Genomic DNA, 56,205 nt, shown 5'->3' with positions numbered 1-56,205 from the left:
ATGGGCGCCGGCGTCCTCGATCTGATAGTTGCGGTTGGGCTCGCAGACCTCGGTCAGCTCCCAGCGGCGATAGAGCCCCGGAAGACGCCTGAAATCCTCGAGCGACAGGTCGGCAGTACGGTTCATGCGTGTCTGCTTTCGGTTGGAGGAGAGGCGCTCGGGGCGCTCGAATGGGAAAAGCCACCGGCGGGACCGGATCGGGACATCGGGTCAGGGGATTTCCTCGAGGGCGGCGTGCAGCCGGCGCATGGCGCGCTGGTGCCGCTTGCGGGCGGCAGCCTCGGTCAAGCCCAGTTCGGCTCCCGCCTCGGCTTGCGAGAAACCCTCGATCGCGACGCGGATCACCAGCAGGGCGTCATCGCCGAGCAGCTTCCGCACGGCGTCGTTCAGCCGTGCGTACCCGGTTGCGCCGATCCCGCTGTCGCCGCTGTCCGCCACCTCGTCGGGATCGGCGCCGCTGGCGAGATGTTCGCGCGCCGTGTCGCGCTGGCGCACGCGGATCATGTCGCGCTCGACGTTGCGCAGCACCGTGGCCGCGATCCAGTTGACGCGTCCGAGGTCGAGGCTGCGGACCGACACGGTGGTGCGCGCCAGAACATCGGACGCGACCTCGTCGGCGGTGCCGAGCCTGCGCCAGATCGACCGGCAGCGGATGGCGTCGAGGCCCGGCCAGAGCGCCAGCAACAGCAGCGTCAGGGCGCAGTCGGACGCGGGCCCATCTGCCTGCGCCGCCCTGACGAGCGCGGTGAGGATCACGTTCTTCTGGCCATGATCGCCGGGGGTGCGATGCAGCCCGTCCAGCAGGGCCGCCGGATCCCGGAACGCCGAAAGGGCGGCCTGTTCACGCCGGACGGCGTCGAAACTGCGCTGGAAGTGAAGGTTGGAGGAAGATTGCATGAGGTGATCACGGATCTCGTGCCACGCGAAGGACATCGGACGCCTGCCTTGCGGCCAGGCGTCCAGCGCCTTGTCGTGGCCAGGTCAGGACGTCGCGCGTCTCTGCGATTTCAGGGGGTTGGGTGAATGCGCGCGTCAGCGCGCGGGTGCGGTCGCGTGGTTCAGCGCGCCGCAGCCGCGGCAGGTGGCCTGAACTGGAAAGCCCACGAGATACTCGTGCCCCCGCGCGAAACGCAGGTGCATGCGGCCGTCCCGGCGGACACCGAGCAGCTTGTCACAGCGCGTGCAGCGCCATTCGGGGCTCAAAGGGTTGGGTTTTGATTTTGCACCACCGGTCCAGCTCATCTGGGCTGGCTGGCGGGAAGTGTCGGGAGTCGGCATTGGAGTGCTCCTCTTTGCTATGGAGCACTCCTATTGGACGCAAGAATCGGAGTTCGTCAGACCTCGGAACGGAGCCGGATCGGAGTTGATCTCAGATCGCGATCTCCCACCACTTACGTTTCGGAGATCGGACAAAGTCTGCCTTGAGCTTTTTCCAAAGCACAGACCCAAAAATGTTGGACAATGATTGGTCCTCAATGCCTGAAATAAGATCTGCTGTTACGATTGGTGCAGGGCCATTATTGTGGGCGTCCACAAGCCGCTGAACGACGAGCAGCCTCTGTTCACCCGATATGTCGATGGATCCCTTTCCCGGCACAAAAAGCGTTCCGGAATTTTCGCCAGTGCGTTCAAGCTGCACGGTCAGCCCGCCTCGCGCGAGAGATTGGTCGCGTCGAAAGATGGCCTTGAGCTTATCCGCAACCAGGGTGATTTCCGGTTCGTCGGCTTCCATGTGATCGGCAAGAGGCGTCAAGACATTCGCAGCAAGGCACGCCCCCGCCGCGTTTCCAGCCTGCAGCACCAGTCCAATCCCAAGGCTGCTGCGTGCCCTTAGCTCTCCGTCGACCGACGCCCTGACTTTTTCCTGGTCCAGACTGCGAGCCAGGTAGATCGGAACATCCCGGTTGTCGATCTCGAGCCTGCCAAGATACAGCAGGTGTTTATTCAATTCCTCGATGGCAGGCGCATCCAGCGTATCTTCCAATCGAGCGCGAAGATGTTCCTCGACCCAGCCATCGCGCACACGATAGGTTCTATAGCGATCCGGACTGCCACCACTGGGAGTAACATGGCCCTCTGCAACTTTGAGATCGACCTTGTCCGGTTGTGCAACGACTTCGGCCACAACTGGGCCAATTCCGTCTTCGTCATCGATCAGGTCGTCGCCTTCCCAGCCCGCGGGTACAAGAAAACCCAATTCTGTCAGAAGAGCCGGGTCGATTCCGCGATCGAGGAGCCATGCACCGGCAATCCTGTCGGCGCTGATGTCCCAGATGGAGAGCAGTGCAGGCATAATGGTCATGCCTTCAACAGCGTTCGGGGCGCGCCCCTCTTGCAAAATGTTCCAATGCCGAAGCAATCTATGACCGAGCACGCGCTCGAAATGATCGTCCACGCTGAGGAGGCTGCTCGTGTTCCGGTCGGTCAAAGTGAAGTTGAGCGTTTTCTCAGTGGCCGCGCCTGCACGGCGATACCTGACTGCAATCTCGACGAAGCGGATCGCGACAGCGCGAGAGAAAATGCGGTCCAGACCGGGCTGAGCGCCGATAATTGCCGATATGTCCTGATTGATGGTCGTTGACAGCGACAGGCGGTTTGCCAAATTGACAACGCTGATCTCTGCACGGATCACCTGAGCGCGCAGGATTACCGCATCGTCCAGTTCGGGCGGATTCAGATCAAAACCCGACAGGAATTGCGAGATGTCGTACGCCTGAAAATCGACCGGCTGGTTCGAATACGTCTGATCCAAAGCCGTCTCAATGAACCGCTCGGCAATGGTGTGGCGCAGGGTTCTCGTACCGGCCCGAACATGAACTCGACCTGTCGAAGGTGTGTAGACGATCATCGCTTCCCCCGGCGGTCGGAAATAGATGCGGGACCGATTGCCGGAATCATCAATCTCTCGAACGCTGGTCGGAGGGTCGGGGTGAAATAGCAGATACATCTCGGCGGCCGGTTCGTCCCCATCCTCCGGAATATCGAAACGGTCAATGCTATAACCGTCACCTCGATCCAACTCGGTGTTCAGCTGGGAAAGCAGCGCATCGAGTATTTCACTGCCCGCGTCGGGACCACCATCCGTCGACGGATCGGCCATAAACGTCTGATAGTGCTTGTCATAGCGACGATACATGCGCAGGTGCAGACTGTTTTCGGCCGCTTCGAACAGGCTCTGTTCATGGGTGAAGGCCCAAAGGCTGCGCGCAAGCTGATCCCGCTGGTCCATGAGTTCACGGGAGCGCTCGGGTTCTAGCTTTGCCCTGGCCAAACCTTCGAGCACGAATTGACCCCGGTCAGCGATGAGGGTGACAATTCGTGCGGCCTCCGCTTCTAGTGGCCCCAAGCGGTCCTTGTTTTCTTGATGCAACATAGTGGTAGCGGAAGCCGGGCCTTCAGAGTCATTGGGCTCGAACTGGTAGTTCTTCAGCCAATCCAGCCTTTCGAACGACCTGCTCCGAAAAAACGCCGATAGCAATGACGGCTCTGCGTCATTGAGCAGTCGAGAAAGGTTCGGGCAGGTCTTGGCTGGGGCACGTACCATATAAGTCTCCGAAAACGCTTATTTAATCTGTAGTCTACAAACTTGGTGTCATATTCGGAATTTGAAATTGCGATGACCAGTTGGGCAATTGGAAACGGGATTGACCCATTGCCGAACGGTCTGTGCTGCTCGGGTAAGGTCAACGCGCGCCTGTTCAATCAACGCCAGGATATTCGGACCGATCGGAATTGCTTTGCGCGCCATGAAATCACCTCAACGAGTGTTTCTCTCTATCTGATTCAACCTCCGATAATCGCTGACGAAACTTTCTTCCGCAAGGGTCGATGTTCTCCACTTGTTCGCTTTTTTCTGGCAGTCGTGGAGCGCGGCATGTCCCACCCGAGGCTTCGGGGTGGCTTTTGATTGGTAACGACACCCCAATCACGGCTGCCCGAGACATGAAACGACCCAACCCACTCCCGCCCGACCAGATGACACCGGCCGAACGCCGCGCCGAACTGTGCGAGTTGCTGGCGCTCGGGTTGTTTCGTCTGAGGATGCGGAATCGGGCGGAAGTATCTGACGATACTGGAGAAAGTTGCCTACACTATCCGGCCGACGAATGGCGTCATGCAACTCCAACTCACCGGAGAAACGCATGACAAAACAAGATCCCATTCCCGCCCGCCTGGCCGCGCTCAAGACCACGTCGACACCAGACCTGAAGACGCAATGGCGTGAGCTGTTCGACAGCGAGCCGCCGCCGTTCAATCGTCGCTACCTCGAGAGTCGACTAGCCTACCGCATCCAGGAGTTGGCCTATGGCGGCCTGAAACCCGACACGATCCGGCGGCTCGAAGCCCTTGGCGAACAGCTGGACGGCGGCGACCGCAAGAAGAGCCGCATCCGCGCTGACCAGACACCGATCGTGGGCACGCGGCTGGTCCGCGAATGGCAGGGCGTCGAGCATCTCGTCACCGTCACGACCGATGGTTTCGACTGGCAGGGCCGCCCTTACAAATCGCTGTCGGCCATTGCCCGCGCGATCACCGGCACACGCTGGAACGGCTGGGTGTTCTTTGGCCTGAAAAATCACCGGAGGGGCGCATGACCAAACCGATTGTCAGGAAACTGCGCTGCGCCGTTTACACCCGCAAATCCTCCGAGGAAGGGCTGGAGCAGGAGTTCAACTCGCTCCACGCCCAACGCGAGGCCTGCGAGGCCTATATCGCCAGCCAACGGTCCGAGGGCTGGGTGCTGGTCCGCGACCAATATGACGACGGTGGCATCTCCGGCGGCACGTTGGAACGCCCCGGCCTGAAACGTCTGCTTGCGGATGTCGAAGATGGCTTGGTCGACGTTGTCGTCGTGTACAAGATCGACCGTCTGTCGCGGTCGCTGATGGATTTTTCCAAACTAGTCGAGGTGTTCGACCGGAATGGCGTCACCTTCGTTTCCGTCACACAGTCGTTCAACACGACCACCTCCATGGGGCGGCTGACTCTGAACATCCTGCTGTCATTCGCCCAATTTGAGCGCGAGGTGACAGCCGAGCGCATACGGGACAAGGTCCGCGCCAGCCGTATGAAGGGCATGTGGATGGGCGGCGTGCCACCGCTTGGCTACGAGGTGAAGGACCGGAAGCTGATCATCAAGGAGGCCGATGCCGCCAATGTCCGCTGGATCTTCAACCGTTTCATCGAAATCGGTTCGGGCACGGAACTGGCGCGGGAGCTGGCAGCACGCGGCATCCAGACCAGCCGTGGCAACCGGATAGACAAGAAATACCTGTATCGCGTGTTGAACAACCGCGCCTACATCGGCGAAGCCGTCCACAAGGGGAACAGCTACCCCGGCGAGCATGATGCCATCATCGAAAAGGATGTTTGGGACAAGGTCCACGCCATCCTGACCGAAAGCCCTCGCAAACGCGCCGCACGCACTCGGGCCGACACCCCCGCGCTGCTGAAGGGGCTGCTCTACGGTCCGGATGGTGCGGCGTTCTCGCCCACCCACACGCGCAAGGGCGGCAAGCTCTACCGCTACTATGTCAGCCAGACGGTGCTGAAGCACGGCGCCGGCTCGTGCCCTGTCGGACGTGTCCCAGCAGGTGAAATCGAAACCGCCGTCATAGATCAACTCCGCGCCGTGTTCCGCCAGCCTGAGATTGTGGCGGGCACATGGAAGGCAGCGCGGCCGCATGCCGACGACATGACCGAGGCCGATGCCCGCGCGGCCCTGCAGCAACTCGACCCGGTTTGGGATGAACTCTTCCCAGCGGAGCAGGCGCGCATCGTGGCGCTGCTCGTCGAGCGCATCGACATCGGTGCGGACGGGTTGAACGTGCGGCTGCGCCTCGACGGACTCAGTGGCCTTGCCCGCGAGATGCTTGCAGGCGGCATTGAGGTGGCAGCATGACCAGCAGGACGCCGATCCCAGAGACGGTGACGCTCCACGTCCCGTTCCGCCTCGTGAAGCGCGGCGGACGGAAGGAGATGCAATTGCCGGATGGCGCGATGCCATCGCGCCGGACAGACAGCACCCTCGTTAAGGCGCTGGCGCGCGCGTTCCGGTGGAAGCAGATTCTGGAGTCAGGGGAGTTCGCCACGATCAGAGAGCTTGCGGAGCGGGAAGGCGTGACGCCTTCGTTCCTGACACGAATCCTGCGGCTCACACTGCTGGCTCCCGAGATCGTCACGGCGGTTCTCGATGGCACGCAGTTCGCAGACCTGACCCTGAAGACCGCAATGCAGTACTTTCCCGGCGAATGGACGGCGCAGGTTTCCAAATTCAATGGACGCGAAGCACTGGAATCCTGACATTCGTGGCCCCCGGCGCCGGGCCGCAAGGCATGCGGGAGCGGTATCGCGGCGCGGAGATAAGCGTCAAAGTGCGCGCAGGTAGCATCGACTGGACCGTGGGCAGAGCTAGAGGGCTTGGGCGGTGACTCGGCTCAGGTGCCCGAACATCGAAGACAGCGACACAACCCGAATACAAGGAGCGACACGCCCCAAACCAGCCCGATCTCATCAGAACTCTGAAATTGCTTGGAATTCCCGCCTTGTAGGAATCCGCAAATTTCCATAGAAATCTCAAAAGAGATGATTTTGGGAAAGTGCTTCACATGGCAGCTGACATCATGACCATTGATGAAGTCGCCGACTATCTCAGGATCAACAAGAAAACCGCTTACCGCCTTGCGGCCGACAGCAAGCTGCCCGGCTTCAAGGTTGGCGGCACCTGGCGGTTTCGGCGCGTGGATATTGAGGACTGGATCGAGCGTGAAGCCAGTCCGAAGAAGGACAAAAAGAGATGACCGGCCAGGAACAACGCGCGGCGCTACAACGGAAAATCTGGGACATCGCGAACGATGTGCGCGGCTCGGTCGATGGCTGGGACTTCAAGCAATATGTCCTCGGCACGCTCTTTTACCGCTTTATCAGCGAGAATTTCGCTGCATATATCGAGGCGGATGACGAGAGCATCAACTACGCTGGTCTTCCCGACGATGTCGTCACCGATGACATCAAGGATGACGCGATCAAAACCAAGGGCTATTTTATCTATCCCAGCCAGCTCTTTGCCAATGTCGCCAAGGACGCCAACACGAATGACAGCCTGAACACCGGTCTGGCGCAGATCTTCGCGGCGATCGAGTCCTCCGCCAACGGCTACCCCTCCGAGCAGGACATCAGAGGTCTCTTCGCGGACTTCGACACGACCAGCACGCGCCTTGGCAATACGGTGACGGAGAAGAACAGCCGCTTGGCGAAAGTGCTGAAACGTGTTGCGGAATTGGATTTCGGAGACTTCAACAATAGTCAGATTGATCTTTTCGGCGACGCCTATGAATTCCTGATCTCGAACTACGCCGCCAATGCGGGCAAATCCGGCGGGGAGTTTTTCACCCCGCAACATGTCTCGAAGCTTATCGCCCAGCTCGCCATGCATGGGCAGGAAAAGGTCAACAAGATTTACGACCCCGCCTGCGGCTCTGGCTCCCTGCTGCTGCAAGCCAAGAAGCACTTTGACGCGCACATCATCGAAGAAGGTTTCTTCGGCCAAGAGATCAATCATACAACCTACAACCTCGCCCGCATGAACATGTTCCTTCACAATATCAATTACGATAAGTTCAACATCCAGCGCGGCGATACGCTCACCCAACCCCACTTTCAGGACGACAAGCCGTTCGACGCTATCGTCTCCAACCCGCCCTATTCGGTGAAGTGGATCGGCTCGGATGATCCGACCCTGATCAATGATGACCGCTTCGCGCCTGCGGGTGTGCTGGCACCCAAATCAAAGGCCGATTTCGCCTTTGTGCTGCACGCGCTGAGTTACTTGTCGGCCAAGGGCCGCGCGGCGATCGTGTGCTTTCCAGGCATTTTCTATCGCGACGGTGCGGAGAAGAAGATCAGGCAGTATCTGGTCGATAACAATTATGTTGAGACAGTGATCGCGCTCGCCTCCAACCTCTTCTACGGCACGACCATTGCGGTGACGATCCTGGTGCTGGCCAAGAACAAAACCGACACGACCATCCAGTTCATCGACGCGACCGGCGAAGACTTCTTCAAGAAGGCCACCAACATCAATCTAATGACGAATGATCATATCGCTGAGCTGATGAAGATCTTTGACAGCAAGGAAGACGTCGACCACGTCGCCGCGTCGGTGCCGTATGAAACCATCGTGGAGCGCGGCTATAATCTCTCGGTCAGCTCCTATGTGGAACCGAAGGACACGCGCGAGATCGTCAATATTGGCGAGCTGAATGATCAGATCAGAACCACGGTTCAGCGGATCGACCGGCTGCGCACGGATATTGACGCCATCATCACGGAGATCAACGCATGAGCGCGGCGGGCTTTCTGGAGAAGCTGCTCGGTGGGGCCGAGGTGGCGTGGGTGCCTTTGGGGGAGCTCGCTGAGTTGGTCAGGGGGAATGGACTACCGAAGTCTGACTTCGTTGAATCAGGCGTTCCAGCCATTCATTACGGTCAGATATACACGTACTACGGCCTTGAAACCCACTCAACGATTTCGTTCGTCTCGGAAAAAACCGCTGACGCGCTGAAAAAAGTGAATCCCGGCGACATCGTGATCACCAATACAAGCGAAAATCTCGAAGACGTTGGAACACCAGTTCTCTATCTTGGCAAGGAGCCAGCCGTTACAGGTGGTCATGCGACGATTATAAAACCTTCTTGGCATCTCTTCGGAAAGTATTTTGTCTATTTCACTCAAACGCCGACTTTTTTCGTCGAAAAGCGGAAGTTGGCGAGAGGCGCAAAGGTCATCGACGTTTCTGCTAAAGACTTGGCCAAGATCGAAATCCCCATCCCCTGCCCAGATGATCCGGAGAAGTCGCTGGCGATACAGGCGGAAATTGTCCGGATACTCGACAGCTTCACCCAGCTTACCGCCGAGCTTACCGCCGAGCTTACCGCCGAGCTTACCCAGCGCAAAAAGCAATACAACCACTACCGCGAGCGGCTTCTCAGCTTTGAAGGTGGGGATGTCGAATGGAAACCCTTGGACGAGATTGGTGAGTTCATCCGTGGAAAACGCTTTACGAAAGCCGATTATGTGGATGAAGGCATCGGTGCGATCCACTATGGCGAAATCTACACGCACTATGGTGTCTTCGCGCACAAAACACTTTCGAAAGTCAGAAGCGATATGGCGGCTTCGTTGCGGTATGCTGAGCCGAATGATGTTGTCATCGCGGGCGTCAGCGAAACAATCGAAGACGTCGGCAAAGCGGTTGCGTGGCTGGGAGAAGAAAAAGTCGCGATCCACGATGATAGCTATGCTTTCCGCCACAACATGAACCCGAAGTTCATCGCATATGCGATGCAAACAGATACCTTTCATGATCAGAAAGCGAAATACGTTTCGAGCGGCAAGATAAAAAGGCTCTTGATTGATGGGGTCAAAAATGTGCGGCTGCCGGTTCCTTACCCCGACGACCCCACTAAGTCTCTCGAGGAACAGAAGCGCATTGTCGCAATCCTCGACAAGTTCGACACGCTGACGACTTCGATCAGCGAAGGCCTGCCCCGCGAGATTGAGCTGCGTGAAAAGCAATATGCTTATTACCGCGATCAGCTGCTGAGCTTTCCCAAGCCTGATGCAGAGGCGGCGTAAATGGGACAGACGCTGACCGAAATCGCTGAAACGCTGCGGGACGCCGATAAGAAGGTGCAGCTGATCTATGCGTTCAACGCCTCCGGCAAGACGCGGCTGTCCCGCGCATTCAGAGAGCTGATCGACCCGAAGACCGAGGAACGGGACGACGATTATCGCCCCAAGGTGCTCTACTATAACGCCTTCACCGAAGACCTCTTCTACTGGGACAATGATCTGACCGGCGATACCGAGCGGAAGCTCTGTATCCAGCCGAATGCGTTCACCAGATCCGCCTTCGAAGATCTCGGGCTCGACCTCAATGTGATCACCGTGTTTCAGCGTTACACCCAGCCGAATCTTACGCCCCGCTTCAATGAGGAATACAAAACCAAAGACAAGGACGACAAAGAGATTACCATCCCGGCATTTTCCGAAGTGATCTTCACACTGGGGCAAGATCCGGAGACCGACCCAGAGCGTCTCAAAATATCGAAGGGCGAAGAAAGCAACTTCATCTGGAGTGTTTTTTATTGCCTGCTAGATCAGGTCATCAGCACCCGTAACGTAGCTGAAGTCGATGAGCGCGAGACGGATCAGTTTAATGACCTCGAATATGTCTTCATTGATGACCCGGTCAGTTCGCTTGATGAGAACCACCTCATTCAGCTCGCCGTCGACGTCGCGGACCTGATCAAGAGAAGCGATGCGGTGAACGGCCTGAAATTCATCATCACGACACACAGCCCACTTTTCTTCAACGTGCTGTTCAATGAGCTGAAAAAAAAGACCTCCTACATGCTGAAACGGCTTGAGGATGGAACGTTTGAGCTGACAGAGAAGAACGGCGATTCAAACCAGAGCTTTTCTTATCACCTTTACCTCAAGCAGACGCTGGAGGAGGCAATCGCGGCAGACAAGATCGAGCGCTATCACTTCACCCTGCTGCGAAATCTCTATGAAAAGACATCGAACTTTCTGGGCTATCCGCGATGGTCAGAGCTGCTGCCGGGCGACCAACAACTTTACATGAACCGCATCATTCAGTTTACGAGCCATAGCACGCTCTCCAGTGAGACCATCGCCGAGCCCTCGCCGCAGGAAAAGCAGACGGTGAAGCTCCTGCTGGATCATCTGCGCAACAATTACAGCTATTGGCAGGAGGACGCCCCGAATGCCTGAGCAGACGACCCCGATCGCCGAGACCAATCGCTTTATCGTTCTCGATAAATACGTGCGCGCCTGGGAGGCGGCTGACAGCTATCAGTCTGAGGCCGACTTGGAGCGCGAGCTTGTTCAGGACCTGCGCAATCAGGGCTATGAGTTTCTTGACGATCTGAAATCAACGAGCGCCATGCTGGCGAATGTGCGTACACAGCTGCAAGCGCTCAATAATGTTCAGTTTACTGAGAAGGAATGGGCGCGGTTCGTTGAGACCTATCTGGATCGCCCCAGCGACAGCGCCACTGACAAGACCCGCAAGATCCACGACGACTACATTTTTGACTTCGTCTTCGATGATGGCCGTATCCAGAACATCTATCTGGTCGATAAGGCCAATGTCTGCCGCAACAAGGTTCAGGTCATCAAGCAGTTCGAGCAAGCGGGCACTCATGCGAACCGCTACGATGTGACCATTCTGGTGAACGGGCTGCCGCTGGTGCAGGTCGAGTTGAAAAAGCGCGGGGTCGCCATTCGGGAAGCGTTCAACCAGATCCACCGTTACAGCAAGGAGAGCTTCAACTCGGGCAGTTCGCTCTTCAAGTACCTGCAGATCTTCGTGATCTCGAACGGCACGGATACGCGCTACTTCGCCAACACGACCAAGCGCGACAAGCACAGCTTCGACTTCACGATGAATTGGGCGCAGGCGGATAACAGCCTGATAAGGGACCTCAAGGACTTCACCGCGACCTTCTTCGAGAAGCGCACCCTCATGAAGGTGTTGCTCGATTTTTCCGTCTTTGATGTTAGCGACACGCTGCTTGTGATGCGACCATATCAGATCGCTGCAACAGAACGCATTCTGCGGAAGATCAGAAGTTCCTTCGAGGCCAAGACGCTTGGCAAGCCGGAAAGCGGTGGTTTCATCTGGCACACGACGGGCTCAGGCAAGACACTGACCAGCTTCAAGGCGGCCCGCCTCGCCACCGAGCTTGATTTCATCGACAAGGTATTCTTCGTGGTGGACCGCAAAGACCTCGATTACCAGACGATGAAAGAGTATCAGCGCTTCTCGCCCGATAGCGTCAATGGATCAGACAGCACCGCCGGATTGAAGCGGAACCTCTCCAAAGACGACAACAAGATCATCGTCACCACGATCCAGAAACTCAACAATCTGATGAAGAGCGAGGGCGACCTGCCGGTCTATACCCAGCGCGTCGTCTTCATTTTCGACGAGTGCCATCGCAGCCAGTTTGGTGAGGCACAGAAGAACCTCAAGCGTAAGTTCAAACAATTCTGCCAGTTCGGCTTCACCGGCACGCCGATCTTTCCGGAAAATGCTTCGGGCGCGGAGACGACGGCCAGCGTATTCGGGAGCGAACTTCATTCCTATGTGATCACCGACGCGATCCGCGACGAGAAGGTGCTGAAGTTCAAGGTCGATTACAACGATGTGCGCCCGCAGTTCAAAGCGATCGAAACCGAACAGGACGAAAAGAAACTGACCGCCGCCGAAAACCGGCAAGCTCTTCAGCACCCCGAACGAATCGCAGAGATTTCCCAGTACATTCTCGATAACTTCCGCCGCAAGACGCATCGTCTCTATGGAGACAAAAAGGGCTTCAACGCCATGTTCGCGGTGAGCAGCGTTGATGCAGCCAAGCTCTATTATGAAAAGCTGAATGCGCTGCAGGACGGTAGCGACAAGCCGTTGAAGATCGCGACCATCTTTTCATTCGCAGCCAACGAAGAACAGGATGCGATTGGCGACATTCCTGACGAGAGTTTTGAGGTTTCGGCGCTGAACAGCAGCGCCAAGGAATTCCTGAACGCCGCCATCGCGGACTACAACGCCTGTTTCCGAACGAATTTCAGCGTCGATAGCAAAGGCTTCCAGAATTATTACCGAGATCTGGCGAAACGGGTGAAGTCCAAGGAAGTCGACCTGCTCATTGTGGTTGGCATGTTCCTGACCGGCTTTGACGCGCCAACCCTGAACACGCTGTTCGTGGACAAGAATCTGCGTTTTCATGGCCTTATACAAGCCTACTCCCGCACCAACCGTATTTATGATGCGACCAAGTCCTTCGGCAACATCGTTACCTTCCGTGACCTGGAAGAGGCGACCGTCAAGGCGATCACACTCTTTGGCAACGCCAATACCAAGAACGTCGTTCTGGAGAAGAGCTACTCAGAATACATGGAAGGTTTTACGGACCAGACGACAGGCGAGGCACGGCGAGGCTTTATCGATGTCGTCCGTGAGCTGGAAGAGCGTTTCCCGGACCCCACCGCCATCGAAAAGGAAGCGGACAAGAAGGCCTTTGCGAAGCTGTTCGGCGAGTATCTCCGTGTTGAGAATATCCTTCAGAATTATGATGAGTTCTCCAGCCTAAGAGAGCTTCAGGAGATCGACGAGAGTGACGCCGAAACGGTGAGAGCGTTCAAGGAGCGGCATCATTTGAGTGATGATGACGTTGACGAGCTCAAGAGCATCGAGATGCCTGCTGACCGAAAGGTCCAGGACTACCGTTCGACCTACAATGACATCCGGGATTGGCTTCGTCGTGAAAAGGCGAGCGCCGAGCAGGTTGAGTCAACGATCGACTGGGATGATGTCGTCTTTGAGGTCGACCTCTTGAAGTCCCAGGAAATCAATCTGGATTACATCCTTGAGCTAATCTTCGAGCACAACAAAAAAACGAAGAGCAAGTCAGAGCTCGTTAGCGAAGTTCGCCGTGTCATTCGCGCCAGTATTGGCAACCGCGCGAAAGAAAGCCTCATCGTCGATTTCATCAATCAGACAAATCTTGACGAACTGGGGGACAAGGCCGGGGTGATTGAGGCATTTTTTGCCTTCGCACAAGCCGAACAACGCCGGGAAGCGGAAGAACTGATAACCGATGAAGAATTGAACTCGGATGCCGCCAAGCGCTACATCGCGACGTCGATCAAGCGCGAATATGCGAGCGAAAACGGCACAGAGTTGAACTCGATCCTCCCAAAAATGAGCCCGCTCAATCCACAATACCTGACCAAAAAAAGAGATGTGTTCCAACGCATCTCTGCGTTCGTTGAAAAGTTCAAGGGTGTTGGCGGAAAAATTTAGGCGTTTTCATGATCGATGGTCGCGAACCGCTGCATACCAGCTATGGCCTTCGATCCGAGTCGCGCCCGCATGCCGATCGTCCGCGGCAAAGGTACAGTTCTAGCGACCTAAAAAGAGTAGCATTTTCAGAACCTTGTAGAACTGTACCAATTGAGCGCAGTCAACAGGTCCGGAGAATATCGGCCTGGAGAGAACGCTTTGGGCCCTCCCGGCACATAGGCCGGTGAACAGCCCCTCACGCATAACCCTTGAATATAAAAGAAAAATCCGGCCGCAGCCGGATCGGGAGAAACGTTTCTGTAGGGCAAGTGGCGGAGAGACAGGGATTCGAACCCTGGAGACGGTTTCCCGCCTACACACTTTCCAGGCGTGCGCCTTCGACCACTCGGCCACCTCTCCGTTGAGGGGGCTTTTGACGGATCGGCGGGGGAATTGCAAGAGCCGGAACGGCAAAAAATGCGCCTCCCCCGCAAAGTTTTCTCAGTCCTCCAGATGGAGATAGACACGGCGGTTGTGCTGACCCTTCTTCTCGACCTTGCCGATCCGGATGCGGCCGATTTCGCCGGTCTTTTTGACGTGGGTGCCGCCGCAGGGCTGCAGGTCCACCTGCTCGTCCCCGGTGCCGATCCGCACCAGGCGGACCCGGCCGGCGCCGCGCGGCGGGGCGGCGGACATGGTCTTCACCAGCGCCGGGTTCTCGTCGAGCTCGTCTTCGGTGATCCACTCCTGGGTGACGTCCAGGTTGCGGTCGATCAGAGCCTGGAGGCGCGCCTGCAGCCCTTCTTTGTCGGCAGGCGCAGTGTCCATGTCGAAGTCGAGCCGGCCCTTGGCCTCGGTGATCGAGCCGCCGGTGACACCGAAGGGCAGCACCACCGACAGAAGATGCAGCGCGGTGTGCACGCGCATGTGGCCGTAACGGCGCTCCCAGTCGAGGATCTGGCAGACCTCGGCGCCTTCGGGCGGCGGGGTCTCGCCTTCGGCGGGGAACAGCACCGCGCGGCCGTCCTTGTCCTTCACGGTGGTGGCAATGGTGCAGCTGCCGCCGTCCCACTCCAGCCGCCCGCTGTCGCCGGGCTGGCCGCCGCCGGTGGGGTAGAAGAGGGTCTCCTCCAGCACCACCCCGCCCTGTTCGGTGACTTCGGCCACTGTGGTTTCGCCGGTGCGGTCGTAGGTGCCGCTGAGGTAGAGGGGGTCACTTTTCGCCATCGGCGTCTCCTTCCGTGCTGTCGTTTTGCAGGTCGCTCACGTCCGGCTTGGGCGGCGGCGCGGCCGACGGGCCGGGTCCGGCGCTGCGTTCCGGTTCCGCGGGGGTGCCGCCGCCGAAGGAGCGCTTGTCCTGCGGCGGCTGCTGCAGCGCCTCTGGATTGCGCAGCCAGATGTCGCGCTGCGCGAAGGGGATCTCGATCCCGGCCTCATCCAGCCGCTTGGCGATTTCGTAGTTCATGTCGGATTTCACCGACAGCACCCAGTTCACGTCGCGCAGGATGGCGCGGATCTCGAAGTTGAGCGAATCCGCCCCGAAGCCCTGGAACACCACCGTGGGCGCCGGGTTCATCAGCACCATCGGATGCGCCTTGGCGACCTCGCCCAGGATCGCCTCCACCTCACGGGGGTCGGTGCCATAAGCGACGCCCACCGGCACGATCACCCGGCCCACGGTGTTGCCGCGGGTGTAGTTGGTGACGGTGCCGGAGATCAGGTCGGAGTTCGGCACGATCACGTCGGTGCGGTCGAAGGTCTCGATCCTCGTCGAGCGCACCGAGATGTCGCGCACGTAGCCCATCAGCCCGCCGACCTCGATCCAGTCGCCCTTGGAGATCGGCCGTTCGATCAGCAGGATGATGCCGGAGACGAAGTTCGACACGATGGTCTGCAGGCCGAAACCGATGCCGACCGAGAGCGCGCCGGCGACGATGGCGAGCGAGGAGAGGTCGAGACCGGCCATGGAGATGGCCACCACAGCGGCGAGGAAGATGCCGACATAACCGAGCCCCGAGGCAATCGCGTTTTGCCCGCCGGGGTCGATCTTGGTCTTGGGCAGGAGCGAGCTGCGCAGGCTGCCTTGCAGCACCCGGGTCAGCGCGTAACCGACGGCAAAGACCACCGCGAAGGTGAGGAAGGCGGTGGGCGAGATCCGGGTTTCGCCGAACTGGAAGCCTTCGAGGAACTGCGACCACAGCTCGGTGAGGTCAGCCACCCGCGCGCCCCAGATCAGCGCCAGCGGCGGCAGCGCTAGAAGCGCCAGCACAAAGCCGATGAGCACCGAGAACAGCGAATCCCGGCCCGCCTGCCCCTTGCCCGACAGCCAGCCGTAGACATCGCCGAAGAAGCGGTGCAGCACCAGCAGGGCCGCCAGCAGCGCGAGCGTGAGGGCGGCGGGGTAGATCAGCGCCTCGGCCGCGTTCACATAGCCAAACGCAGCCAGAACCGGCGAGATGAAACCCAGGAAGTAGATCGCGCGCCGCACCAGCGTGAACACATGACCGGCGCCCGCGGCGATGGCGCCGTCGTCGCCGTTGTCTTCGTCTTCAGTCTGCTGCTTGCGCCGCCGGGCGCCGATCCGGTGCAGCCGCAGGAGCACCAGCGCGGCGGCGAGGATCAGCGGGAAGCTGAGCACGGCGTGGGCCGGCTCGGCGACGTTTTCCAGCTCGGCCATCTTGGAGAGCGCATCCTGCAGCACCAGCACCACGGCCAGCACGTCGACCATCAGCTGGGTAATGTTGCGCCGCCCCTCCTGCACCGGGATCAGGTCGTTTTCGATCTTGCTGGTGAAAAGCTGGTTGCCCAGCCAGTGGAAGGAGAGGATCAGGAAGGCCCAGCCCGGAACGAAATCCAACAGGAAAGAGCCGCGCGCGCCGGTGAGGCCCGCAAGGTTGACCGCGCCGACGGCAAAGATGATGCCCAGAAGCGGCAAGCCGACCTGCAGCAGCGAGACGATGAAGCCCCAGACACCGCGGCCGCTGCTGCCGAACTGGCGCAGGTAGTCGCCCGCGGAATGCGCCCAGGGGCGGCCGCGGAAGATCAGCAGCGCCGCGAGCACCAGCAGGAAGAGGATGGCCGGCAGGTTCTTGCGCGTGCGCTCGCGCGTGGTGTCGCTGGTGGCCTGGGCCAGGGTCTCGTTCAACAGGCCCTGGCTGGCGCGGGCCAGCGTGCGCAGGGCGGGGCCCCAGTTTTCCGGGTTGAGGGGCGACGGCCCGCGTTCCAGGAGCCTGTCGGTGCGGCGCTCGCGGATGATCTTGTCGATCTCGCCGATCAGCCCGTCGGCGCGGTTGTAGGCCACCTGCGAGACCATGCGCGGCACTTTCAGGTGGTCGAGCTGGGTGTTCAACGCCGCGCGCAGGGCGGCGATGTCCTCGGGCTCGCTCTCGCCCTCACCCGGCGCCGGGCCAAGCGCGTCGAGCTGGCCCTGCACGGTCTGGATGCGGTCGGCGTTCTCGCCGCGCGCGTCCAGGAAGGTCTGGCGGAAATCGGTGAGTTCGGTGCGCAGCTGCTCCATCGCGGCGCTGGAGGCGCGGCGGGCGTCGATCACCTCCTCGGCGCGTTCGGCAGTGCGGATCCAGCGCTCGAAATAGGCGCGGTCTTCAGAATTGAGTTGGGCAAATGCGGGCAAAACGAGGCTGGCCATCACGGCCAGCCCCAAAATCAGGCTCCGGAGAGCGGCAGATATAGGTGTCATACGTCCTCGAAAACGCCGGGAATCGACGCCGGTGTGTGGGTCATCCAATCCGGCACCGGCAGGTTCTTTTCGCGCAGGAACTCGGGGTTGAACAGCTTGGACTGGTAGCGGGTGCCATAGTCGCAAAGCACGGTGACGATGGTCTTGCCCTTGCCCAGATCCTTGGCCAGGCGCACGGCACCGGCGATATTGATGCCGGAGGAGCCGCCCAGCACCAGGCCTTCCTCGTGCAGGAGGTCGAAGACGTAAGGAAGCGCCTCGGAATCCGGCACCTGGTAGCTGAAATCGGGGGTGAAACCTTCGAGGTTCTTGGTGATCCGGCCCTGGCCGATGCCCTCGGTGATCGAGGTGCCTTCGGATTTCAGCTCACCCTCGGTATAATAGGAGTAGAGCGCCGCGCCCAGCGGGTCGGCGAGGCCGATCTTCACGCCCTTGGGCTGCAGCGCCTCCGCCACGCCCGCAAGCGTGCCGCCGGAGCCCACGGCGCAGACAAAGCCGTCGACCTTGCCGCCGGTCTGTTCCCAGATTTCGGGGCCGGTGGTTTCTGCATGGGCCTGGCGGTTGGCGACATTGTCGAACTGGTTGGCCCAGATCGCGCCGTTCGGCTCGGTCTTGGCGAGCTTTTCGGCCAGGCGCTGGGAGTAGCGCACGTAGTTGTTGGGGTTCTTGTAGGGCGCGGCCGGCACCTGCACCAGCTGCGCGCCCGCAAGCCGCAGCATGTCCTTTTTTTCTTCGGACTGGGTTTCGGGGATCACGATCACCGTCTTGAAGCCCATCGAGGCGCCAACCAGCGCAAGGCCGATACCGGTGTTGCCGGCGGTGCCCTCGACGATGGTGCCGCCGGGCTTCAGCTCGCCGCGGGCGACCGCATCCTTGATGATGTAGAGTGCAGCGCGGTCCTTGACCGACTGGCCGGGGTTCATGAACTCCGCCTTGCCGAGGATCTCGCAGCCAGTTTCCTCGCTGACCCGGTTGAGGCGGATAAGAGGCGTGTGGCCGATCGCGTCAGCCAGATCGCGTGCAATGCGCATGGTATCCCTTTCGATCATTCATTCGAAGATGTAGCCAAGGGTTTGGCAGTTCACAAGGCGCGAAGCGGGTCACGGGGCCGCGGCGCGCAGCCTTTCACGGTGGCGTGCCAGCCACAGTGCGGCGGTGATCAGCGGCAGGTCCTGGTAGATCCGGGTGTCGATGCCCAGCATCAGCTCGTCAAAGCTCAGCCGCTGGCTGCGCAGATCCTCGCCCTCCCCCGCGACACCGCCGCCGCCCTGGATGTCGTCGAGATCGGCAAGGCCGACGAAGATGTGGATCACCTCGGCCATGGCGCCGCTGGAAGGATAGGCGCGGGTCACCGGCTCCAACGCCTTGATGCTGACGCCTGCCTCCTCCTGCGCCTCGCGGATGGCAGCCTGTTCCGGACTCTCGCCCGGGTCGATCAAACCCGCCACAGGCTCCCACATCCAGGGACTGGCCTCGCCCATGAAGAAGGGCGGCGCGCGGAACTGTTCGACCAGCAGCACCTCGTCGCGCGCAGGGTCGTACGGCAGCACCACCGCTGCGTGGCCCACCATTGCGGCGCTGCGGGAAATCACCGGGCTCATGCTGCCGTCGAAGCGGCGGAACTGGAGGTCCATCTCCTCCATCGCGAAGAAGTTCATGTAGGCGCGGCGGTGCGCGTGCACGATCACGTCCTGTGAGAGATCATGCGCGGGGTCCGCGGGCCGCGCCCGGGCCGCCAGCCAGGCCGCGGCGCGGCGGCGCACCGAGGGGAAGACTTCCGCCACCTCGGCCGCGCTCATCCGGCCGCGGTAGGCCATCACCTCCTCCGCTGCGCGCAACGACAGCGCGCCCCAGTCGCGCACCCAGGCGGCGAGGTCCCAGGGCGCGGCGGTCTCCCACAGCCCCGGCTCGGGGAAATAGACCTCGGCCCGCGCCTCCTGCCCTTCGGCGCAGAGGACGGAGACCGGTTTCAGCGCGTAATCGAAGCCGCCCTCGTAGAAGTTGAGCGCATCGAGATCGTCCTCGGAGAGGCCGCGCACCAGAATACCCTCGGCCTGCATCCCTGCGCGCTCCTCGATCGAGGGGAAGGGCTGGCCCTTGACCTGGAAGACGCCAAAGCCCGGCAGCCGGGCAGCTTGCGCGTTGAGCGCCTCGCCCTCCCGGCCCAGCACCAGTTCAAGCAGGGGAAGATGGCGCAGGGTGCCATAGAGAAAGAGATCAGCCACGGGATATAACCTATTGTTTTAAGGGTATTACACCTAGCGCCAGCGGCGGGAGGCGTTTTCGGCCGCAAGCCCTGCCATCACCCCGCCGATGACCAGGGTCACCAGCACGGCCGGCACAGCAATGACGAAGAAATAGTCGAGCGCAATCACGAAGATCTGCGACAGCGCCTCGAACGGGCCGTCGTAGCGGTGCCGCATGGCGAGGCGGAACATCTCCCAGGCGCCCTGGATGAACAGTGCCCAGAGCACCATCACCGCCATGCCGGTGAGCCCGTTGTTGATTGCGGGCACCAGCCCGCGGCCCGCGCGCTTGCCCATCACCACCCAGCCGCAGAGGAGGCCGAGGGCCACGTTCACATGCACGAAATAGCCGAAATCGGTGCCTTCCGGCATCAAGGGCATCACCAGGAAGGAGACGGCGAAGGCCAGCAGCGCAAGCGACAGCGCGGCAATGGCTCGGGCTCCGTTCGGCATCATTTGGGCTCCTTGCGGGCGCGCTGCCGGCCAAGCTCCCGGTCCGGGTCCCCGGCTCAGCGGCGCGCGATGGTGATCTGAGTCACGTCGCAATTTCCCGATTTGAAGGCGGCAGCGCAAGAGGTGAGGTAGAAGTTCCACATCTTGCGGAAGCGTTCGTCAAAGCCCATGCCGGCGATCTGCTCCCAATGGCCGTTGAAAGTGTCGTGCCAGCGCCGCAGGGTCTGCTCGTAGCTGTCGCCGAACTCGATCGAGCGCACAACGCCGAGGCCTGCCTTTTCGACCTGCTCGCGCAGCACCTTCGGCGACGGCAGCATGCCGCCGGGGAAGATGTGCTTCTGGATGAAATCGACGCCCCTGCGGTAGACCTCCCAGCGCTTGTCGGCAACGGTGATGATCTGCAGCGTCGCGGTGCCACCGGGCTTGAGCCGGTCGCGGATGGTGCCGAAATAGGCGGGCCAGTATTTCTCGCCCACCGCCTCGAACATCTCGATCGAGGCGATGCCGTCGAAGGTGCCCTTGCAGTCGCGGTAGTCCTGCATCCGCAGTTCAACTTGCCCGGAAAGTCCTGCTGCTTCAATGCGCTGACGGGCGTATCTCAACTGTTCCTGGCTGATGGTGAGGCCGGTGACGCGCAGCCCCCGCTCCTTGGCGGCATATTCGGCAAAGCCGCCCCAGCCGCAGCCGATCTCCAGCACGTGATCGCCCGGCTTCACGCCCATCTGATCGACAAGCGACGCATATTTGGCGCGCTGAGCGGATTCCAGGCTGTCCTGGCCGTCTTTGAACAGGGCACTGGAATAGGTCATCGTGTTGTCGAGCCAGAGGCTGTAGAATTCATTCCCCAAATCATAGTGATAAGAGATGTTCTTCTTCGCCTGGCTGCGGTGGTTGCGGTGCAGCCAGAAGCGGAAGCGCTCGTAGGCGCGCAGGAACGCCTGGCCGCGGAAATCGTCATAGGCGGTCTCGGCCTCTATATGGACGAGATCCATGAAGGCCTGCAGGTCGGTGCTGCTCCACCAGCCCTCCAGATAGGCGTCGGAAAAACCGAGGTCGCCTTCGCGGATCAGCCGGGCGAAGCAGTCGGGGTGGTGAATGTGCAGATCCGCCACCGGGCCGGGCCCGTCGCCGCGGGCGCGGAAGATGCGCCCGTCGGGCAGGTGGATGTCGAGCTGGCCGCCTTGCATCTGCCGCACCTTGGCAAAAACCTGCGGGAAGTAGCGCGGCAGGTCCTTCTGGCCCTGGGTATCGGTCAAAATCATCCCGTATCTCCTGCAACCTCTGGTAAAAATGCTAGGACGCAGGCGGGGGTCTGGCAAGAAAACTGTTTGTCAGCTTGCGTTTCTGTTACCGCGGTAAGCCTCCAGCGCCCGCTCGCGCCCCTCCGAAAGGCCGACGATGGGGCGCGCGCGCTTCATCTTCGGGGAAAGATTCCAGCTGCGCGGGGCGGCAGCGAAGAAATCGCGCGCGGTTTCCGGCGGCTCCTCCTGGCCTTCGGCGATCCAGCGGCGCACGTAGGCGGCTTTGGGGTCGAACTTCTCCAGCTGGCCTTCGGGGTTGAAGATGCGGAAGAAGGGGCTGGCGTCGGGACCGGAGCCTGCCACCCATTGCCAGCCCATCGCGTTGCAGGCCGGGTCCCAGTCCACCAGGCAGTCCCCGAACCACTGCAAACCGATTTTCCAATGGGTCATCAGGTGCTTGGTGAGGAAACTTGCCACGATCATCCGGGCCCGGTTGTGCATCCGGCCGGTGGTATAAAGCTCACGCATGGCGGCGTCGACGAAATCATAACCGGTCTGCCCCTGCTTCCAGGCGCTGACGTTGCTGTCCTCCTGTTCACGCCAGGGGAAAGCCTGCCATTCCTCGCGCCAGCTATGGCTGAGGATATGGGGGGAGTGGTACATCAGGTGATAGGCGAACTCGCGCCAGACGATTTCCTTCAGGAAAGTCTCCGCGCCCTGGCTGCCGCTCTGCATCGCCTCCCGGCCTGCATGCCACATGCGGTGCGGGCTTATCTCGCCCCAGGCGAGGTTTTCGGACAGGTTGGACGTGGCTTCAAGGCCCGGCAGGTCGCGGTGCTTTTTGTAGCCGGCAAGCCGGTCGTCAACGAACGCCTGCAGCCGGCCGCGCGCCGCCTGCTCGCCGAGGCAGCAATGCGCAGCCACCACACTGGCGCCGCGGCGCATGGCGGCGCCCATGTTCCAATCGTCCAGATCGTCACTGCCGGGCCAGTCTTCGGGCGCATTCAGACGCGGTTCGGGCAGCAGATCAGCAATCTCGCGGCTGCGCACCTCCTTCCAGAAAGGCGTATAGACCTTGTACATGCCGCCCGCCTTGGTCTCCACCGTCCAGGGTTCGAACAGCAGGCGGCCGCCGTGGGAGCAGGCGCCGAGACCAACGTCTTTCAGCGCTTCCTTGACCTTCTTGTCGCGCGCGATCGCTTCCGGGTCGTAGAGCCGTTCCCAGTGCACGGCTTCGGCCCCGGTCTCCGTCACCAGCTTCTGCAGTTCCTCCAGCGCGGGCCCGCGGCGCAGGATCAGGCGGGAGCCCGCCTTCTCCAGTGTCCTGGCAAGATGGCCGAGCCCCAACCCGAGGCGGAACTTCGGCGCGGCGCCCAGCCCCTCCTCCTGCGCGTCGAGGATATAGACCGGGATCACCGGCGCGCCGCCCCTGGCGGCCGCGGTCAGCGCCGGGTTATCGGAGAGACGCAGGTCGCGGCGGATCCACCAGATATTCGGGGCTGGGCTGCTCATCAAACGGGCTCCTTCCTGTTGCGGCGCTAGAGGACCCGGTCCAGCGCCTCGGTCAGCTGCGCCACCTCGCGGGGCGCGGTGTAATGGGTGAAACTGATACGCAGCACGCCCTGCGCCGGGTCAATGCCCATCGCCTGAAGCGCGCGCACCGCGTAGAAATCGCCGCCGCCCGCCATGATGCCGTGTTCCGCGAGTGCTGCTGCCACCGGCTCTGCCGGGCGGTCCAGCGCCAGCGCCACGGTGGGGGCGCGGCGGGCGGCGTCATCCGGGCCCAGCAGGCGCAGGCCGCGGCGGCCCTTCACGGCGTCCAGCAGCGGCTGCAGCAGGGAGACCTCCTGCCGGCGCATCAAGTCATGCACGAAGGCGCCGCGTGCTGCGGCACCGGTCCCAGTGCAGCCGTGATGGGTTGCCAGCGCTTCGAAATAGTCGGCCATGCCCGCCGAGGCCGCCACCTGGGCATGATCGGGACCAGCCGGGGTAAAGCGCTTGCAGAGCGCATCGCCGTTGAAGAAATGCCCCTGGTTCGGCAGCGCCTCGCCCAGTGCGCGGCGGATCACCATGACGCCCTGATGCGGCCCGTAGGTCTTGTAGGCGGAGAACATGTAGACATCGGCGCCAAGCGCGCCCACATCGGGGAGCCCGTGCGGCGCATAAGACACGCCATCGACGCAAGTATAGGCGCCCGCGGCATGGGCGATGGCGGTGATCTCGGCGACCGGGTTGATCTCCCCCACCACGTTGGAGCAATGCGGGAAGCAGACCAGCCGCACCTTGTCATCCAGCAGTGCTTCCAGCCTGGCGGGGTCAAGGTGCCCGGTCTGCGGGTCGATCTGCCATTCACGGATCTCGATCCCCGAATCGGCCAGGCGGCGCCAGGGGCCGCTGTTGGCCTCGTGGTCCTGGTTGGTGACGATAATGGCGTCGCCGAACTGCAGGTGCTGGCGGAAGGCCTGGGCCAGCACATAGGTGTTCTGGGTGGTGGAGGGGCCGAAGCTCAGCTCATCCGTCTCAACCCCCATCAGCGCGGCGAGGCGGCTGCGGGCCTCGTCCATCTCGGCCCCGGCCAGGCGGGAGGCCTCGTAAGGCGCATAGGGCTGCACCTTGCGCTGGGTGTAGAAGCGGGTGAGCCGCCCGATCACCTGGCGGCAGGTATAGGAGCCGCCGGCATTCTCGAAAAAGGCCTGGCCCTGCAGGGAGGGTTCCGAAAAAGCCGGGAACTGGGCCCGGACGAAATCCAGATCAAGGGTGGTCATCGCGTCTGTCTCCTCTTTTTGCGCGCCACGGGTGGGGATCTGCCCGCACATGCACTGGGTAATCCCCGGAACATGGCAGGTCTTCCAGCCGAGCCGCGGTCCCGTGTTGGACGGAGGGAGCGCAGGCAGCCCGCGACCGGAGGGCCGGTCAGGACAGGGAATGTGTAGGGGAGGAAGGCAGGGGCGGTCAAGCGCCCTGCCCCGCCGGGCCGGCCTCGTCCCGCGCGGGGGGGGGATATTCGGCCCGCGGACACTTGCAAAGAAAAACGCCCCGGCGGGCGGGCCGGGGCGTTTTCAGGTTCTTGGAGTTCGGGTCTCAGCGGGCTTCGGTGCGCAGGCCCTTGACGATGGCCCAGCACATCAGCAGGAGCACGATGGTGAAGGGCAGCCCGGTGGAGATCACCATGGCCTGCAGCGCCGCCAGACCGCCGCCCAGCAGCAGCACGATGGCCACGGCGCCTTCGAAGATGCACCAGAACACCCGCTGCGTCACCGGCGCATCGACCTTGCCGCCTGCGGTGATGGTGTCGATCACCAGCGACCCGGAGTCCGAGGAGGTGACGAAGAACACGATCACCAGGAGGATGCCGATGAAGGAGGTGATCGAGGCCAGCGGCAGCTCGCCCAGCATACGGAACAGCTGCAGCTCCAGGGCGGCGTCCTGCGCGCCGGTGTAGCCGTCGGCGATGACCTGATGGATGGCGGTGCCGCCAAAAATGCTCATCCACAAGACGCAGACCAGGCTGGGGATCAGCAGCACGCAGATGATGAACTCGCGCACCGTGCGGCCGCGGCTGACGCGGGCGATGAACATGCCGACGAAGGGCGACCAGCTGATCCACCAGGCCCAGTAGAAGGCGGTCCAGCCCTGGCTGTAGTTCACGTCTTCCCGGCCCACCGGGTTGGAGAGTGCCGGCAGGTACTCGAGGTAGGCGCCAAGGCTGGTCACGAACCCCCAGAGGATCTGCAGCGTCGGCCCGGCCAGCAGCACGAAGATCATCAGCAGGAAGGCCAGCCCCATGTTGAACTCGGACAGCACCTTGACGCCGCCATCCAGCCCCCGCAGCACCGAGATCAGCGCAATGGCGGTGATGACGGAGATCAGGATCACCTCGGTGGTGGCGCCGGTGGGCACGCCGAACAGCTCGAACAGGCCGGCGTTGGCCTGGGTCGCGCCAAAGCCAAGCGAGGTCGCAAGGCCGAACAGCGTGGCAAACACCGCCAGGATGTCGATCACATGGCCGGTCCAGCCCCAGACGCGCTCGCCGAAGATCGGGTAGAAGGCGGAGCGGATGGTGAGCGGCAGGCCCTTGTTGTAAGTGAACAGCGCCAGCGCCAGGGCAACGATGGCGTAGATCGCCCAAGGGTGCAGGCCCCAGTGGAAGATGGTCGCCGCCATGCCAAGGCGGACCGATTCCGCCTGGTCCCCGGCCGCCGCACCCAGGGGCGCCCAGTCGGTGCGTGCGCCGCCGCCCTCGGCGGCAGAGGTGCCGCCCATCGCGGTGGAGAAATGGCTGAGCGGTTCGCTGACGCCGTAGAACATCAGCCCGATGCCCATGCCCGCGGCAAACAGCATCGCGAACCACCCCATGTAGGTGTAATCCGGCGACGCCTCGGCGCCGCCCAGACGCACGCCGCCCCAGGGCGAGACGATCAGGAACAGGCAGAACAGCACGAAGATGTCGGCCGCGCCGAGGAAGAACCAGTCAAAGCTGCTGGTCACCGCCGGGCGCAGCCAGCCAAAGACGCTGGCCGCCTGTTCGGGCAGCGCCAGCGCATAGAACACGAAGCAGACAATCGCCAGACCCGAGATCAGGAAGACGGGATTGTGGATATCGACCCCAAACGGGCCGATCTTGGTTTCGATGTTGTCCTGGCCAATCTCATAATCGGTGTCGATAAGATCCGATTCGCCCTCCGGGGCGGGGATGCCTTGGTTTGTGGTTTCGTCGGCCATTGCGGCCTCCTTTTTCCTTGGTCTTGTGCAGGGTCAAGCGGGCAGCCGGCGCGTCAGCTGCCGCGCACCACCAGTACCGATATCTCCGCCTGCGCGGCGATGCGGCCGCCGTGGGCGTGGAACAGGTAGTCGCTGATGCCCGGAATGTGGCTGGCCATCACGATCAGATCGGCGCCGATGTCCTTGGCCGCTTGCAGCAGGGTGGCGTCGAGATCGGCGGTCGGGTCGTGGCTGACGCAGGCGTGGCCGCTGACCGCGAGGCCGTGGCGGTCCGCCACTTCCTTGGCGAAGGTGTCGAGCTTCTGGCTGTATTCCTGCGGGTTATGCGCCAGCGGCCCGGGCAGCGCCGAGGTCACGCCGGTCAGCACAAGGCTGGCCTGATTGTTGCAGTGCGCGATGTCGGCCGCGGCCTTCAGCGCCTTGTCCAGACGGCTGGCATGAGCCAGGTCGACGGGCACCATGATCTTTGAAAACACGGATCTCCTCCCCTTTGTTATGCAGTGCGGGCGGCAGGGCGGCTGCGTCACCGGCCCGTCCGGCCAGTCTGCCGCGGCCCGGCTTGCAGGCTCCGGCGTCTGCGTTGAGATGACTTAAGGTAACTCCAATCGGCTCCTTTTAACAAATAACGCGCGGCGATTGCCGCGCGTTTTCCGACACATATTGGTCACGGACGCGCGTCCGGACCGCTAGACCTAGCACATCAGACGGTGGCGTCCACCAAGTGGCGGGGCAGCCCCGCTGTCCGGGATTTCAGGCGTTCACGTCGACCACGACGCGGCCCTTGACCTGGCCCTTGAGGATGCCCTTGCCGAGCTCCGGCAGATCCGCCAGCGTGGCGGGCTGGATCATCGCTTCGAGCTTGTCCATCGGCAGGTCGCTGGCGATGCGCTGCCAGGCGCGCTGGCGGTTGGCGAAGGGCTGCATCACCGAGTCGATGCCAAGGAGGTTCACGCCGCGCAGAATGAAGGGGGTGACCAGCGCGCCGTCGATGGCAGCACCGCCCGCAAGGCCGATGGCCGCAACGGAGGTGCCGTATTTCATCTGCTTCAGCACCCGGCCCAGCATGGCGCCGCCCACCGCGTCGACACAGCCCGCCCAGCGCTCGCTTTCGAGCGGCTTGCGGGTTATCTCGGTCAGCTCGTCGCGGGCGACGATTTCGGTAGCACCGAGCGACTTGAGGTAATCCCCCTGCTCCGGGCGGCCGGTGACGGCGGCAACCTCATAGCCGAGGTTGGCAAGAATCGCGGTCGCAACCGAGCCGACCCCGCCAGCCGCACCCGTGACCAGCACCGGGCCGTGGTCCTTGGCCATCCCCTGGTCTTCCAGCGCGATCACGGCGAGCATCGCGGTCAGGCCCGCGGTGCCCACCGCCATTGCCTGCCGGGTGTCCAGGCCTTCGGGCAGCGGCACCAGCCAATCGGCCTTCACCCGCGCCTTCTGGGCATAGCCGCCCCAATGCGCCTCGCCCACGCGCCAGCCGGTGAGCACGACCTTGTCGCCGGGCTTGTAGCGGTCATCGGAAGAGGCCTCCACAGTGCCTGCAAAGTCGATGCCCGGCACATGCGGGTACTTGCGCACCAGCCCGCCGCCGGGGCCGATGCAGAGCCCGTCCTTGTAGTTCACGGTGGAATAGTCCACCGCCACGGTGACCTCCGCGTCCGGCAGATCGCCGAGCCCGATCTGCGTCACCTCGGCCGAAGTCTTGCCGCTGTCTTCGTCTTTGTTCACGACCAATGCGTTGAACATGCGCTTTCTCCCTTAGATCCAGAATGTGTCGCGCACGGTGGCCGTGCGCATGCCGTCAGGTGTCTCTACTTCGAGTTTGCTGCCCGCATCCCAATGGGTCATGCGGATCATCCCGATGGAGACATTGGTTCCGAAATCCGGCGACCAGGCGGCGGAGGTCACCTGCCCCACCCGCTTGCCGTCTGCATAGGCAGGCCAGGGCCGGTCGCAGCCCGGCACCGGATCGCCGTCAATCGCCAGCGGGCGGATCTGCTGCACCGGGCCTTCCTTGGCGACCCGCAGCAGGGCGTCGCGGCCGATGCAGCCGATCGCCGTGTGGGTGTTGCAGAACTTGCCGAGCCCGCATTCATGGGGCGTGTTGTCGCCGGTCATGTCGTTGCCGTAGCTGAGCAGGCCCGCCTCGATCCGTTCGATCAGGTTGGGACAGCCCGCCCGCACATCGAGGTCCGCGCCCGCCTCGAACAGCCGGTTCCACAGGGGCATGCCGAGATCGCCGCCTTCGACGTAGATCTCATAGCCGCCCTGTTTCGAGTAGCCCGAGCGCGCGATCACCATGTCGCGGCCCTCGAACTGGAAGACGCCGAAGCGGAAGAAGCGGATCTTGCGCACCGCCTCGCCAAAGACGCGGGCCATCAGATCATCCGCCTTGGGGCCCTGCACCGCAAGCGGCGAGACGTCGGGCTCGTCCACCAGCACGTCCAGCCGCCAGCCGTGGGCGATGCCCTTCACCCACAAGAGCAGGTCGCTGTCGGCAATCGAGATCCACCAGCGGTCCTCGCTCAGCTTTACCGCGACGGGGTCATTCAGCATGCCGCCGGTCTCGTCCACGATGGGCACGTAGAAACACTGCCCCGCCGTCATGCCGCGCAGGTCGCGCGGCGTCAGCATCTGCATCAGGCGGCCGGCATCGGGGCCGCGCAGCTCGACTTGGCGCTCGCAGGCCACGTCCCAGACCTGCACATGCTGTTTCAGGTGCCGGTAGTCGGCTTCCACGCTGTCAAAGACGGTGGGCAGCAGCATCCGGTTATAGACGGTATAGGCCTTCACACCGGCCGCTTCGACGCCTTCGGAGAATGGGGTGCGCCGCAGCCGGCGCGAAGGGGAAATCAGGGCCATGGCATATCCTCCCAGAACCATGTGCAATACCCGGCGGCGGCGCGGGGCCGCCGCCGGAGGAACCCGTGTGCAGAGGCCTGCTTACTTGGGCCCGTGCCAGTCGATCTGGCAGATCTCGGCCGAGCGGCCTTCGAAGTCCCAGACCCGGCCAAAGGCGCGCACCCGGCCCTTGGTGGCAGTGGCGACGGTGATGTCGGGGCCCATCCAGTATTCGGTGTTGGTGACGACGATGTCCTTGCCGTCCTTGCCCTCGACCGGCACAACCGCGCCCTGGATCTTCTTGCCGACCATCAGGCGGCGCTCCTTGCCTTCGGTCTCAAACACCACGGGCGCGCGTTCGGCGCCGAGGAACTCGCCCACCAGCATGGAGAACAGGCCGGTGGTGCCGCGGGCGGCGCCGGAGAAGATATTGACCAGCGCGTCATAGGCTTCTTCGGAGGCGCGCTCGTCGATATAGGCCGCCGCCTTCCAGTTGCCTCGGCCCATGTTGCCGGGGATCTCCAGGAACAGGCCGACGTTCAGGCCGGACAGATCCACGCCGCCGTAGTCGCCCGCGTCGATGCGCACCCCGGCCCAGGCCTGGCAGTGGCCCTCGGTCGGCGGGTGCTTGCCCAGCGATACCACGCAGGGGCAGAAGACGGTGCAGTTGCAGTTGAGGATCAGCTCCCCCTTGATGGTCCAGGGCACGGTGCCCACTGCTGCGTCGAGTGCCATGTGTTCTCTCTCCCTATGTCAGACTGCTCAGACTATGTTGAAGATCAGCGCCGCCGCCCACAGGAGCAGCGCCGCGCCCAGCGGCCGGGTAACGTGCCGGCCGATTTCGGGCAGTTTCTCGATCACCATGATGAGGGTTGCGAGCCCCATGAAGGCGAGGTTCATCACGCCGCCCGCGAAAGCCAGCAGCATCAATGCCCAGCAGCACCCCAGGCAGACCAGGCCGAGGCGCAAGCCGTTGCGCAGGGGCCCCTCGTCCCAGTGCTGCATGAAGAAGGTGAGCGGGCGGCGGCACTTGCTGAGGCAGGCTTCCTTTACCGGCGAGAACTGGTAGGCCCCCGCCACGATCAGCACGGCGGCTGGCAAGAGCCGCGAGGTGGCGTCGCCGAAGGCGTTGAGCAGCCCGGCCTGGTAGAACGCCAGCTGCAGGGCGGCGGCGAGCACGGAAAAGCCGAGCCAGACAGCCAGGTAGCCCCCCGCAAGCCTGGCAAAGCTGGTCTCCGCCGCGGTGTGGCTGAGGTCCTCGTAGGTGGCAAAGGCGGGCAGCGCCGTGGGCGCCATCATCGCCGCCGACATCAGCGCCCACATCGCGAGGATGCGGAAATACCCGGCGGCATCGGGCGTGAGGGTGCAGAAGTCGCGCCAGAAGTCGGCGCCGTAGATGGCCCCCGCCTCGCGCAGCGCGGCCGGCACCGCCATGGCATACAGCAGCGCCCAGGCGGCAAGGATCAGGGCAAACAGCGCCAGCCAGTGCCAGCCGCCCATGCTGCGGATCTGCTGCGCCACGATGGCCTTCATGCCGCTATCCTCCCTGTGCTCCCTCCCCGGTCTCCCGCCGGTCTTTCCGGCGCGACTCGGTGCTTGCGTTTTAAATGTCAGACTTTTAAATGTCAGACAAATGAAATCGTGCCCCGCGCCGGAATGGCGCCGCGCCGTCACAACGGAACACGCGGATGAAGATCGACCCCAACAGTTCCGCCGGGCTTTCGGTGCAGATAGCCCAGGCGATCCGCGAGGCGATCGTTTCGGGCGAGCTGAGCGTCGATGACCGGCTGCCCTCGGAGGCGGAGCTTTCCGATCACTTCCAGGTGTCGCGCCCGACCGTGCGCGAGGCGCTGAAACGGCTGGCGGCGCAGGCGCTGATCCGCACCCAGCGCGGGGCCTCGGGCGGGGCCTTCGTGAACCGGCTGAGCTTCGAGGACGCCTATTCGCAGCAGATCACCACCTCGACCCTGCTGTTGTCGATGAACGAGGTGAGTTTCGACACCGCCTGCGAGGCGCGCTATGCGCTGGAGCGGGCCTGTGCGCCGCTGTCGGCCGAGCGGCGCAGCGCCGATCACCTGGCGACGATGCGCGCCGAGATCTTCCGCCAGTCCCAGCCCGGGCTGACGGACGAGGCCTTCTGCGCCTCGGACGTTGCCTTTCACCGGGCGCTGGTCGATGGCGCGGGCAACCCGGTGCTGTCCTACCAGCTTGCGGGCGCGGTTGAGGCGATGCAGCCCCTGATGAACATGATCACATTCACCGCACGGGACCGGCAGGCGATCGTCGTGCTGCACCAGGTGATTGCCGATGCGATCGAGGCAGGCAGCGGGGCTGCGGCGGCGGAGGGGCTGCAGGAGCTGGAGCGGGAGACCCGCAAGCTTGCTGCCGACGTCTTCGCCGCCCGTGCGGCGCGGACCGGGGCTTGAGCGCCGTAACATTTTGTTAACCCTGATGCGGCAGCATTTGCCGCATGGTCACCCCCGGCTCGCCCCTCTCTGCGGAGATCTGGATGCGCGACGTGTTTCAGCGCAAGGCGGTGCAGAACGGCCAAGTGATCCGCCGCAAGGTCCGCGACATCGAACGCTATGCCGGCATGGACGTCTTCCTGGCCGAGGTGCGCGCCCGCGGCTTCCAGGCGGTGCAGAACCGCGAGCAGGTGGTGATCTTCTGCAACAGCGCGCCTTTGCGCAGGCTGGTTTGAGGCAGCCGTTTTCCGGGGCGGAAAACGGCCGGAAATCCGGCGCGGATTTCCGGTTCGCCGCAGGCCGGCCCGCTTGCGTTGCAGCCCCTGTTTTCCGCGCCGGAAAACAGGCCGGAATCCTCGCAGGAATCCGGCTTCCCCCTTTGCAATCGCCGAGACTTCCCCTATATCAGTCTCGTTCCCTCGTGGAACTATGGACATAAACGCGCTCATAATAAGCGGATCGGACCCGGGGGCGGTACCCGGCGGCTCCACCAAGCTCCCTCGTTGGGGGATCCTGGGGCCGAAACAGGATCGACGAACGTGTAAAAGGGTTAGCTTTGTCCCGGCGGGGTACCACCGTTATCGGTCCGTAAAGCATAATTGCCAACGACAATCGTGCTCCGGTTGCCCTGGCTGCGTAAGCAGTCCGGAAAACCGAACTTTAAGCCCTTGCGCCTAGCCGCGTAAGGCGGGGTTCGCAGGTACCTGGCAACAGAAACCTGCACTTCCTTCCCCCTCGGCCATTGCGGATATTTGTGATGACCTCATGCCGCGCCGCCTGCGCGCATGCGCCGCTTTGTCGCGCGTGTGGCCACGCCGCACCAGTGGCGCTATGCGGGCAAATTCCGCTATTTCCTTTTCTTGCAACAGATTTCAGGAATGTAACTTATACCCGCGCGCGCCGCAGCAGGATCCTCGGGACCGGGACCGGCAGTGCGGACACCTAATAGCCAGAGGGAGCGCAATTGACCAAGTCTAAAGCCGAGTTGCTGCAAAGCTGGTACGACCGGGCCTGGCGGGATGGCGATCTCAGCGCCATCGACGAAACCTTCCTGCCCGAAACCAGCGCTTCCGGCGTTGTCCCGTCGCTGCAGCTGAGCCGGGCCGATTTCGAGGCCTTTCTGGACGCGCTGCGCAACCTTTTGTGCAATATCGAAGTCTCCATCGTGCAGTCGATGGAACAGGGCGACTGGCTGGCGGCGCGGCTGCTGCTCAGCGGCGAGCGCGCCGCCGACGGCACCCCGGTGTCTGCCACCGGCCAGGTGATGCTGCAATTTGCCGGCGGCAAGATTGCAGCGACGTATGGCCAGCTCGATTACTTCACCCTGTTCGAACAGCTCGGCCAGCTGCCCGCCGATGCCCTGCCCGTCTGCCTGACCGGCCAGCGGCTGGACTGGGTCTGAGCCCCTCAACGGTGCGGGTTTACCTGCGCGCACGGCTGGCCTATGGCTGCGGCGCGCAGATCTGCGTCTGAGAGCAGGAGGCCCCGATGCCAGACACCCACTCCGCAGAGCCCGGCGGGCCGTCCGCTTCTGCCGGGGCGGGCCCGGGCCTGCGTCCCGCCTGGCGCGAGATGCTGCGGGTCTTTGGCCGCATCGGCCTCCTCAGCTTTGGCGGCCCGGCGGCGCAGATTGCGGTGATGCACCGCGAACTCACTGAGGACCGCCCCTGGCTCAGCGAAGACGGATTCCTGCGCGGTCTTTCCTTCTGCATGCTGCTGCCGGGTCCGGAGGCGATGCAGCTTGCGGCCTATGCCGGCTGGCGCATGCGCGGGGTGCCGGGCGGCCTTCTGGCGGGACTTCTCTTCGTGCTGCCGGGCGCGGCGGTGATTGCCGTGCTGGTCTGGCTTTATGCGGCCTTCGGAACCCTGGCGGCGGTGCAATCGGCCTTCCTCGGGATCAAGGCGGCGGTGGTGCTGATCATCCTGCAGGCGCTCAGGCGGCTGGCGGGCAAGGCGCTGCACAGCGGGATGGACTGGGCGCTTGCGGGCTTTGGCTTTGCCGCGCTGTTCCTGTTCAACCTGCCCTTCCCGCTGGTGGTGGCGGCTGCGGCGCTCGCGGGCCTGATCCGCGGCGGTGCCGCCGCGCCGGAGCCTGCGCAGGCCGCGCCCTTCCGGCTTCGGCAGACGCTCGTCACCATTGCGCTCTGGGGCGGGCTGTGGCTGCTGCCGCTGATCGCGCTGAGCGCCGCCGGGCAGAGCTTCCTAGCCAGCATCGGCTGGTTCTTTGCCAAGCTGGCGGTGGTCACTTTCGGCGGCGCCTATGCGGTGCTGGCCTACATCAGCCAGACGGTGGTGACGCAATATGGCTGGATCAGTGCCGGGCAGATGATCGACGCGCTGGGGCTGGCCGAGACCACGCCGGGGCCGCTGATCCTGGTGACGCAGTTCGTGGCGATGCTGGCCGGGCTGCAGAGCGGCGGCCCCGGGCTGTTCCTCGCGGCGGGTGCGGTGGCGCTCTGGGCCACGTTTGTGCCCTGCTTCCTCTGGATCTTCACCGCCGCGCCATTTGTGGAGCGCATTGCCTCCCATCCGCGGCTGGGCGCGGCGCTCAAGGCGGTGACGGCGGCGGTTGCGGGGGTGATCCTGAACCTGTCGGTCTGGTTTGCGCTGCATGTGGTCTTTGCCGAGACCGCGATTGCCGGTGCGGGGCCGCTGCACATGCCGGTGCCGGTCTGGCCCAGCCTCGACTGGCCTGCGCTGATCCTCGTGCTGCTGGCGCCGCCGGCAGCGCTTGCCGTGCGGGGCAACCTGCTGCTTCTGCTGGCCGTGATGGCTGGAGCAGGGCTGGTGCTCGCGGAATTCCCCTTTGCGATCAGCTAGCTGGAGCGCGGCCTTCAGCTGCGCCGCACAGATGTGCCGCTGGCGCAAAAATAATTCCAAATGCCATTTCGCTGCCCTTTAGTTTCCGGCAAAACCCCCTATGCTGAGACCAAAGGAACAAGGGGTAAATGGATGTCCCGCGAAATCGATTACGGCAACCTGATGCATGCCGCCATGCGCGGCCTGATCCGCACCGTGCTGCAGGACGTGGCCGAGAACGGTCTGCCCGGCACCCATCACTTCTTCATCACCTTCGACACCGGCCACCCGGACGTGGAGCTGGCCGACTGGCTGTCCGACCGCTACCCGGGCGAGATGACGGTGGTGATGCAGCATTGGTTCGACAATCTGACGGTGGATGAGGACGGCTTTGCCGTTACCCTGAACTTCGGCGACTCGCCCGAACCGCTCTATATCCCTTATGACGCGATCCGCACCTTCGTGGACCCTTCGGTGGAGTTCGGCCTGCGCTTCGAATCCGCCGATGAGGACGACGAGGACGCGGACGAGGAGTTCGAGGCGGAGGACGCGCCCGACAGCGCCGAGGCGCAGCCCGCTCCCAAGAAGGATGCGGATGTGGTTTCGCTCGACAGTTTCCGCAAGTAACCCCGGCGGCCGGCCGGGCGCTGTGCGCCAGTCAGGGTTTTTACAGGAAAGGCAGCCGCGGGGCTGCCTTTTTTGGTGCGTGGTGACTTGAGGCGCCGGGGCTGTGCCAGTCTCCCCGTTCCATTGGCCAGCCGCACGATGCCGAACAGAGCGGAGCCGCGCATTTCCGGCGCGCGCGGGGGCGATTCAAACAGAAGTGGCTGGCAGTTTATCCCGGCACCCCCGTAAGCCCTATCGCGGGACCGCCAAGCATCAGCCAAATCGCCGCCGCGTGGGCGCGCGCCGGCGATGCGCGGCGGCCTTCGGCCTGGTTCCGCGCCGCCCGCCCGATACCCGGCCACTCCGCGTGCCGGAACGATCGCCGGCAGGATGCCTGCTTGGGCCGGGCAGCCCTCACTTCCGCTTCAGAAAAGTCTCCAGAACCCGCATCGGAGTACCGTTGCGGTGGGAGGAATAGACCAGCTCCAGCCCGCCCGGCGCCAGGGTGCGGTCGTACTGCTGCATCTCGTAGTCGCCATTCTCCGCAACGAAGAGCGAAAACACGGTGAGCGTCTTGCCCGCGATGCGGGCCCAGACGTAAGGCTCGCCCTTCATCGGGTCAAGCTGCACCGCATGGCCGAAGACATTGCGCGTCATCGCCGCCGCATAGACATCGCCGCGGTCGCTGGGCTGGAAGGTGATCTCGTAGGTCTTAGCCTTGCGGCGGCCGTCCTTCTTGATCGAGACCGAAGTCCAGCGCAGGGTGAAGCCGCCCTTGGTTTCGCGGATCACCACGCTCATGTCGCGTGGCTCGGTCTCGCCGCCGGGTTTCACCACTTCGGCGCTGCCGCTGTATTCTCCGGCAAAGGCTGAGATTTCGGCCCGTGCCGCCGGGGCCACGAGCAGAAGGGCCAGCACGGCCAGCGCCACGCAGGCAGCCCTTCCGATACGGTCGGCCTGGGCCATTAGAGCGGCCGGCACGCGGCCGGCAGATAGATGGATCAGCACCTTCTCCTCCTCTTCTGCGCGATCACGCAATCCCCCCGTGCCTCCACATGGTAAAGATAGCCTGCCCGCATGCAATGGCACTCCCGCCGGCGGCCCGTCAATTCCAAGCGGTCAATTCACCCTATACCTCTCAGACGGAAACACTATGCTGCGCGCAACTGGCCAGTTGTCCCGGCACCGGGCGCAGGCTAAACGGCATACGACAGCATACTCAACGGAGAGAAGACGAATGTCCGCTACCCGCACCGAAACCGACAGCTTCGGCCCGCTCGAGGTCCCCTCGGACAAGTACTGGGGCGCCCAGACCCAGCGCTCGATCATGAACTTCCCGATCGGCTGGGAAAAGCAGCCGGTTGCCATCGTGCGTGCGCTTGGCGTGATCAAGCAGGCCTGCGCCATGGCCAACAAGGCCTCGGGCAAGCTGGAGCCGAAGATCGCCGATGCCATCATCCAGGCGGCCAGCGAAGTGGTGGCGGGCAAGTTCGACGACAACTTCCCGCTGGTGGTCTGGCAGACCGGCTCCGGCACCCAGTCGAACATGAACTCCAACGAGGTGATCGCCAACCGCGCGATCGAGATCCTCGGCGGCGAGATCGGCTCCAAGGACCCGGTGCATCCGAACGATCACTGCAACATGGGCCAGTCCTCCAACGACACCTTCCCCACCGCGATGCATATTGCCACCGCGATGATGGTGCGCGACGTGCTGGTGCCGGGCCTCACCAAGCTGGCCGAAGGGCTGGAGAAGAAGGCGGAAGCGTTCAAGGACATCATCAAGATCGGCCGCACCCACACCCAGGACGCCACCCCGCTGACGCTGGGCCAGGAGTTCGGCGGTTACGCGCATCAGATCCGCCAGGGCCTGGCCCGCGTCGAGGCCGCAATGCCTGGCATCCACGAGCTGGCACAGGGCGGCACCGCGGTCGGCACCGGGCTCAACACGCAAGCAGGCTGGGGCGAGACCGTGGCCGCAAACATGGCCGAGATCACCGGTCTGCCGTTTGTCACCGCGCCCAACAAGTTCGAAGCGCTGGCGGCGCATGATGCGATGGTGTTCCTGTCGGGCGCGCTCGCGACCATCGCCGGCAGCTGCTACAAGATTGCCAACGACATCCGTTTCCTGGGCTCCGGGCCGCGCTCGGGCCTCGGCGAGCTGATCCTGCCGGAAAACGAGCCGGGCTCCTCGATCATGCCGGGCAAGGTGAACCCGACCCAGGCCGAGGCGCTGACCCAAGTCGCCGCCCACGTGATGGGCAATGATGCGGCGATCAAGTTCGCAGGCAGCCAGGGCCATTTCGAGCTGAACGTCTACAACCCGATGATGTCCTACAACCTTCTGCAGTCGATCCAGCTGCTGGGCGATGCGGCGGACAGCTTCACCGAGCGGATGCTCCTGGGGATCGAGGCCAACAAGCCGCGCATCCAGAAGCTGATGGAGGAAAGCCTGATGCTGGTGACCGCTCTGGCGCCGACCATCGGCTATGACAACGCCACCACCGTGGCCAAGACCGCGCACAAGAACGGCACCACGCTGAAGGAAGAGGCAATCGCCCTCGGCTTAGTCGATGCCGAAACCTTCGACAAGGTGGTGCGGCCGGAACAGATGATCGGCCCCAAGGGCTGATGTCGAAACCGGTCAACCTGAACCGGTACCGGAAAGACAAGGCGCGGGCCGCGAAAAAGGCCCGCGCTGACCAGAACGCCGTGGCCTTTGGCCGGACCAAGGCGGAGAAGGAGCTGGAGAAGGCGCGGGAGGCGCAGGACGTCCGGCGCCTGGACGGGCACAAGCGCGACGACGAATGAACAGCCGCCCGCGCAAGCACTCGCTCACCTTGCGGGGCCACCGCACCTCGGTTTCGCTGGAGGAGGATTTCTGGCAGGCCTTCCGCGAGATTGCCGCCGAGGACGGCCGCGCCATCAATGACCTGGCCGCAGAAATCGACGAGGCGCGCGGCGAGGACTGCGGCCTGGCCTCGGCAATCCGGCTCTTCGTGCTGCGCCGCTTAAGGGCGCGTTAACCGGAATGCGGCAGCCTGCCGGCATGGCACATGTGGCCCGTACGGTTTCGCCCAAGTTTTGGATGCAGCAGATTTTCGACGTGAAAGCCGCGCGCCAGGGCGGCGTGGTGCGGCGCAAGCTGCGCGATGTGGAGCGCAATGTCGGCCTCGCCCGCCTCCAGCAGGAACTGCAGCGGCGGGGATACCATGCGGTGATAAACGGCGATCAGGTGGTCATCTTCTGCAACAACGAGCCGATCCGCCCGCTGTGCTGAGGCCAAAGTTTTCAGAAAGGTTTGGGCCCCCGCTCCGACAGCTCCAGCCAGATTCCGTTCCTTGACCGCACCGTCAGATGCGCGGCGGGGATTGGTGTCTTCCCCGCAACCGGCGCCAGCCGGAAGCGGCGCAGGATCATCGACAAGAGCAGCACCCCCTCCGCCATGGCAAAACCTGCGCCCGGGCAGACGCGGGCGCCGGCGGAAAACGGGATATAGGCCTCGCGCTGGCAGCGTTTGCCGTTCTCCGTTGCCCAGCGGGCGGGGTCAAAACCGTCGGGGTTCTCCCAGAGCCGTTCGTGCCGGTGCAGGTGCCAGGGGCTGAGCACCAGCTGCGCGCCCTTCGGCACCGCGCGGTTCCGGAAGCGTTCCGGGCAGGCGGCCTCGCGCACCATCATCGGCACCGGAGGATAAAGCCGCAGCGCCTCGCGGAAAACATCGCGGCTGACCTTCAGTTTCGCAACGGCGGCAAAGCTTGCGTCTTCGAGCGCTTCGGCCTCCGCCGCCACCTGCTCCTGCCTCTCAGGATGCAGCGCCAGAAGGTAAAGCGCCCAAGCCAGCGCCGAAGCGCTGGTCTCATGTCCTGCGAGGAAGAAGATCGCCACCTGATCCGCCATTTCGGCGCTGCTGAAGGTCTCCCCGGTCTTCGGATCGGGGGTGGTCATGATCTTTGTCGCCAGATCCTGCGGCGCCTCGCCCGCCGCGATGGCGTCGTGCCGTTCCGCCACCAGCGCCTCGATCAGCGCGCGGATGCGGCGGGCGCTGGCGCGGGTGCCGCGGCGGAAGAAGCGCGGCATCCAGCGCGGCAGCGGCACCAGGGCGGCGAGGTTCAGGAGCGGCTGGCTGTGCTGGTAGGCGCGGAAGCGGGTGAAGACCTCGGCCGCGACCTTATGCTCGATCGGGATCGAGAACAGGGTGCGGAAGATCACATCCGCCGCCGCGTGGGAAGCCTCTGCCTCAATCTCCACCGGGCCTGTCGCGGCGGCAAGCCGCGCCACCGCGGCCTCGGCGGCGGCGCGCATCGCGGGGAAGCTGTGTTTCAGCCGGCCGCCCTCGAAGGCGGGGTCGATGATGCGGCGCTGACGCTGCCACTCCGCCCCGTTGGTCAGGAACACCGAATTGCCAAGGAGCGGCCGAAGCCCTTCGGCGATGCGGTCCGATTTCGGGAAATCCTGGGGCCGCGCCTTCAGCACCTCCTGCACCAGGCCGGGCTGGTTGAGCAGGAAGGAGCGGAAGAACGGCGTGCGGAACTCCGCCATCCAGGCCCGGTAGAGCCGTGCGGGCTGGGCCGAGAGGATATCCTGCCGGAACAGCCGCGCATAGCGCCAGAGCGGCACGCGGTCCGGGCGGGCAGCGGGTTTCGGCGGCTGGGTGTCGGTCATTCGGCGGCGACCTCCGCGGAGGTGGAGGTGAATTTCGACACCGGCACGTCGATGCGCGATTTCGAGGGCTGGCGGCTGCGGAAGCGGGCCGCGAGCGTCTGCGGCCCGGCAGTGATACGGAAATAGTCGTAGTCGCCGGGCTGGTCGAACGCGCAGAGGTACTGGAAATGCAGACGGAAAAAGCGCCAGCGCAGCGCCTTCCAGCGCGCCGGGCTGAGTGTCTGGGTGAAGGCGGCGGAGATCACTAGAGGCCAGCGCTTCGCCGCAGATGCGACGCCGCTCACCGCCACCGGATCGCAGAGCGCAAAGGCACAGCCGTCGCCGGGGGCGGTGACATCGACCCAGGCGATGTCCGGGCTTTCGGAAAGCAGGCGCAGATCGCTGCGCAGCGGCGTGGCCCCGGGCAGGAAGGAGACCATCGGCACCACCTGGCCCAGGCTGAGGAACCCCAGCGCAGGGCGCTCCGCAGGCAGGCCGGCGCGCAAGAGCCCGGCCAGCACCGACACCCCCAGGTGCGCGCCGGAGGAATGGCCGACGACGAGTACCTCGTCCAGCTCCGGGTCTTCCAGTGCGGCGGCAATAGCCGCTCCGAAGTCCTGCAATCTTGCCTGGAGGTCGGCCGGATAGGCGCCGCGGGCGGCGGCGCTATGGGCGTAATCGTGCATCAGGTAGTAGGCAAAGAAGGTGCCGTCGCGGGCCTTGAACCCGCGCAGAAGACCGTAGCCGCAGGCCAGCCCCAGCGCCCAGCCGATTGCGGCTGCCAAGGCCCCGCCTGCCCCGGCCGGCGCCGCCGCAGCCAAAACGCCCCGTGCCACGCCCCAGGCCAGCAGCAGCGCCAGCAGGGCCTGCCCCAGCAGCATCGCAACCGGGTAGAGCGCCGCGATCACCGGGCCCTTGCGCAGCCGCATCAGCCGTCTGAGCGTGCCGGTGGAGATGTAGACCCAGGCGGTGCGGGCCAGCTGCAGGTAGGTGCCCGCGATGGAGGCCGCCATGCTGCCGCGCACGAGGTCGGACCAGACCAGCACCTCGATATCCGCTTCCACCGGCGCGCCTTCGATCCCTGCCGCCACCCGCCAGCCGTGGCCGCCAGCGCCCGGCTTGCCCGCCACAGCGATCCGGTAGCCGGAGACCGCCGCCTGAGCCGCGCTTTCCGTTCGGTAGAGCTCGCGGTAGCGGCGCGGGTGAAAGGGATCGTAGCCGGGGATGTAGAACACCCGGCGCCTGCGCACCTGATCGATCCGGCTCGATTGCTGCTCCACGCCCTGCCCCCTGCTTGCCGCGCCAGACTAGCAGCGCTTGCTGCCAAGCGTAAGGGTTGAGCGGTCAATCCGCGGTTAAGAGCGGACAGCGGAGGCGAGAGGCAAGCCGCGCATCGCCCTAGCGCGGGGGGCGATCGAACGGGAGTGTTTGGCAGATTAACCCGGCCAAACCCGTACGCCCTCTCGGGCACACGCCCAGCACCAGCCAAATCGCTGCCGCGTGGTGGCGCGCCGGCGATGCGCGTCAGCCGGCCTGCTGCGGCCCCCAGACCGGCGCGTTATAGGAGGCGCCCGAAGGCCCCTCTCCGTCAGCCCAGCAGCGCCAGCGCCGGGAAGGCCTCCAGCAGCCACCAGGAAAAGCTGGTGAACAGCCCGGTGACGAGCGCCACGCCGACCACGACGAGCAGCCCGCCCATCACCTTCTCGATCATGCCCATGTGCCGCTTCATCCGGTTCATCAGCGCCATCGAGCGGGTGAGGAACATCGCCGCCAGCAGAAAGGGCACGCCCAGCCCCGCGGCGTAGACGCCAAGCAGCACCGTGCCCCGGCTGACCGAAGCTTCGGAGGCGGCCAGAGACAGGATCGCGCCCAGCTGCGGGCCGATGCAGGGCGTCCAGCCAAAGGCGAAGGCCAGCCCCAGCACATAGGCGCCAAGCGCCGAGCCGCCGGACTGGCCTGCCTCCATCCGGGCCTCCCGGTCCAGAAGCGGGATGCGGAAGACAGAGAGGAAATGCAGCCCGAAGACGATCACCACGAGCCCGGAGACTTGCGCGAATAACTCCTGGTTCTGCAGCACAAAGGCGCCGAAGGCCGAAGCGGTGAAGCCCAGCAGCAGGAACACGGTCGAAAGGCCGAGGACAAAGAACAGCGCTGCGGTCACCGCCTTGCGCCGGGCCGCAGCCGTGCCCTGAATCTCGTTGATGGAGACGCCGCTCATATAGGCCAGATAAGGCGGCACGATGGGCAGCACACAGGGCGACAGGAAGCTGATCAGCCCGCCGATCAGCGCCACGAACATGGCAGGGAGCAGCCCTGCGTCGATGATCTCGATTCCAAACATGCCCCAGCCATAAGCCCTCGCGCGCGCAAGGTCACGGGGGGCTCTGGTCACATCCTTGTGGACAGGATGAAATATCCGTCATATCTGCGGGTTATGAGCGAGATCAACGAGACATTGGACGCCATCGGCCTGCTCTGCCCGCTGCCGGTGCTGAAGGCCCGCAAGCGGCTGAAAACACTGGCGCCGGGGGCGGTGCTGGAACTGCTGGCGGACGATCCGGCGGCGGTGGTCGACGTGCCGCATTTCTGCAATGAGGCGGGGCATGAGTTCCTCGGCCATCGCGACGGCCAGGGCCACCAGGTCTACCTGATCCGCAAGGGCCCGTAAGCCAAAGAGTTTTTCAGCGCCGCCGCCGCTTGAGAGTACTGGAGTCCGTCAGGAATTCCGGCCCGGAAAACGCGTGTTTTCCGCGCCGTGCCCCGCGCCTGAGAAATGGGCCTGAGATACGGGTGCGGACCGGGGTGCCGCGGCCCTTGCTGTCCGCAAAGAAAAAGGCAGGCCAGAAGGCCTGCCTTTTTCATTTTACTGTCTGCCCGGCTCAGCTTGCCGACCACCAGCCACGGCGCTTGGGCTTGGCGGGGGCCGCCGGTTCCGGCGCGGCCTCGGCTTCGGCCAGGGCGGGCTCGGGCTCGGGCTCGGGCTCGGGTGCCCGCTCCGCTTCCGGCTCTGCCTCGTCCGCCGCTTCCGGCTGGGCTGTCTCGGCCTCGGCAGGCCCGGTTTGCGCGGGCTCCGCAGGTTCTACTGCTGCTTCAACCGCTTGCGGCTCTTCCGCCGGGGCGGCCACGGGGGCGGCTTCCGCCACCGGTTCCGCAGGGGATTCGGCAGTTTCTGCCTCTGCCGGAGCTTCCGCCGGTGCCTCGGCTGCTGCCGCGGGCGCGGCTGCCTCTGCGGCCGGAGCCTCCTCTGAAGCGTCTGCGGCGCCTGCGGGCGCGGCCTCCTCTGCGGCGGCCTCCGCCGGGTCCGCCTTGGGTTTGCGCGAGCGGCTGCGGGTGCGGGTGCGGGTCTTCTTCTCGGGCTTGGCGGGTGTCTCCGCCTCGCCTTCGGCGCTCTCCGCACCAGCGTCCTGAGCGGCGCCTTCGGCCTCTGCTTCAGCCTCCGGGGCAGTTTCCTCAGGCTCAGCGGCAGCGTCACCGGTCTCCTGCTGGGTCTGATCCTGCTCCTGCTCGCCCGCGCCGGACTTCTTGCGGCGGCGGCGGCGGCGCTTGCGCTTCGGCTTGGCCTCCTCCTGGCCCGTCTCGGCAGCAGCGGCCTCTTCCGGCTCGGCGGCGGGGACTGCCTCCTCCTCTTCCTCGGAGGCGGTTTCCTCGTCGGCGTCGACCTGATCCATGATCGACATGTCGACCGAGACCACCGGCGCCGTCGCCACCGGCACTACGCGGGACGCAGTCTTGAACTTCTCCAGCGTGAAGTCGGGGCTGACCAGATGCGCATCACCCTCGATGCGCACCGACAGGCCGTAGCGCGCCTCGATCTGGGCGATATGCTCGCGCTTCTGGTTCATCAGGTAATTGGCAATCGAGACCGGGCAGCGCACCAGAACCTCGCGCGAGCGGCGGCGGGTGCCCTCTTCCTCGATCTGGCGCAGGATCGACAGCGCCATCGAATCGTCAGAGCGGATAAGACCGGTGCCATGGCAATGCGGGCACGGCGCGGTGGTCGCCTCGATCATGCCGGGGCGCAGGCGCTGGCGCGACATTTCCATCAGGCCGAAGCCCGAGATCCGGCCCACCTGGATGCGGGCGCGGTCGGTCTTCAGCTTGTCCTTCATGCGCTTTTCGACGGCGGCGTTGTTCTTGCGCTCGTCCATGTCGATGAAGTCGATCACGATCAGGCCCGCGAGGTCGCGCAGGCGCAGCTGGCGGGCAACCTCCTCGGCGGCCTCCAGGTTGGTGTTCAGCGCGGTTTCCTCGATCGAGCCTTGCTTGGTGGCACGGCCGGAGTTCACGTCAATCGCCACCAGCGCCTCGGTCACGCCGATAACGATGTAGCCGCCAGATTTCAGTTGCACGGTCGGGTTGAACATGCCGCCGAGGTAGCTTTCCACCTGGTAGCGGGCAAACAGCGGCAGCGCGTCCTGGTAGTTCTTCACGTTCTTGGCGTGGGACGGCATGATCATCTTCATGAAGTCCTTGGCGATGCGGTAGCCGCGGTCGCCTTCGACCAGAACCTCGTCAATCTCGCGGCTGTAGAGGTCGCGGATCGAGCGTTTGATGAGGTCGCCTTCCTCGTAGATCTTGGCGGGCGCGATGGACTGCAGCGTGAGCTCGCGGATCTGCTCCCAGAGCCGCTGCAGGTATTCGTAGTCGCGCTTGATCTCGGATTTGGTGCGCTTGGCGCCGGCGGTGCGCACGATGAGCCCTGCGCCCTTGGGCACGTCCAGCTCGGCGGCGATGTCCTTGAGCTTCTTGCGGTCGGCGGCGTTGGTGATCTTGCGGGAGATGCCGCCGCCACGCGCGGTGTTGGGCATCAGCACGCAGTAACGGCCGGCCAGCGACAGATAGGTGGTGAGGGCCGCACCCTTGTTGCCGCGCTCTTCCTTCACAACCTGCACCAGCAGCACCTGGCGCACCTTGATCACTTCCTGGATCTTGTAGCGGCGCGGGCGCGGCTTGCGCGGCGGGCGGATGTCTTCGCTGTCGTCTTCGTCGGCGACGGATTCGATCGACTCGTCCTTGTCGGCGGCGTCGGCGCGGCCGGTCTCGTCCCCGTTTTCATCGGAGCCGTTCGCGCCGGTCTCCTCCGGGCCGGTCTCTGCTTCGGAGGGCGCCGCGTCCGCGTCTGCGGCGTCCTCTGCGGGGCCGCCGGAGTCATCCTCTGCCGGTTCCTCGACCGGAGTCCCGGCAACGCGCTCCATCTGCGAGCTGCCCTCTTCGGGCACCTCTGCCAGTTCAGCAGGCGCTTCGGCAGCTTCCGCCGTATCGAGATCGATGGTCTCCATGCCCGCGATTTCGGCAAGCTGTTCCGCACCGGTTTCGACTTCGCGGGTTTCCACCGCATCCCCGCTTGCGAGCTTCTCCGCCTTGGCGGTGCTGCGCGGTTTGGCGCGCGTGCGCCCGCGGCCGGACCTGGCCGGTTTCGGAGCGTCTTCCTCCTCGTCGCGGGCGCGCATCGCCTCGGCGTAGGCGCGCTCCTCTTCCATCAGCGCTTCGCGGTCGGCGACCGGGATCTGGTAATAGTCGGGGTGGATCTCCGAGAACGCCAGGAAGCCGTGGCGGTTGCCGCCGTAATCGACGAAGGCCGCCTGCAGCGAGGGTTCGACCCGGGTTACCTTTGCGAGGTAGATGTTGCCAGCGAGCTGGCGCTTGTTTTCGGATTCAAAGTCGAATTCCTCAACCTTGTTTCCATCGACCACCACGACGCGGGTTTCTTCCGCGTGGGTGGCATCGATAAGCATTTTCTTAGCCATGAGTCCTTGATGCACCTGACCTGAGCGCCCGCGGCCCGGCTGTTGCCAGGCGGCCGCGCGCGTGAGGGGAGGTGTCTTGTCTGGGCGATTAGGGACGGCGCGTTGCAGCGGGTGGTCCCGGGGTCGGTGCCCGGCCTTCCTGCCTCAGTGCTCTTCGCTCTCGCGCGCGTCATCGCGGTTCTTCTCCGGCAGGCGGGAGAAATCCCCAGGCCCTGCCCTGTTATCCCTGAGCCGGAAAACCGGCCCGGGCGCTAAACTGCCCCGGAATGGGGCCTATCGGTCTGGCCTTGGGCTTTTTCGGATTGTGCCGGGCAAAAGCCAAAGCCAGCGAAACTCGTCGGATCAGGCGGGCCGCAGGGCGGCCGTCTGCCTGTCGGGTCAGCATAAGGCCTGTGGATAGGTAATGACAATGGTCATTCGTGCCCATTGCCGCCGAAATTACTGCCCGTCTCAGGCTAGCGGCATGAGGGTTAATATTGCCTGAAGGCGCCTGCCGCAATGAGGGCGGCGGCCGGACCCGGCGCGCTCAACCGCAGCGGGGGTCGGAATTCCATGGGAATTCCGGCTCGGAAAACGCGTGTTTTCCGGGCCGTTTCCCGCGCCGGGAAACGGGCGCGGGACACGGGGCGTGCGGTTCAGCCGAGATAGTCCGAACGCTGCAGGCCGTATTTGGCCATCTTCTCGTTCAAGGTGCGGCGCGGCAGGCACAGCTCGTCCATGACGCTGGCGATCGAGCCCTTGTGGCGGCGCATGGTGTTGTCGATCAGCATCCGCTCGAAGGCTTCCACATATTCCTTCAGCGGCTTGCCTTCGGTGGTCATCACCGGCTGCATCTCTTCGTGGTCGGACATCAGCAGCGACGCGATGGTGCCCGAGCCGCGGCGCGATTGCAGCACCGCGCGTTCGGCAATGTTAATGAGCTGGCGCACGTTGCCCGGCCAGGGCGCCTGCAACAGCTGCGCCGCTTCCTGCGCGCTCACCTGCGGGGTTTCGCAGCCGTATTCATCGGCGAACTGCTCGCTCAGCCGGGTGAACAGCGTCAGGATGTCCTCGCCGCGCTGGCGCAGCGGCGGCACGGTGATGCGCAGGGCTGCCAGCCGGTAGAACAGGTCGGGGCGCAGCACGTCCTCGCAGGTCTTGCCCGCCTCCTGCAGGTTGGAGATCGCAATGATGCGGGTTTCGCCCGGCATGCCCTGCTCGTTGATCACGTTGAGCAGCTTGGCCTGCAGCGTCTCGCTCAGCGCCTCGATATCCTCCAGCACCAGGGTGCCGCCGCGCGCCTCTTCCACCGCGGGCAGCATGCTGTCCTCGGGCATCACCGGGCCGAACAGGCGCTTGGAGAGCGCGTCTTCCTCCATCGCGGCGCAGGAGATCAGCACGAACTTCTTGCCCGCCCGGCTGCCCACCGCGTGCAGCGCATGCGCGACCAGCGTCTTGCCGGTGCCGGTCTCGCCGTCGATCAGCACGTGGCCGTCGGCCTGGCCGAGGTCGAGGATGTCCTCGCGCAGGCGCTCCATCACCGGGCTTTGGCCGATCAGCTTTTTCATGATCTGGCCGCCATCCGACAGCTCGCGCCGCAGCGCCCGGTTATCGAGCGTCAGCCGCCGCATCGCGGCGGCGCGCTTGGCAAGCTCGGACATGCGGTCGGGGTTGAAGGGTTTTTCCAGGAAGTCGAAGGCGCCCATCCGCATCGCCTCCACCGCCATCGGCACATCGCCATGGCCGGTGATCATGATCACCGGCAGCGCGGAGTCGGTGCCCATCAGCTTCTTCAGGAACTGCATGCCATCCATGCCCGGCATCTTGATGTCGGAAATCACAATGCCCGGATAGTCCGGCCCCAGCACTTTCAGCGCATCCTCGGCGCTGGCGAAGGTTTCGGTGTCATAGCCCGACAGTGCCAGCCACTGGCTGATCGACTGCCGCATATCCTGTTCATCGTCGACGATCGCGATTTTCATAGCCTGTGCCATGCGCGCTCACTCCTAATCTTCCTGCCGCGTCATTCCGCGGCCTCGATGCCATCCGCAAGGATCGGCAATTGCATCTCGAAGACCGCGCCGCCGTTCTGGCCGTTGCGTGCGGTCAGCCGTCCCCCGAGGTCGTTAACGATCCCTGAGGAGATGGCAAGCCCCAAGCCGACGCCGTCGCCGGGCTGCTTGGTGGTGTAGAAAGGCTCGAACAGACTGTCGAAATCCTCGATCCCATCGCCATTGTCGCGCACCGACAGGGTTGCCGTCTCACCGGCGGCGAGAAGGATCTCCACTTCTGGATCCGCGACAGATTTGGTGGCGTCGAGCGCATTGCGCAAGAGATTCACCATAACCTGCTCCAGCCGCATCCGGTCGCCCATCACTTTAACAGGTTCTTCCGGAAGGATGCGGGTAATTTTCACATGCCGCTGGCGCAGCTGCGGCTCCATCATCGACAGGCTGGAGGCCAGCGCATCGCCAAGATTCACAGGGCTGAAAGTGTCGCCGCCCTTGCGCGCGTAGGACTTCAGCTGCCTTGTGATCGCGCCCATGCGCTCGATCAGGTCGTCGATGCGGCCGAAGGAGGCGAGCGCCTCTTCGGGGCGGTTGCGGTTGAGCAGCAGGCGGGCGCCCGCGAGGTAGGTCTTCATCGCCGCGAGCGGCTGGTTCAGCTCGTGGCTGACCGCGGCCGACATCTCGCCCAGGGCCGCGAGCTTCGAGCTCTGCGCCAGGCTTTGCTCGGCCACCGCGAGGGTCTTCTGCATGCGCTCGCGCTCGGCGATTTCCCGCTGGAGCCGCGCATTCAATACGCGAAGCTCCGCCGACTCGCGCTGGAACAGCGCCATCCTCAGCGCGGTCTTGCGGCTGAGCGCATAGAAGGCCAGCGCCAGCAGGATGGCGAATCCCATGATCTCCAGCGCCAGCACCGTGTTCACCTTCTCGCGGATCGAGGCGTAGGTGGTGAAGGAGGCCATGCGCCAGCCCTGGAAGGGGATGCGCGTCTCCAGCCGCATCACCGCCTCACCCTGCAGGTAGGCGTCGGCGGGCAGCGCGGTCCAGTCGGTGGTGGCACGGATGGCGCGCTGGATGGCACCTTCGGCGGTCTGCTGGCGCAGCGCTGCCGCTTCCGAACGGCCGCGCCAGCGCGCCTCGGTGGCGAGAATGATGGTGCCGGTGCTGTCGCTCACCATCACCGCATCCGAAATGCCCGCCCAGGCGCGTTCGAACTTCTGCAGGTCGACCTCCACCACGATCGCCCCCAAGACGCCGGAACCATCCACAACCCGGCGCGAATAGGTGAAACGGTAGCCGCCAACCTCGCGCGGAATCACCGAGAAGACGGTGGATTTGGAGCGCACCGCGTCGACGAAATAGGCGGCGTTGCGGTGGCTCTCGCCCAGCCGGTTGCGGTCGGTGGCGGCCACCGTGCGGCCGTCGCCGGCCAGCAGCATGATCGAGGCTGCGCCGATCTCGTCGACAAAGGAAATCAGCCGCTGGGTGGAGAGCGAGAAATCACTGGATTGCAGCGCCGAGATCAGGGTCTGGTCGCGCGCCAGCAGCTGCGGCACGATGGCGTGGCGGCGCAGCTCGCTCAACAGGTTGCCGGAATAGAGCGCCAGCCGCAGCTCGGCCCGGTTGCGGGTGCTTTCGGTGAACCGGTGGGTGAGCGCCCGGTTGGTGGTCCAGACGGTGACCGCGGCGATCAGCAGGAACAGCGCCAGCGCCAGCCGCGCCCGCCACGAGATCGTGCGCGAACGCGCCTTCGGGCCAGACTTCGGCGGGCCGGGCTTCGGCTGGCCGGATCTGGGCTGGCCGGATCTGGGCTGGCCGAAGCCGGGCTGGCCGGATTTCGGCGGGTCGGTATGCGGGGCGGTCATGGGCTAATACCTATTGCGGCCGCCCCGCAGGCTCAAGTCACGCCGCGGTGACCATTCCGGCCAATGCGCGGAACACTGCCGCCCCATCGGTGCCGCCATGGCCATCATCCGCCGCCCGTTCGGGATGCGGCATCATGCCCAGCACGCGACGGTTTTCCGAGAGGATGCCCGCTATACCGGCAACCGAGCCGTTGGGGTTCGCGGCATAGGTGAAGGCGACCCGGTCCTGGTCTTGGAGCGCGGCCACGGTATCGGCGCCGGCGTAGTAGTTGCCGTCGTGATGCGCGATCGGCACGCCGATGACCTGGCCCTGCTCGTATCCGGAGGTAAAGACGCTGTCCGCGGTTGCCACTTCGAGATCCACCGTGCGGCAGATGTACTTGATCCCGGCATTGCGCAGCAGCGCCCCCGGCAGCACGCCGGTCTCGGTCAGGATCTGGAAACCGTTGCAGATGCCGATGGCATAGCCGCCGCGGTCCGCGTGCCCGGCCACCGCCTTGCAAATCGGCGATTGCGCCGCGATGGCGCCGCAGCGCAGGTAGTCGCCATAGGAAAACCCGCCCGGCACGCCGACGATGTCGATGCCCGCGGGCAGCGTGCTGTCCTTGTGCCAGACCATCGAGACATCGAACCCGGCCTGTTCGAAGGCCACCGCCAGGTCGCGGTCGCAGTTCGAGCCCGGGAAGACTACAACCGCCGCCTTCATCCCTGCATCTCGATGCTGTAGGATTCGATCACGGTATTGGCGAGCAGCTTCTCGCACATTTCGGTCACGTCCGCTTCAGTGGCGCCCGCGGCCAGCTGCAGGTCGATCACCTTGCCCTGGCGCACGCCCTCGACCTTGTCGAAGCCCAAGGCGCCCAAGGCGTGGCGCACGGCCTCGCCTTGCGGATCCAGAACCCCGTTTTTCAGCATCACATGCACCCGTGCCTTCATCGCGTCTTCCTCTCGCTTGCGGCGTTTCTCTCCGGCCGGCAAAAGCACCCGTCCGGGCTCTTTCATCTTGCCATAAATACTCAAAATCCCGCCCTTGGCGCAGGGCGGGACTGGATAAGTTCTGCGGCTCAGTTCACCAGCGTCGGCTTGCCCGGCGCGGGCGGGTTGTTCGGCATCACGCCCAGGCGCCGCGCCACCTCGGAATAGGCGTCGGTCAGGCTGCCGAGGTCGCGGCGGAACACGTCCTTGTCGAGCTTCTGGCCGGTCTTGATGTCCCACAGGCGGCAGCTGTCGGGGCTGATCTCGTCGGCCACCACCAGGCGCTGGAAGTCGCCGTCGTAGATGCGGCCGATCTCGATCTTGAAGTCGACGAGGCGGATGCCCACCGCCAGCATCACGCCGGAGAGGAAATCGTTCACCCTGAGCGCCAGGCTCAGGACGTCGTCCATGTCCTGCTGGCTGGCCCAGCCGAAGGCGGCGATATGCTCCTCGGTCACCAGGGGATCGCCGAGCGCGTCGTCCTTGTAGCAATATTCCACAATCGGCCGCGGCAGCTGGGTGCCCTCCTCGAGGCCGAGCCGCTTGGAGATGCTGCCGGCCGCATAGTTGCGCACGATGACCTCGAGCGGGATGATCTCGCAGCTGCGCACCAGCTGCTCGCGCATGTTGAGCCGCTTCAGGAAATGCGTCGGCACGCCGACCTGGCCCAGGCCCAGCATGAAGAACTCGCTCAAGAGGTTGTTCAGCACACCCTTGCCCTCGATCACGTCGCGCTTCTCGGCGTTGAAGGCGGTGGCGTCATCCTTGAAGTACTGGACGATGGTGCCGGGCTCCGGGCCTTCATAAAGGGTCTTGGCCTTGCCTTCGTAGATCTTCTTGCGACGTGCCATGAAATGCCTTTCGGGGGTGCAGGCCGGGAATCCGGCGCGGGTCCATGCCGCCCTCATAGTGCAAGGGTGCCATCGCCGCAAGCGCGGCCCGCTGGACAGGGAGGCCAGAGCCGCTGCAGGAGCCGCCGATGTGCTTTCCGGGCAAGGCGTCCGCCGCGGCCCGGGGCGGTGCGCCCGCAGCGCCGGAGGGCGCGCCGCCCGGGCCGTCTCCGGGGACACCTGCACTGCGCTTGAGGATGCGCAATACCGCTACATATCTAATGAATAGCCCTTCACGCAGACAGACACGAATGAGGAGCCCAGATGACGCTATTCAACGAGCGGGAGAAAGCCTTCGAGGACCGCTTCGCCCGTGATGAGGCGATGCGGTTCAACGCCCGCGCGCTCTGCACCCGGATGCTTGGCCGCTGGGCGGCGGAGCAGCTTGGCAAATCCGGCACCGCAGCCGAGGACTACGCCAGCGGCCTGATCTCCATCGACCTGGCGGAGCCGGGCTACCGCCAGGTGGTGCGCAAGGTTGCCGAGGATTTCCACGGCCGCCACACCGAGGAGGAAATCCGCGCAAAGCTGGCCGAGTTCCTGCCGCTGGCCACCGCCCAGGTGCTGAGCGAACGGTCCTGACGCCGGCCCCCGGCCCGCGCGCCTGAGCGGCGTGCCATCGCCCGCCTTCCGTCTCCTTGGAGGCGCGGGCAGGGCCCGCCGGCAGCTGGAGTGCGCCGCCGCGGCGCACATTGCCCTGCAGCGCGCTCCGCCTGCCCTGCCAGGGCTTTCTCCGCGGCTGTCCTTCCCGACCTGTCCCCTCTCCTGCCCCCCCCCCCCGGCCTGCCCGGCGATCCTGCCCGGCGGCTGTGACTATTGGACCTGGCCGGCGGACCCGACCAGCAGCTTCTCCGGCCACCTGCCCGGCTGGCTTGGGGCGGTTAACTTGTCTGCAAACCGCATCGGCTAGACTGACTGGCACCGCCCCTCCGGGCCTCGTGCTAGGACCGCCATGCCGTCATCCCTCCGATCCGCCCTCCGGCCGGCCGCGCGGCTGCTGCGCCTCACCCTGCCGCTGGCGGTGATGGGCGTGTGTTTCTGGGTCCTGCACACCCGCGCCGCCCTGCCCGCGCTGCCGGAGCTGACGGCGGCGCTTGGCAGCCTTGCACCCTGGCAATGGGCGGGCGCGCTGCTGGCAACCGCTGCCAGTTTTGCCGCCCTCGGGCGTTACGATTCCGTGGCGCACCGGCATCTCGGCACCGGACTGGACGGACCTTCGGCGCGGCGCGCAGGCATGGCGGCCATCGCCTTCTCGCAAACCGCGGGCTTTGGCATGCTGACCGGCGCCTATGCCCGCTGGCGGCTGCTGCCGGGGCTGCGCGCCGCCGCCGCAGGGCGGCTCACTGCGCTGGTGGCGGCAACCTTTCTTTATGCCCTCGCCGCGATCTGCGGCCTGGTTCTGCTCGCGGCGCCGCCGCCCTCTGTCCCCGGGCTGCGGCTGACCGGGGCGCTGCTGCTCCTGCTCTGCGTCCTGCTTGCGGCCTACAGCTTCCTGCGGCCGGACCTGCGGCTCGGGCGGCTGCGGCTGCGCTGGCCCTCGCTGCCGGCAACCGCGGCGCTGGCGGTCTGGGCGCTGGCGGATGTGGCAGCGGCAGGCACTGCGCTGTGGCTGCTGCTGCCTGGCGGCACGGGCGTCGCCTGGCTGCCGCTGCTGACGGCCTATGCGCTGGCGCTTGGGGTGGCGATCCTCTCCTCTGCCCCTGCCGGCGCCGGGCCGCTGGAGCTCACGCTGCTTGCGCTGCTGCCCATGGCGCCGGATGCGGCCCTGCTGGCGGGGCTGCTTGCCTTCCGCCTGGTCTACTACGCGCTGCCTGCCGCGCTGGCGGGCGCGCTGCTGGCCTGGCCGCGGCTGCTGCAGCCCCGCGCCGCTGCCGCCCGGCCCGCGGAGGCGGCCCTGCTCGGCAGCCAGCGCCGTCCGGCCTCGGCCCTGCCCGCAGCGAGGCCTTGCGCCGAAACCGCGGTGATCGCCCAGAACGGCGGGTATCTGCAGGCCTTTGGCCTGAACCAGCTGGCCCTGCTGGACACGCCCCAGGCCTCGGTTGCGCTGTTCGATCCGGTCTCGGGCCTGGCCGGAGAGGTATTTGCCCCGCTCGCCGCCCATGCGAGAGGACGCAATGCCGCCGCCTGCCTCTACAAATGCTCGCCGCGGATTGCACAGGCCGCGCGGCAAAGCGGCTGGCGGGTGCTGCGCATCGCCGAGGAAGCGGTGCTGGACCCGCAGCGCTTCAGCGGAAGCGGTTCCGCCCGGCGGCAGCTGCGCCGCAAGCTGCGCCACGCGGAGAAGGCCGGGCTGCACGCCGCTCCGGCCGGGCCGATGCTGCCGCTGCCGCAGATGGCGGCGCTCGATGCCGCATGGCAGCGAAGCCACGGCCCCGCCCGCGGCACCACCATGGGCCGGTTCGAACCCGGCTATCTTGCAGACCAGGCGGTGTTCCTCGCCGCGCGCGGCCCGCGGCTCGATGGCTTTGCCAGCTTCCACCGCGCCGAAGGCGAATGGTGCCTCGACCTGATCCGGATCTGCCCCGGCGCGCCGGACGGCACCGGCCATGCGCTGGTCTGCGCAGGCATCGCCGCGGCTGCGGAGGCGGGTGTCGCGCGGCTGTCGCTGGCGGCTGTGCCCGGCCACAGGCTGACCCGCGGCCTGGACCGGGGTTTGCGCCGCTTCAAGACCTGCTTTGCGCCGCGCTGGGAGCCGCGCTATGCCGTTGCACCCAGCTGGCCCGCGCTGGCGCTTGCCCTAGCCGACCTCACCCGCCTGGTGCACAGCCCGCCGCCGCTCCGGCCCCTGCCCCCGGGTGGCGCTGCGGCTCATAATGAAGTTGAAGAAAATGAAATTGCCCTCGCCCGCACGGCGTGACACAGGGGAAGGACACCTCCCCGCCCCGCGGCGGCGCAGCCGCGGCGTCTTGCGACCATGCGACCTATCCACGGGACATTTTCCGATGACAAACACCTTCTCCGACCTGCTTGCGCACAAGGACGTGCTGCTGGCCGATGGCGCCACCGGCACCACGCTGTTCAACATGGGGCTGCAATCGGGCGATGCGCCCGAGCTTTGGAACACCGGGGCGCCGGACAAGATCCGCGCGCTCTACCAGGGCGCGGTGGATGCGGGCAGCGACCTGTTCCTGACCAACAGCTTCGGCGGCACCGCCGCGCGGCTGAAACTGCATGATGCGCAGAACCGGGTGCGCGAGCTGAACCGCGTGGCGGCGGAACTGGGCCGCGAAGTGGCGGACAAGGCAGACCGCAAGATTGCAGTGGCAGGCTCGGTCGGCCCCACCGGGGAGATTCTGCAGCCGGTTGGCGAACTCAGCCACGAGCTTGCGGTGGAGATGTTCCACGAGCAGGCAGAGGCGCTGAAGGAAGGCGGCGCCGATGTGCTGTGGCTGGAGACCATTTCCGCGCCGGAGGAATTCCGCGCCGCGGCCGAGGCCTTCCGCCTCGCGGAGATGCCCTGGTGCGGCACCATGAGTTTTGACACCGCGGGCCGCACCATGATGGGGGTCACCTCCGCCGCTCTGGCGCAGCTGGTGGAGGAATTCGACAACCCGCCGCTCGCCTTCGGCGCCAATTGCGGCACCGGCGCCTCGGACATCCTGCGCACCGTGCTGGGCTTTGCGGCGCAAGGCACCGAACGGGCGATCATCTCCAAGGGCAACGCGGGCATTCCGAAATATGTTGACGGCCACATCCACTATGACGGCACACCCGAGCTGATGGCGGAATACGCGGTGCTGGCGCGCGATGCGGGTGCCAAGATCATCGGCGGCTGCTGCGGCACCACGCCGGAGCATCTGCGCCACATGCGCGCGGCCCTCGACAGCCGCCCGCGCGGCAGCCGCCCGGAACTGGAGGACATCGTCGCCAAAATCGGCCCCTTCACCTCGGAAAGCGACGGCACCGGCGAGGACGCGGGCGGACCCGCCCGCGAACGCCGCGGCCGCCGGCGCCGCAGCTGAGCGCCGGACCGGCGACAACGCACAGGACGGCGCCTCAAACCGCTGGATTGACAACACAGGGGGCGGCGCCGCGGCACCGCCCTGTGCCGTGATTGGAACGCCGGCCCAGCGACCGGCCGTCTACTGCCAACCGCCGCAGCTGCCGCGGCTGCGTGCGGACGGCGGCTTGGGTTGACTGGCCGGATGTCAGCACCGCCGGTTCTGCCGTCTCCGGCCTGATGGCAGTATGCGGCCGGGGCTCTCTGTTATTTTCGGAAGCTGCGCGGTCGGTTCAGCCGGGGCCCGGCACCACCGGCCCGTGCGGCACAGCATGCCGGCAACAGCGGAGGCATGCCCTATCAGCCGCGGCGTCAGCGGGCCAGCGAACCTATGCCGCGACGCCAGCGGCCCGATGGTCCGCTAGCCCCATCGAATGACCCGAGCTAATGGCGGAATACGCGGTGCTGGCGCGCGATGCGGGTGCCAAGATCATCGGCGGCTGCTGCGGCACCACGCCGGAGCATCTGCGCCACATGCGCGCGGCCCTCGACAGCCGCCCGCGCGGCAGCCGCCCGGAACTGGAGGACATCGTCGCCAAGATCGGCCCCTTCACCTCGGAAAGCGACGGCACCGGCGAGGACGCGGGCGGACCCGCCCGCGAACGCCGCGGCCGCCGGCGCCGCAGCTGAGCGCCGGACCGGCGACAACGCACAGGACGGCGCCTCAAACCGCTGGATTGACAACACAGGGGGCGGCGCCGCGGCACCGCCCCTGTGCCGTGATTGGAACGCCGGCCCAGCGACCGGCCGTCTGCTGCCAACCGGCGCGGCTGCGTGCGGACGGCGGCTTGGGTTGACTGGCCGGATGCCAGCACCGCCGGTTCTGCCGTCTCCGGCCTGATGGCAGTATGCGGCCGGGGCTCTCTGGTATTTTCGGAAGCTGCGCGGTCGGTTCAGCCGGGACCCGGCACCACCGGCCCGTGCGGCACAGCATGCCGGCAACAGCGGAGGCAGGCCCTATCACCCGCGGCGTCAGCGGGCCAGCGAACCTATGCCGCGGCGCCAGCGGCCCGATGGTCCGCTAGCCCCATCGAATGACATGGTGTGTTTGCGGCGGCCGCTCTCCCAGGGCGAACGAGGTCCGATAAGATCGGCCTCAGCAAAACCAGCCGTGAAGGAGAACGACCATGTTGCATTATGTTGGTCTGGACGTGTCCGTCAA

At 64.7% G+C, this 56,205-nt stretch carries 49 protein-coding genes, 1 tRNA gene, 1 other RNA gene and 1 pseudogene (1 of these 52 only partly in view); 23 read left to right on the top strand and 29 right to left on the bottom strand.

The annotated features are described in order from the left end of the window. The 4 genes from ACOHX0_RS16455 to ACOHX0_RS16440 form a co-directional block, all read right to left on the bottom strand. Nucleotides 1-126 carry the 5' portion of a hypothetical protein gene (locus ACOHX0_RS16455; RefSeq protein ID WP_018303655.1) on the bottom strand. 69 nt of this gene lie to the left of the window's left edge, so the window shows 126 of its 195 coding nt (coding positions 1-126); its start codon is at nucleotides 124-126; its stop codon lies beyond the left edge, outside the window. 84 nt (nucleotides 127-210) lie between these two features. Continuing rightward, entirely contained in the window at nucleotides 211-933 is a 723-nt protein-coding gene (locus tag ACOHX0_RS16450) for an RNA polymerase sigma factor (protein ID WP_420678229.1), read from the bottom strand. A 99-nt stretch (nucleotides 934-1,032) separates the two neighbouring features. Further along, the gene (locus ACOHX0_RS16445; protein ID WP_420678227.1) at nucleotides 1,033-1,278 is read right to left on the bottom strand and encodes a hypothetical protein; all 246 of its coding nucleotides are present in this window, start codon (nucleotides 1,276-1,278) and stop codon (nucleotides 1,033-1,035) included. 91 nt (nucleotides 1,279-1,369) lie between these two features. Continuing rightward, a complete protein-coding gene (locus tag ACOHX0_RS16440; RefSeq protein WP_420678225.1) occupies nucleotides 1,370-3,544 on the bottom strand; it encodes a hypothetical protein in 2,175 nt (724 codons plus the stop codon). 598 nt (nucleotides 3,545-4,142) lie between these two features. On the opposite strand from ACOHX0_RS16440, the gene ACOHX0_RS16435 reads away from it, so the two are divergent. From ACOHX0_RS16435 to ACOHX0_RS16400, 8 genes are all read left to right on the top strand, one after another. Further along, complete coding sequence (locus ACOHX0_RS16435) at nucleotides 4,143-4,595, top strand: DUF2924 domain-containing protein (RefSeq protein WP_420678223.1); 453 nt, start codon at nucleotides 4,143-4,145, stop codon at nucleotides 4,593-4,595. Then, complete coding sequence (locus ACOHX0_RS16430; protein ID WP_420678221.1) at nucleotides 4,592-5,902, top strand: recombinase family protein; 1,311 nt, start codon at nucleotides 4,592-4,594, stop codon at nucleotides 5,900-5,902. The genes ACOHX0_RS16435 and ACOHX0_RS16430 overlap by 4 nt, the downstream gene beginning before the upstream one ends. Further along, complete coding sequence (locus ACOHX0_RS16425; RefSeq protein WP_420678219.1) at nucleotides 5,899-6,303, top strand: hypothetical protein; 405 nt, start codon at nucleotides 5,899-5,901, stop codon at nucleotides 6,301-6,303. The genes ACOHX0_RS16430 and ACOHX0_RS16425 overlap by 4 nt, the downstream gene beginning before the upstream one ends. 305 nt (nucleotides 6,304-6,608) lie before the next feature. Continuing rightward, nucleotides 6,609-6,800, top strand: a complete 192-nt coding sequence (locus ACOHX0_RS16420; RefSeq protein WP_062561268.1) for a helix-turn-helix domain-containing protein — start codon at nucleotides 6,609-6,611, stop codon at nucleotides 6,798-6,800. Then, a complete protein-coding gene (locus tag ACOHX0_RS16415; protein ID WP_420678217.1) occupies nucleotides 6,797-8,344 on the top strand; it encodes a type I restriction-modification system subunit M in 1,548 nt (515 codons plus the stop codon). The genes ACOHX0_RS16420 and ACOHX0_RS16415 overlap by 4 nt, the downstream gene beginning before the upstream one ends. Then, nucleotides 8,341-9,636 carry a restriction endonuclease subunit S gene (locus ACOHX0_RS16410; RefSeq protein ID WP_420678215.1) on the top strand — a complete coding sequence of 432 codons (1,296 nt, stop codon included), beginning with the start codon at nucleotides 8,341-8,343 and terminating at the stop codon, nucleotides 9,634-9,636. The genes ACOHX0_RS16415 and ACOHX0_RS16410 overlap by 4 nt, the downstream gene beginning before the upstream one ends. Beyond that, nucleotides 9,637-10,797: a hypothetical protein gene (locus ACOHX0_RS16405; RefSeq protein ID WP_420678213.1), complete on the top strand. Its 1,161-nt coding sequence runs from the start codon at nucleotides 9,637-9,639 to the stop codon at nucleotides 10,795-10,797. It begins immediately after the preceding gene. After that, nucleotides 10,790-13,891 carry a type I restriction endonuclease subunit R gene (locus ACOHX0_RS16400; RefSeq protein ID WP_420678211.1) on the top strand — a complete coding sequence of 1,034 codons (3,102 nt, stop codon included), beginning with the start codon at nucleotides 10,790-10,792 and terminating at the stop codon, nucleotides 13,889-13,891. Before ACOHX0_RS16405 ends, ACOHX0_RS16400 begins: the two co-directional genes overlap by 8 nt. A gap of 309 nt (nucleotides 13,892-14,200) precedes the next feature. Here the strand turns inward: ACOHX0_RS16400 and ACOHX0_RS16395 are convergent. The 15 genes from ACOHX0_RS16395 to ACOHX0_RS16325 form a co-directional block, all read right to left on the bottom strand. Further along, a tRNA-Ser gene (locus ACOHX0_RS16395) sits at nucleotides 14,201-14,290 on the bottom strand. A gap of 81 nt (nucleotides 14,291-14,371) precedes the next feature. Further along, a complete protein-coding gene (locus ACOHX0_RS16390; RefSeq protein ID WP_420678209.1) occupies nucleotides 14,372-15,097 on the bottom strand; it encodes an alanyl-tRNA editing protein in 726 nt (241 codons plus the stop codon). After that, nucleotides 15,084-17,516 (bottom strand): DUF3772 domain-containing protein, encoded by a 2,433-nt coding sequence (locus ACOHX0_RS16385; protein WP_420678207.1) that lies wholly within the window; start codon nucleotides 17,514-17,516, stop codon nucleotides 15,084-15,086. Before ACOHX0_RS16385 ends, ACOHX0_RS16390 begins: the two co-directional genes overlap by 14 nt. 47 nt (nucleotides 17,517-17,563) lie before the next feature. Next, nucleotides 17,564-18,598 (bottom strand): cysteine synthase A, encoded by a 1,035-nt coding sequence (locus ACOHX0_RS16380; RefSeq protein ID WP_420678205.1) that lies wholly within the window; start codon nucleotides 18,596-18,598, stop codon nucleotides 17,564-17,566. Nucleotides 18,599-18,667: 69 nt separating this feature from the next. Further along, nucleotides 18,668-19,792: an NUDIX domain-containing protein gene (locus tag ACOHX0_RS16375; RefSeq protein ID WP_420678203.1), complete on the bottom strand. Its 1,125-nt coding sequence runs from the start codon at nucleotides 19,790-19,792 to the stop codon at nucleotides 18,668-18,670. Nucleotides 19,793-19,825: 33 nt separating this feature from the next. Further along, nucleotides 19,826-20,266 (bottom strand): TrgA family protein, encoded by a 441-nt coding sequence (locus tag ACOHX0_RS16370; protein ID WP_420678201.1) that lies wholly within the window; start codon nucleotides 20,264-20,266, stop codon nucleotides 19,826-19,828. Nucleotides 20,267-20,322: 56 nt separating this feature from the next. Beyond that, nucleotides 20,323-21,528 carry a class I SAM-dependent methyltransferase gene (locus ACOHX0_RS16365; RefSeq protein ID WP_420678200.1) on the bottom strand — a complete coding sequence of 402 codons (1,206 nt, stop codon included), beginning with the start codon at nucleotides 21,526-21,528 and terminating at the stop codon, nucleotides 20,323-20,325. Nucleotides 21,529-21,597: 69 nt separating this feature from the next. Then, nucleotides 21,598-23,019, bottom strand: a complete 1,422-nt coding sequence (locus tag ACOHX0_RS16360) for a cryptochrome/photolyase family protein (RefSeq protein WP_420678199.1) — start codon at nucleotides 23,017-23,019, stop codon at nucleotides 21,598-21,600. Nucleotides 23,020-23,045: 26 nt separating this feature from the next. After that, nucleotides 23,046-24,272: an aminotransferase class V-fold PLP-dependent enzyme gene (locus ACOHX0_RS16355; protein WP_420678198.1), complete on the bottom strand. Its 1,227-nt coding sequence runs from the start codon at nucleotides 24,270-24,272 to the stop codon at nucleotides 23,046-23,048. A gap of 316 nt (nucleotides 24,273-24,588) precedes the next feature. Then, complete coding sequence (locus ACOHX0_RS16350; RefSeq protein WP_420678197.1) at nucleotides 24,589-26,229, bottom strand: BCCT family transporter; 1,641 nt, start codon at nucleotides 26,227-26,229, stop codon at nucleotides 24,589-24,591. Nucleotides 26,230-26,282: 53 nt separating this feature from the next. Next, nucleotides 26,283-26,705, bottom strand: a complete 423-nt coding sequence (locus ACOHX0_RS16345; RefSeq protein ID WP_420678195.1) for a universal stress protein — start codon at nucleotides 26,703-26,705, stop codon at nucleotides 26,283-26,285. A 274-nt stretch (nucleotides 26,706-26,979) separates the two neighbouring features. Beyond that, the gene (gene acuI / locus ACOHX0_RS16340; protein WP_420678193.1) at nucleotides 26,980-27,975 is read right to left on the bottom strand and encodes an acryloyl-CoA reductase; all 996 of its coding nucleotides are present in this window, start codon (nucleotides 27,973-27,975) and stop codon (nucleotides 26,980-26,982) included. Nucleotides 27,976-27,987: 12 nt separating this feature from the next. Beyond that, entirely contained in the window at nucleotides 27,988-29,091 is a 1,104-nt protein-coding gene (locus ACOHX0_RS16335; RefSeq protein WP_420678192.1) for a dimethylsulfoniopropionate demethylase, read from the bottom strand. A gap of 81 nt (nucleotides 29,092-29,172) precedes the next feature. Beyond that, on the bottom strand, nucleotides 29,173-29,805 hold the full coding sequence (locus ACOHX0_RS16330; RefSeq protein ID WP_420678190.1) for a DUF1326 domain-containing protein: 633 nt from the start codon (nucleotides 29,803-29,805) through the stop codon (nucleotides 29,173-29,175). A gap of 27 nt (nucleotides 29,806-29,832) precedes the next feature. Then, nucleotides 29,833-30,603: a DUF2182 domain-containing protein gene (locus ACOHX0_RS16325; RefSeq protein WP_420678188.1), complete on the bottom strand. Its 771-nt coding sequence runs from the start codon at nucleotides 30,601-30,603 to the stop codon at nucleotides 29,833-29,835. A gap of 155 nt (nucleotides 30,604-30,758) precedes the next feature. Between ACOHX0_RS16325 and ACOHX0_RS16320 the strand changes: the two genes are divergently transcribed. The 6 genes from ACOHX0_RS16320 (at nucleotide 30,759) to ACOHX0_RS16295 (ending at nucleotide 34,961) form a co-directional block, all read left to right on the top strand. Further along, nucleotides 30,759-31,496 carry a FadR/GntR family transcriptional regulator gene (locus ACOHX0_RS16320; RefSeq protein ID WP_420678187.1) on the top strand — a complete coding sequence of 246 codons (738 nt, stop codon included), beginning with the start codon at nucleotides 30,759-30,761 and terminating at the stop codon, nucleotides 31,494-31,496. A gap of 83 nt (nucleotides 31,497-31,579) precedes the next feature. Next, nucleotides 31,580-31,771, top strand: a complete 192-nt coding sequence (locus ACOHX0_RS16315; protein ID WP_420678185.1) for an aspartate aminotransferase — start codon at nucleotides 31,580-31,582, stop codon at nucleotides 31,769-31,771. 138 nt (nucleotides 31,772-31,909) lie between these two features. After that, nucleotides 31,910-32,260, top strand: a transfer-messenger RNA (tmRNA) gene (gene ssrA, locus ACOHX0_RS16310). 239 nt (nucleotides 32,261-32,499) lie between these two features. Further along, entirely contained in the window at nucleotides 32,500-32,937 is a 438-nt protein-coding gene (locus ACOHX0_RS16305) for an ester cyclase (RefSeq protein WP_420678184.1), read from the top strand. Between the two features lie 170 nt (nucleotides 32,938-33,107). Then, entirely contained in the window at nucleotides 33,108-34,355 is a 1,248-nt protein-coding gene (chrA, locus tag ACOHX0_RS16300) for a chromate efflux transporter (RefSeq protein WP_420678287.1), read from the top strand. A gap of 132 nt (nucleotides 34,356-34,487) precedes the next feature. After that, the gene (locus ACOHX0_RS16295; protein WP_420678183.1) at nucleotides 34,488-34,961 is read left to right on the top strand and encodes an SspB family protein; all 474 of its coding nucleotides are present in this window, start codon (nucleotides 34,488-34,490) and stop codon (nucleotides 34,959-34,961) included. A 393-nt stretch (nucleotides 34,962-35,354) separates the two neighbouring features. On the opposite strand, the gene ACOHX0_RS16290 is transcribed toward ACOHX0_RS16295, so the two are convergent. After that, a complete protein-coding gene (locus ACOHX0_RS16290; protein ID WP_420678286.1) occupies nucleotides 35,355-35,906 on the bottom strand; it encodes a hypothetical protein in 552 nt (183 codons plus the stop codon). A gap of 271 nt (nucleotides 35,907-36,177) precedes the next feature. On the opposite strand from ACOHX0_RS16290, the gene fumC reads away from it, so the two are divergent. From fumC to ACOHX0_RS16270, 4 genes are read left to right on the top strand one after another with little or no spacing between them, the layout of a single operon-like run. Beyond that, nucleotides 36,178-37,572, top strand: a complete 1,395-nt coding sequence (gene fumC / locus ACOHX0_RS16285) for a class II fumarate hydratase (RefSeq protein ID WP_420678182.1) — start codon at nucleotides 36,178-36,180, stop codon at nucleotides 37,570-37,572. Beyond that, nucleotides 37,572-37,751, top strand: coding sequence for a DUF4169 family protein (locus tag ACOHX0_RS16280; RefSeq protein WP_420678180.1), 180 nt, complete (start codon nucleotides 37,572-37,574; stop codon nucleotides 37,749-37,751). Before fumC ends, ACOHX0_RS16280 begins: the two co-directional genes overlap by 1 nt. Then, nucleotides 37,748-37,966: a ribbon-helix-helix domain-containing protein gene (locus ACOHX0_RS16275; RefSeq protein ID WP_420663670.1), complete on the top strand. Its 219-nt coding sequence runs from the start codon at nucleotides 37,748-37,750 to the stop codon at nucleotides 37,964-37,966. The genes ACOHX0_RS16280 and ACOHX0_RS16275 overlap by 4 nt, the downstream gene beginning before the upstream one ends. A 23-nt stretch (nucleotides 37,967-37,989) precedes the next feature. Then, nucleotides 37,990-38,220, top strand: coding sequence for an N-(5'-phosphoribosyl)anthranilate isomerase (locus ACOHX0_RS16270; protein ID WP_420678178.1), 231 nt, complete (start codon nucleotides 37,990-37,992; stop codon nucleotides 38,218-38,220). 11 nt (nucleotides 38,221-38,231) lie between these two features. Here the strand turns inward: ACOHX0_RS16270 and ACOHX0_RS16265 are convergent, their stop codons facing one another. The 3 genes from ACOHX0_RS16265 to ACOHX0_RS16255 all read right to left on the bottom strand — a co-directional run bounded on the left by ACOHX0_RS16265 (nucleotide 38,232) and on the right by ACOHX0_RS16255 (nucleotide 41,922). Next, a complete protein-coding gene (locus ACOHX0_RS16265; RefSeq protein WP_420678177.1) occupies nucleotides 38,232-39,602 on the bottom strand; it encodes a cytochrome P450 in 1,371 nt (456 codons plus the stop codon). After that, complete coding sequence (locus ACOHX0_RS16260; RefSeq protein WP_420678176.1) at nucleotides 39,599-40,861, bottom strand: hypothetical protein; 1,263 nt, start codon at nucleotides 40,859-40,861, stop codon at nucleotides 39,599-39,601. Before ACOHX0_RS16260 ends, ACOHX0_RS16265 begins: the two co-directional genes overlap by 4 nt. Nucleotides 40,862-41,169: 308 nt before the next feature. Further along, nucleotides 41,170-41,922 (bottom strand): cytochrome c biogenesis CcdA family protein, encoded by a 753-nt coding sequence (locus ACOHX0_RS16255; RefSeq protein WP_420678174.1) that lies wholly within the window; start codon nucleotides 41,920-41,922, stop codon nucleotides 41,170-41,172. A gap of 93 nt (nucleotides 41,923-42,015) precedes the next feature. On the opposite strand from ACOHX0_RS16255, the gene ACOHX0_RS16250 reads away from it, so the two are divergent. Continuing rightward, on the top strand, nucleotides 42,016-42,249 hold the full coding sequence (locus tag ACOHX0_RS16250; RefSeq protein ID WP_420678285.1) for a sulfurtransferase TusA family protein: 234 nt from the start codon (nucleotides 42,016-42,018) through the stop codon (nucleotides 42,247-42,249). A gap of 211 nt (nucleotides 42,250-42,460) precedes the next feature. On the opposite strand, the gene ACOHX0_RS16245 is transcribed toward ACOHX0_RS16250, so the two are convergent. From ACOHX0_RS16245 to purC, 6 genes are all read right to left on the bottom strand, one after another. Further along, on the bottom strand, nucleotides 42,461-45,328 hold the full coding sequence (locus ACOHX0_RS16245) for an Rne/Rng family ribonuclease (protein WP_420678172.1): 2,868 nt from the start codon (nucleotides 45,326-45,328) through the stop codon (nucleotides 42,461-42,463). Nucleotides 45,329-45,963: 635 nt separating this feature from the next. Beyond that, entirely contained in the window at nucleotides 45,964-47,301 is a 1,338-nt protein-coding gene (locus tag ACOHX0_RS16240; RefSeq protein ID WP_420678171.1) for a sigma-54-dependent transcriptional regulator, read from the bottom strand. A gap of 29 nt (nucleotides 47,302-47,330) precedes the next feature. Beyond that, complete coding sequence (locus ACOHX0_RS16235) at nucleotides 47,331-49,178, bottom strand: ATP-binding protein (protein ID WP_420678170.1); 1,848 nt, start codon at nucleotides 49,176-49,178, stop codon at nucleotides 47,331-47,333. 37 nt (nucleotides 49,179-49,215) lie between these two features. Beyond that, nucleotides 49,216-49,884: a phosphoribosylformylglycinamidine synthase subunit PurQ gene (gene purQ, locus ACOHX0_RS16230; protein ID WP_420678169.1), complete on the bottom strand. Its 669-nt coding sequence runs from the start codon at nucleotides 49,882-49,884 to the stop codon at nucleotides 49,216-49,218. After that, on the bottom strand, nucleotides 49,881-50,114 hold the full coding sequence (purS, locus tag ACOHX0_RS16225; RefSeq protein ID WP_420678284.1) for a phosphoribosylformylglycinamidine synthase subunit PurS: 234 nt from the start codon (nucleotides 50,112-50,114) through the stop codon (nucleotides 49,881-49,883). Before purS ends, purQ begins: the two co-directional genes overlap by 4 nt. A 128-nt stretch (nucleotides 50,115-50,242) precedes the next feature. Further along, entirely contained in the window at nucleotides 50,243-51,004 is a 762-nt protein-coding gene (purC, locus tag ACOHX0_RS16220; protein WP_420678168.1) for a phosphoribosylaminoimidazolesuccinocarboxamide synthase, read from the bottom strand. Nucleotides 51,005-51,307: 303 nt separating this feature from the next. Here purC and ACOHX0_RS16215 point away from each other — a divergent pair, with 303 nt between their 5' ends. The 4 genes and pseudogenes from ACOHX0_RS16215 to ACOHX0_RS16200 form a co-directional block, all read left to right on the top strand. Further along, nucleotides 51,308-51,625, top strand: a complete 318-nt coding sequence (locus ACOHX0_RS16215) for a DUF1476 domain-containing protein (protein ID WP_420678166.1) — start codon at nucleotides 51,308-51,310, stop codon at nucleotides 51,623-51,625. 370 nt (nucleotides 51,626-51,995) lie between these two features. Continuing rightward, on the top strand, nucleotides 51,996-53,900 hold the full coding sequence (locus tag ACOHX0_RS16210) for a phosphatidylglycerol lysyltransferase domain-containing protein (RefSeq protein WP_420678164.1): 1,905 nt from the start codon (nucleotides 51,996-51,998) through the stop codon (nucleotides 53,898-53,900). An 85-nt stretch (nucleotides 53,901-53,985) separates the two neighbouring features. After that, nucleotides 53,986-55,005 (top strand): betaine--homocysteine S-methyltransferase, encoded by a 1,020-nt coding sequence (gene bmt, locus ACOHX0_RS16205; protein WP_420678162.1) that lies wholly within the window; start codon nucleotides 53,986-53,988, stop codon nucleotides 55,003-55,005. A gap of 416 nt (nucleotides 55,006-55,421) precedes the next feature. Then, a pseudogene (locus ACOHX0_RS16200) lies at nucleotides 55,422-55,673 on the top strand (homocysteine S-methyltransferase family protein); the annotation flags it as partial. Between the last annotated feature and the right edge of the window lie 532 nt (nucleotides 55,674-56,205).

This window comes from Cribrihabitans pelagius, assembly GCF_048820915.1.
GTDB lineage: Bacteria > Pseudomonadota > Alphaproteobacteria > Rhodobacterales > Rhodobacteraceae > Cribrihabitans_A > Cribrihabitans_A pelagius.
Note: the sequence above shows the minus strand (reverse complement) of the source record. Positions and strands in the feature narration are given on the sequence as shown.

Bases quoted from the DNA above. Each gene is read 5' to 3' on its own strand.
- ACOHX0_RS16335 (WP_420678192.1), bottom strand. From the start codon at position 29,091: ATGGCCCTGATTTCCCCTTCGCGCCGGCTGCGGCGCACCCCATTCTCC.
- ACOHX0_RS16360 (WP_420678199.1), bottom strand. From the start codon at position 23,019: ATGAGCAGCCCAGCCCCGAATATCTGGTGGATCCGCCGCGACCTGCGT.
- ACOHX0_RS16420 (WP_062561268.1), top strand. From the start codon at position 6,609: ATGGCAGCTGACATCATGACCATTGATGAAGTCGCCGACTATCTCAGG.
- bmt (WP_420678162.1), top strand. From the start codon at position 53,986: ATGACAAACACCTTCTCCGACCTGCTTGCGCACAAGGACGTGCTGCTG.
- ACOHX0_RS16400 (WP_420678211.1), top strand. From the start codon at position 10,790: ATGCCTGAGCAGACGACCCCGATCGCCGAGACCAATCGCTTTATCGTT.
- ACOHX0_RS16250 (WP_420678285.1), top strand. From the start codon at position 42,016: ATGAGCGAGATCAACGAGACATTGGACGCCATCGGCCTGCTCTGCCCG.
- ACOHX0_RS16275 (WP_420663670.1), top strand. From the start codon at position 37,748: ATGAACAGCCGCCCGCGCAAGCACTCGCTCACCTTGCGGGGCCACCGC.
- ACOHX0_RS16210 (WP_420678164.1), top strand. From the start codon at position 51,996: ATGCCGTCATCCCTCCGATCCGCCCTCCGGCCGGCCGCGCGGCTGCTG.
- ACOHX0_RS16240 (WP_420678171.1), bottom strand. From the start codon at position 47,301: ATGGCACAGGCTATGAAAATCGCGATCGTCGACGATGAACAGGATATG.
- ACOHX0_RS16270 (WP_420678178.1), top strand. From the start codon at position 37,990: ATGGCACATGTGGCCCGTACGGTTTCGCCCAAGTTTTGGATGCAGCAG.
- ACOHX0_RS16290 (WP_420678286.1), bottom strand. From the start codon at position 35,906: ATGGCCCAGGCCGACCGTATCGGAAGGGCTGCCTGCGTGGCGCTGGCC.
- ACOHX0_RS16355 (WP_420678198.1), bottom strand. From the start codon at position 24,272: ATGACCACCCTTGATCTGGATTTCGTCCGGGCCCAGTTCCCGGCTTTT.
- ACOHX0_RS16445 (WP_420678227.1), bottom strand. From the start codon at position 1,278: ATGCCGACTCCCGACACTTCCCGCCAGCCAGCCCAGATGAGCTGGACC.
- ACOHX0_RS16405 (WP_420678213.1), top strand. From the start codon at position 9,637: ATGGGACAGACGCTGACCGAAATCGCTGAAACGCTGCGGGACGCCGAT.
- chrA (WP_420678287.1), top strand. From the start codon at position 33,108: ATGCTGCGGGTCTTTGGCCGCATCGGCCTCCTCAGCTTTGGCGGCCCG.
- ACOHX0_RS16440 (WP_420678225.1), bottom strand. From the start codon at position 3,544: ATGGTACGTGCCCCAGCCAAGACCTGCCCGAACCTTTCTCGACTGCTC.
- ACOHX0_RS16380 (WP_420678205.1), bottom strand. From the start codon at position 18,598: ATGCGCATTGCACGCGATCTGGCTGACGCGATCGGCCACACGCCTCTT.
- ACOHX0_RS16390 (WP_420678209.1), bottom strand. From the start codon at position 15,097: ATGGCGAAAAGTGACCCCCTCTACCTCAGCGGCACCTACGACCGCACC.
- ACOHX0_RS16330 (WP_420678190.1), bottom strand. From the start codon at position 29,805: ATGGCACTCGACGCAGCAGTGGGCACCGTGCCCTGGACCATCAAGGGG.
- acuI (WP_420678193.1), bottom strand. From the start codon at position 27,975: ATGTTCAACGCATTGGTCGTGAACAAAGACGAAGACAGCGGCAAGACT.
- ACOHX0_RS16280 (WP_420678180.1), top strand. From the start codon at position 37,572: ATGTCGAAACCGGTCAACCTGAACCGGTACCGGAAAGACAAGGCGCGG.
- ACOHX0_RS16430 (WP_420678221.1), top strand. From the start codon at position 4,592: ATGACCAAACCGATTGTCAGGAAACTGCGCTGCGCCGTTTACACCCGC.
- ACOHX0_RS16370 (WP_420678201.1), bottom strand. From the start codon at position 20,266: ATGCCGAACGGAGCCCGAGCCATTGCCGCGCTGTCGCTTGCGCTGCTG.
- ACOHX0_RS16245 (WP_420678172.1), bottom strand. From the start codon at position 45,328: ATGGCTAAGAAAATGCTTATCGATGCCACCCACGCGGAAGAAACCCGC.
- ACOHX0_RS16255 (WP_420678174.1), bottom strand. From the start codon at position 41,922: ATGTTTGGAATCGAGATCATCGACGCAGGGCTGCTCCCTGCCATGTTC.
- ACOHX0_RS16325 (WP_420678188.1), bottom strand. From the start codon at position 30,603: ATGAAGGCCATCGTGGCGCAGCAGATCCGCAGCATGGGCGGCTGGCAC.
- ACOHX0_RS16410 (WP_420678215.1), top strand. From the start codon at position 8,341: ATGAGCGCGGCGGGCTTTCTGGAGAAGCTGCTCGGTGGGGCCGAGGTG.
- ACOHX0_RS16425 (WP_420678219.1), top strand. From the start codon at position 5,899: ATGACCAGCAGGACGCCGATCCCAGAGACGGTGACGCTCCACGTCCCG.
- purQ (WP_420678169.1), bottom strand. From the start codon at position 49,884: ATGAAGGCGGCGGTTGTAGTCTTCCCGGGCTCGAACTGCGACCGCGAC.
- ACOHX0_RS16215 (WP_420678166.1), top strand. From the start codon at position 51,308: ATGACGCTATTCAACGAGCGGGAGAAAGCCTTCGAGGACCGCTTCGCC.
- ACOHX0_RS16320 (WP_420678187.1), top strand. From the start codon at position 30,759: ATGAAGATCGACCCCAACAGTTCCGCCGGGCTTTCGGTGCAGATAGCC.
- ACOHX0_RS16265 (WP_420678177.1), bottom strand. From the start codon at position 39,602: ATGACCGACACCCAGCCGCCGAAACCCGCTGCCCGCCCGGACCGCGTG.
- ACOHX0_RS16350 (WP_420678197.1), bottom strand. From the start codon at position 26,229: ATGGCCGACGAAACCACAAACCAAGGCATCCCCGCCCCGGAGGGCGAA.
- fumC (WP_420678182.1), top strand. From the start codon at position 36,178: ATGTCCGCTACCCGCACCGAAACCGACAGCTTCGGCCCGCTCGAGGTC.
- purS (WP_420678284.1), bottom strand. From the start codon at position 50,114: ATGAAGGCACGGGTGCATGTGATGCTGAAAAACGGGGTTCTGGATCCG.
- ACOHX0_RS16365 (WP_420678200.1), bottom strand. From the start codon at position 21,528: ATGATTTTGACCGATACCCAGGGCCAGAAGGACCTGCCGCGCTACTTC.
- ACOHX0_RS16385 (WP_420678207.1), bottom strand. From the start codon at position 17,516: ATGGCCAGCCTCGTTTTGCCCGCATTTGCCCAACTCAATTCTGAAGAC.
- ACOHX0_RS16315 (WP_420678185.1), top strand. From the start codon at position 31,580: ATGCGCGACGTGTTTCAGCGCAAGGCGGTGCAGAACGGCCAAGTGATC.
- ACOHX0_RS16295 (WP_420678183.1), top strand. From the start codon at position 34,488: ATGTCCCGCGAAATCGATTACGGCAACCTGATGCATGCCGCCATGCGC.
- ACOHX0_RS16415 (WP_420678217.1), top strand. From the start codon at position 6,797: ATGACCGGCCAGGAACAACGCGCGGCGCTACAACGGAAAATCTGGGAC.
- ACOHX0_RS16450 (WP_420678229.1), bottom strand. From the start codon at position 933: ATGTCCTTCGCGTGGCACGAGATCCGTGATCACCTCATGCAATCTTCC.
- purC (WP_420678168.1), bottom strand. From the start codon at position 51,004: ATGGCACGTCGCAAGAAGATCTACGAAGGCAAGGCCAAGACCCTTTAT.
- ACOHX0_RS16235 (WP_420678170.1), bottom strand. From the start codon at position 49,178: ATGACCGCCCCGCATACCGACCCGCCGAAATCCGGCCAGCCCGGCTTC.
- ACOHX0_RS16435 (WP_420678223.1), top strand. From the start codon at position 4,143: ATGACAAAACAAGATCCCATTCCCGCCCGCCTGGCCGCGCTCAAGACC.